The sequence below is a fragment of the Actinomadura scrupuli genome, assembly GCF_050971785.1.
In the GTDB taxonomy this organism is placed as follows: domain Bacteria; phylum Actinomycetota; class Actinomycetes; order Streptosporangiales; family Streptosporangiaceae; genus Actinomadura_E; species Actinomadura_E scrupuli.
This window is the reverse complement of record NZ_JBPCCU010000013.1, coordinates 166035-223705: the sequence shown is the minus strand read 5'-3', so window position 1 is coordinate 223705 and position 57671 is coordinate 166035. Positions and strand designations below refer to the sequence as shown.

Here is a 57671-nt window from a genome sequence, read left to right as displayed (position 1 = left end):
CGAACGGCAGCGAGAGACGTCGCTCGAGGCCCTCAAGGAGATGGCGGCCAACGCGGCGGAGCCCCGCGACGCCCTCGGCGCCCTCCGGAGCGACGGCGTCTCGGTCATCGCCGAGGTCAAGCGCAGCAGCCCGTCCAAGGGGGCGCTGGCGGCGATCGCCGACCCGTCCGCGCTGGCCCGTGACTACCAGGCCGGCGGCGCCAAGGTCATCAGCGTGCTCACCGAAGGGCGGCGCTTCGGCGGCAGCCTCGCCGACCTCGCCGAGGTCCGCGCCAACGTCGACGTGGCGATCCTGCGCAAGGACTTCATCGTCAGCTCGTACCAGCTGTGGGAGGCCCGCGCCTACGGCGCCGACCTGGCCCTGCTCATCGTCGCCGCCCTCGGCCAGGACGCCCTGGTGTCGCTGGTCGAGCGCGCCGAGTCGATCGGGCTCACCCCGCTGGTCGAGGTGCACACCGAGGAGGAGGTCACCCGCGCCGTCGACGCGGGGGCCCGGCTGATCGGGGTCAACGTCCGGGACCTGAAGACCCTCAAGGTGGACCGCGGGGTGTTCGCCAGAGTCGCCCCGCTGATCCCCAAAGACATCGTCAAGGTCGCGGAGTCGGGGATCCGCGGCCCGCACGACCTGCTCGCCTACGCCTCCTCGGGTGCCGACGCTGTGCTGGTGGGGGAGAGCCTGGTCACCGGCCGGGACCCGCGCGCCGCCGTCGCGGATCTCGTCGCGGCGGGCGCCCACCCTGCGCTGCGACAGGGCAAGTGACCAGTAGAGTGAATTCCATGCTGCGTGAACGATGGCGGCCCCATCCGCATCTCATCTGACCGGACAGGCCCTTTCCGTACGACAGGACATCACTCATGAGCATCGACGCAGCGCGCAGCGCGTCCACGGTCCCCGACGCGGCCGGCCGTTTCGGCCGGCACGGCGGGCGGTTCGCTCCCGAGGCGCTCATGGCGGCGCTCGACGAGCTCGAGACCGTCTACGAGACCGCCAGGACCGACCCCGCCTTCCAGGCGGAGTTCGCCGACCTGCTGACCAACTACGCGGGGCGGCCCAGCCTGCTCACCGAGGCCAAGCGCTTCGCCGGGCACGCCGGTGGCGCCCGCATCCTGCTCAAGCGCGAGGATCTCAACCACACCGGCTCGCACAAGGTCAACAACGTGCTCGGCCAGGCGCTGATCACCAAGCGCATGGGCAAGACCCGGATGATCGCCGAGACCGGTGCCGGGCAGCACGGCGTCGCGACCGCCACCGCCGCCGCCCTCATGGGGCTGGAGTGCACCGTCTACATGGGCGAGGTCGACACCAGGCGGCAGGCGCTCAACGTGGCCCGGATGCGGATGCTCGGCGCCCAGGTCATCCCGGTGACGACCGGCAGCCGCACCCTCAAGGACGCCGTCAACGAGGCGTTCCGCGACTGGGTGGCCACCGTCGACCACACCCACTACTGCCTCGGCACCATCATGGGGCCGCACCCGTTCCCGATGATGGTCCGCGACTTCCAGCGCGTCATCGGCGTCGAGGCCCGCGAGCAGTGCCTGGCGATGACCGGCGCGCTGCCGGACGCCGTCGTGGCCTGCGTGGGCGGCGGTTCCAACGCCATCGGCATCTTCCACGAGTTCATCCCCGACGAGTCGGTCCGGCTGTACGGGTTCGAGGCGGCCGGCGACGGCGTGGAGACCGGCCGGCACGCGGCCACGATCTCGGCCGGCTCGGTCGGGGTCATCCACGGCATGCGCACCTACCTCCTGCAGGACGAGGAGGGCCAGACCCTCGAGTCGCACTCCATCTCCGCCGGGCTGGACTACCCGGGCGTCGGGCCGGAGCATTCGTGGCTGCACGACACCGGCCGCGCCGACTACCGGGCGATCACCGATGCCGAGGCGATGGACGCCTTCGCGCTGCTGTGCCGGACCGAGGGCATCATCCCGGCCATCGAGTCGGCGCACGCCCTGGCCGGTGCGATCAAGGTTGGCAAGGAGCTCGGCCCGGAGGCCACGATCATCGTGTGCCTGTCCGGCCGGGGAGACAAGGACATGCACACCGCGGCCGGCTACTTCGGGCTCATGCCGGAGGACGACCAGTGAGCGACGTCCGCGAGGCATCGACGGCGACAGGTACGGCGGGCACCCGCCGAGCGGGCGGAGCGAACCGATGAGCAGGTGCGACGTCCGCGAGGCATCGACAGGTACGGGTACGGCGGGCACCCGCCGGGCGGGCGGAGCGAACCGATGAGCACGAGCGTCACGAGCGCGTACGACAAGGCCAAGGCGGAGAACCGGGCCGCGCTCGTCGGCTATCTGCCGGCCGGCTTCCCCTCGGTGGAGGGCGCGGTCGAGGCCGCCAAGGCCATGGTCGACGGCGGCTGCGACGTCATCGAGATCGGCCTGCCCTACACCGACCCGCTGATGGACGGCCCGACCATCCAGGACGCGGTGCACCGGGCGCTCGTGGGCGGCGTCCGGCTTCCCGACGTCTTCCGCACCGTGGAGGCGGTGGCCGCCACGGGCGTGCCGACGCTGATCATGACCTACTGGAACCCGGTCGACCGGTACGGCGTGGACGCCTTCGCCCGCGATCTCAAATCCGCCGGCGGGTCGGGGCTCATCACCCCGGACCTGACGCCCGAGGAGGGCGAGGACTGGCTGGCCGCCTCCGACGCCCACGACCTGGACAGGATCTTCCTGGTCGCGCTCAGCTCCACCGACGAGCGGCTCGAGAAGATCACCAAGGTCTGCCGGGGCTTCGTCTACGCTGCCTCGCTGATGGGCGTCACCGGCGCCCGCTCCGCCGTCGACACCGGGGCCCCGCTGCTCGTGGAGCGCACCCGCAAGGCGATCTCCGCGGTGCAGGCGACCGGCACGGCCCAGGCCGGCCTGCCGGTCGGGCTCGGCCTGGGCGTCGGCACCGGAGCGCAGGCGGCCGAGGTCGCGCAGTTCGCGGACGGGGTCATCGTGGGCTCGGCGTTCATCCGCCGGCTGCTCGACGCGCCGACGCCGGCCGCCGGCCTGGACGCGGTCCGGGAGCTCGCCGCCGAGCTGGCGGAGGGCGTCCGCCAGAAGCACTGACAGAGAAGCACTGGAAAGCACCGCCAGGAGCACCGGGCGAGGCTCAGGGGGCACCGCGCCCAAGGGCCTACGCCGCCCGCGGGACGCGTGGCAGGATGGGGCACCGTGTCCCCAGGCGGTGCTAACAGGCCGCTTATGCCGGGTCGCGTAAGGTTCGACGCGCTGGTCGCGCCGTACCCGGGCGGCACCCGGCCCCCCCGACGGACAGAGATGAGGGAACGATGGCGACCGACACCGCCGAGAGGCGATCGGCCCGCTTCGGCGGCTGGACGGTGATCCAGCCGTGGCTGACGACCCTTGCCAGGCTGGGTCTCGCCGTGGTCCTGTTCCTGGCGGGCTGGGCGAAGTTCAGCCAGCCGCCGGCTCTGCAGAAGCTCGCCGTCTCGGCGTACCAGATCCTTCCCGAGGGGCTGGTCGGCGTCGTCGGCATCGGGCTGCCTATCTTGGAGATGTGCCTGGCGGGGATGCTGGTGCTCGGCTTCGCGACGCGGTTCGTCGCCGCTGCGGGCGGGCTCCTTATGATCATTTTCATCGCCGGGATCATCTCGGCCTGGGCTCGCGGCCTGTCGATCGACTGCGGCTGCTTCGGCGGGGGTGGCGCGGTCGGCGAGGGCCAGACCCGTTATCTTCAGGAGATCCTGCGGGACCTCGGTTTCCTCGCCCTGGCGGCCTGGATCGTGGTGCTGCCCAAGAGCAAGCTGGCGCTCGACCGGATCCTCGGGCTGTACGGCGACTGACCGAGCTCCCGTGCGTCCCCCCACTCGACCCCTTCCTCCCCGGTACCGCGATCGGCGCGGCCGGGGAGACGACCTAGAGGAGACCCCCGATGAGTAAGGCTGCGCGGCAGCGGACGGCCCGCGAGCGCCTCGCCGAGGAGCGCAGGAAGCAGGCGCTCAAGCAGAAGCGGGCCAGAGCGGTGATGATCAGCCTTTCCGCCATCGCGATCCTGGCGCTGGTCGTCGGGATCGGGGTCTACTACGCCAACAAGAAGGAGACCCGGAACCAGCAGGCCACCGCCTACAGCGGCCCGCTGGCCCCGGTCAGCCGCGAGGCCGACGGCTCGGTCGTGATGGCGGCCCAGGGCACGGCCGCTCCGCTGCTGGAGATCTTCGAGGACTTCCAGTGCCCGATCTGCAAGGAGTTCGAGCAGCTGAGCGGTTCCACGATCAAGAAGCTGGCGGCGTCGGGCAAGGTCAAAGTGGTCTACCGACCGTTCCAGCTGTTCCAGCAGGCGCCGCTGTCGACCAACTCCCGGCGCGCGGCCAACGCCGCGCTGTGCGCCCCGGCGGACAAGTGGGTCTCCTACCACGACACGCTCTACAAGTACCAGCCGAAGGAAGGGTCGAACGGCTTCGAGGTCAAGGACCTCAACCTCTGGGCGAAGGACCTCGGCTTCGGGGACGCCACGTTCGACAAGTGCGTGTCCGGCACCCAGAAGGGCGCCCAGCTCGACCAGATGACCAAGAACGCGCTGAACGACCGTAAGGTCACCGGCACCCCGACGGTCTACCTGGACGGGAAGGCGCTCAACCTGGAGGGTCAGATCATGAACCCGCAGGCGCTGGAGGCGGCCATCGTGGCCGCCGCTCCGAAGACCACGCCGGCCACCACCCCCGCGCCGAGCGGTTCGGCCACTCCGAAGAAGTAGGGGTTCCGCCCGCTGCCGCGCGTCCTCTCGTAAGGTCGTGTACGGCCGGTCACCAGTGATCGACCGGCCGTACACGATGCGCGGCCCCGCACGGGGGTGCGGCGTGGCGGATTCGGGGGGATCTGATGGGCAAGGCCGCCAGGGATCGGACGGCGCGCGAACGACTGGCCGAGGAACGCGAGCGTCACGCCAAGCGGCAGAAGCAGGCGCGGGCGCTGATGATCTCCCTGGGCGCCGTGGCGGTGATAGCCATCGTCGTCTTCACCGTGGTGCTGACCCGGTCCGGCGATGACGAGCCCAGCGCCAACCAGGGCCCGGTCGTCCCGGCGACCCGGCAGGCCGACGGGTCGGTCGTGATGGCCGAGCCCGGCGTCGAGCGGCCGGTACTCGAGATCTTCGAGGACTTCCAGTGCCCGAGCTGCAAGGAGTTCGAGAAGCTCAACGGACAGACGATCAAGCAGCTGGCGGCCGCGCGCAAGGTACGGGTGGTCTACCGGCCCTTCCAGCTGTTCCGGCAGGAGCCGATGAAGTCCAACTCCCTGCGCGCGGCCAACGCCGCGCTGTGCGCCCCGGCCGACCGGTGGATCCCATTCCACGACCTGATCTACCGGCACCAGCCGAAGGAGGGCGACACCGGCTTCTCCAACGACGATCTGATCTCCTGGGCCGGCAAGGCCGGCATCCACGGCCCGGCCTTCGGGAAGTGCGTCGCCAACCACGAGAAGTACGCCCAGGTCGCGTCGATGACGCAGTACGCGGTGCAGACCGCCAAGGTCACCTCGACCCCGACCATCAAGCTCGACGGCAAGACGCTGGGCACCGCCCAGACCTTCACCGTGGACGGCCTCCGCAAGGCGATCCTCGCGGCGGCCGGCGGGGCGCAGAGCGCGCCCGCGCCCGCCCGGAGCTAGCCGGGGCCGCGTGTGCCGCAGGATCTTCTCACCGGTGAGGGGACCTGCGGCGCACGAGGTCCGCGGAGGCGGTAACGTCAACGCTCATGCAGCATCCGCTCGCCTTCCCGAGCCCGTCGCAGGGAGTCTGGCACCTCGGGCCCTTCCCGCTCCGCGCGTACGCTCTCATGATCATTCTTGGGATCGTCGTCGCCGTCTGGCTCGGTGAACGCCGCTGGGCCGCGCGCGGGGGGACCCCCGGCGTCGTCATCGACATCGCCGTGTGGGCGGTGCCGTTCGGCCTGATCGGCGGGCGGCTGTACCACGTCATCACCGACAACCAGATGTACTTCGGCTCGGGCCGGCACCCGCTCGACGCCCTCAAGGTCTGGAACGGCGGCCTGGGCATCTGGGGCGCGGTCGCGCTCGGCGCGGTGGGCGCCGCCATCGGCTGCCGACGCCGCGGCGTGAACCTGCGGGTCTTCGCCGACGCCGTCGCGCCGGGCATCGCGCTGGCGCAGGGCATCGGCCGCTGGGGGAACTGGTTCAACCAGGAGCTGTACGGGCGCCCGACCTCGCTGCCGTGGGCGGTGACGATCGACCAGGACCACCGGCCGAGGCTCCCCGACGGCAGCCTCGACCCGCGTTACGCCGATGTCGCGAACTACCACCCCACCTTCCTGTACGAGTCGCTGTGGTGCTTCGGCATCGCGATCCTGGTGATCTGGGCGGGCAAGCGGTACCGGCTCAACTACGGGCGCAGCTTCGCCCTCTACGTCGCCGCCTACACCGTCGGCAGGGCCTGGATCGAGTGGCTGCGCATCGACAGCGCCCACCATTTCCTCGGGCTGCGGCTCAACGACTACACGGCCCTGGTCGTCTTCCTCGGCGCGGCCGCGTACCTGTACGTCAACCGCGACAAGAGCGACGTCCAGGAGGTCGTGGAGACCCGCGCCGAGCCCGGTGGCGACGAGCCGGCGGCCGACCCGGAGCCGCCCGGCGGTGCCGGTGCGGTGCGGCACGATCACGACGAGCCCGCCGGACAGGCGTCCTCCGGGACGCGGGCGTCCGCCGTGGAACCGTGGGCCGTCGCCGAGCCCGCCGGAGAAGCGGCGGAGGAGCCCGCCGGCGCGCCCGTGGCCTGGGAGGCGGCGCCCACGGGGCCGGCCGATGGCCACGCCGATCACGACGAGCCGGTCGCAGTCCCGGCCGGTGAGCAGGAGCCCGCCGCGGAGACCGCGGACCTCTCCGGGGAGACTGACCTTCCCGACGAGGCGGATCTTCCCCGGCAGGACGGCCCCTTCGACGACGCCGAGGATCCGGGCCTGGAGGACGAGTCGGCCGAGGACGCCGGGGACCCCTCCGGCGACGAGGACGGGCCGCTCGAGGAGACCGCGGACCCGTCCCCGCGCGACGAGCGCCCAGCGGAGACCGCGGACCGGTCCGCCACGGACGAGCCGTTCGGCGAGACCGCCGGCGACGAGGACGAAGCGGCCGAGGACGGCGCTCTGGAGGACGAGGACGGGCCTCTGGAGGAGACCGAGGTCCTCTCCGCGGATCATGCCGTACCCGCGGAGGAGCAGGCCGGGGAGCGCGCGGGGATTCCGGCCGCCAAGAGGTGGTGGGAGACCGACGACTCCGAGACCGACGACTCCCCGGCCGAGGACTCCCCGGCCGGCACCCCTGAGGCCGGGCCGGCCGCCGGTGACACCGAGGCGGGTGCGGAGGAGCCCGGAGGTGACGAGCGCAGGGCCGGAGGGGCGAGAGCGACGGCCAAGGAGGCTCCGTGACCGAGCCCGAGGGCTCCGGAGTCCAGCGGACCGTCACCTCCGAGATCCACCACGAGCACCGGGACGTGACCGGAGGATGGCTGCGGCCGTCGGTGTTCGGGGCGATGGACGGGCTGGTCTCCAACTTCGCGCTCATCGCCGGGATCGCCGGCGGGCGGGCCTCGCAGCACGTCATCGTGCTGGCCGGGCTGGCCGGGCTCGCGGCGGGCGCCTTCTCGATGGCCGCGGGGGAGTACATCTCGGTGGCCTCCCAGTCGGAGCTGGCCCAGGCCGAGATCGCGGTGGAGCTCGACGAGCTGGTCAACAACGCCAAGGCCGAGGAGGCCGAGCTGGCGCAGCTCTACCAGGCCCGGGGCCTGGACGCGAAGCTGGCCGCCGAGGTCGCCAGGCAGCTCTCCCGCAGCCCCGACGAGGCACTGGAGATCCACGCCCGCGAGGAGCTCGGCATCGACCCCGGCAACCTGCCGTCGCCCCTGGTGGCCGCCGGTTCGTCGTTCCTGTTCTTCGCCCTGGGCGCCTTGCTGCCCGTCCTGCCGTACCTGCTGGGCGCCGGCGAGCTCTGGCCGGCCGGTGCCCTCGCGGGGGTCGGCCTGTTCGCGGCCGGCGCGCTGGTCTCCCGGGTGACCGCCCGGTCATGGTGGTTCAGCGGGCTGCGCCAGCTGCTGCTGGGTGGCGCCGCCGCGGCGTTCACGTACGGGGTCGGGGCGCTCATCGGTACAAGCGGTCTTTGACGGGCGGCAAAAGCGGATGAAACGGCTGTTTGTGCCCGCGAAAGTGATGGGGAGCGATAGGCTCACCCGTCGTGAGCGACGCCCGCGAGCGGCGATGTTCCGCCCGCTGAGTGAGCGAAGTGAACCGGAGGAACAGTGAGCGACACGGGCTCTCCCGTGAGGGCGCGCAAGACCGATGAGGACGACTTCTGGCCGGACGACCGGCCGGGTCTCAGCCGCAGAACCAAGATGATCGGCCTCGGTGTCGCCCTCGTGGTGGTGGTCGCGGCCGTCGTGGTGGTCGCGGTCGCCTCCTTCACCGGCGGGGACACCAACGCGGCGTCCGGCGGCGGCTCGGTCCTGCCCACGGTGTACGTGCCGACGGCGGCCAACGAGGGCACCAAGAAGCTGAACCTGCGTGCGGGCGGTGACCAGCGCCCCCTCAACGAGGGCGAGGTCTTCACCGACGAGGCCAAGTCGGTCTCGCACGGCAAGTACACCTTCAGCCTGGTCCGTTCCGAGGTGTCCGGGAACTGCCGTGCCGCGGTCTGGGGCGACCGGCTCAAGGCCGACCTGCAGAAGTTCGGCTGTACGCAGGTCGTTCGCGGGGCCTACCGCAGCACCGACCAGCGGTACGTGGGCCAGTTCGTCGCCCTCAACCTCGACCGGATCGAGGGCTCCGAGCAGATCGTCCGGGATCTCGACCCCCAGGTCAACGGCGGATTCACGCTCCCGCTGGCCGCGAACGGCCTGACGAACTTCGGGGCCGGCTTCAGCGCCGCGTATCCCGAGATCTACGGCCACTACGTCGTGATCAGCTGGGTGCAGCGCAAGGGCGGGGCGCGGCCGGACTCAATGAACGAACTGCTCGACGCGAGCCTCGCCATCGAGCGCGCCGCGGACTTCGTCTGGGGCCGGCTCGTGCTGGCCGACAACTGATCCCGGGCCGCCCGTGAGCTTCGACCCCGACCCGCGAGGCGGCGGTGCCCGCCGCACGGGCGCCGCCGGCCGGGACCGGGGCACGAGCCGCGGCACCGCCGGGCGCCGTGCGGGCGCTCCCCGCCAGGCCGCCGATCCGCGCCGGGGCAAGGCCGGCGGGCCACCCCGTACCGGCAGGCCCGCTCCGGCGGGCGGCGGCCGGGACCGTCCCGGTGGCAGGCCCCGTACCGGCGGTCAGGCCCGGCCGGGCGGCACCGGCGGCAGGCGCCGCGGCGTCCCCCCGGCGATGTTCTACGGCACCGCTGCCGTGCTCGCGGTGGTGGTCCTGGGCGCCGTCGCCTTCCTCGTCCTGAACGGCGGATCCGATCCCCGGCGGCCCGCCCGTCCGGCCGGGCCCGCCGCGGGCGGCTCGGTTCCGGCGGTCTACTCCGACGCGCCCTCCACCCCGACCTTCGACGTGATCGGGGAGCGCTCCGCCGACGGGAGCCCGCTCACCGCCGACGAGGTCTTCCCCCGGGGCAGGACCACCCTCACCGACGGGACCACGCACGCCCGGCTGGAGCTGCGCGACCAGCGGATCGACACCGACTGCGCCGAGGCGGTCTGGGGGGCCGTGGCCGCCGACGTGCTCCGTAAGGCCGGCTGCACCCAGGCCGTGCGCGGCGTCTACGCCGACGAGAAGAAGGGCTACGCGGCGCTCTTCGCCGTCTTCAACCTGGCGCACGCCGTCGACACCGGCCGGTTCGTGCACACGATCACCCCGGGTACGGGCTCGGGTTTCGTCCGGCCGCTGCCCGCGCCGGCCCCGCTCGACGGGTTCGGGCGGGGGTTCGGCATGGCGCGCGGCGCCGCCATGGGCCACTACGCCGTCGTCGCCTGGGTCCAGCGGCTCGACGGCACCGGCGACGCGAAGGACCCCTCCCTGATCTCCCTTCTCGTCACCGCCGGTAACGCTCCAGCGGTCTACGGCAGGGTCGCGGCACACCGCTGACCTCGGCCTCCGCGCCCCCCCGCACCCGTCCACCGGTGATCATCGTCACCGATAGATGGGTATTTGGGGTTTAACGTCCCGGCTATCCTGGTTATAGCTAGGGGGGCAAGAACCGCCGCGGTGGTACCGCGGGGGACTCAGCGACGCCGAAGCCGCACGGTCACCCCGAAATGACCCTCCGTACGCGGAAAGCGAACACATCAGTAGTGCAAGCGCGCGGTAAGTTTCGCGATCTAGGTCAGTCGGGCATGATCCCGGCAGTGAGGTAACCTCTTTACACCGCAGCAGGGCCAACGCCGTCCCCGACTGCACTGACATCGGAGCAGTGAGATGACGACGGGAGGGTCAATGGCGGCTGCTGCCCTCACACCTGGTCGGCCTGAGAGCCAGGGCCTGTACGACCCGGCCAACGAGCACGACGCCTGTGGCGTCGGCATGGTGGCCGATCTGCACGGACGTAAGAGCCACGACATCGTCGAGAAGGCCCTGACCGTCCTGCGCAACCTGGATCACCGTGGCGCCAAGGGCGCGGAACCCGACGACGGTGACGGCGCGGGCATCCTCACCCAGATCCCGGACGCGTTCCTCCGCGAGGTCGTCGACTTCCCGCTGCCCGAGGCAGGTTCCTACGCCGTGGGCATCGGCTTCCTGCCCCTGGACGGCGCGGAGCGCGCCGCCACGGTGGCGGCCATCGCCGACACCGCGGAGGAGGAGGGCCTGACCGTGCTGGGCTGGCGCGAGCTGCCCCACGACCCGCACTTCTGCGGTCCGACGGCCCGCAGGGTCATCCCGCACTTCGCGCAGCTGTTCGTGAGCGCGAAGGACGGCAGGTCGGGCATCGAGCTGGACCGGCTGGTGTTCTGCATGCGCGAGCGCGTGGAGCAGGACACCTCGGTCTACTTCCCGAGCCTGTCCAGCCGCACGATCGTCTACAAGGGGATGCTGACGACTCCGCAGCTGGAGCCGTTCTTCCCCGACCTGTCGGACCGCCGCTACGCCAGCGCCATCGCCCTGGTGCACTCGCGGTTCTCCACCAACACCTTCCCGGCATGGGAGCTGGCGCACCCGTACCGCTATCTCGCGCACAACGGTGAGATCAACACGGTCAAGGGCAACCGCAACTGGATGCGGGCCCGCGAGGCGCTGCTGGCCTCCGACCTGATCCCCGGAGACCTGTCCCGGACCTTCCCGGTCATCGACGAGGTGGCCAGCGACACCGCCTCCTTTGACGAGTGCCTGGAGCTGCTGCACCTCGGTGGCAGGTCGCTGGCGCACTCGGTGCTGATGATGATCCCGGAGGCGTGGGAGAACCACACCGAGATGGACCCGGCCCGCCGGGCCTTCTACGAGTTCCACTCGACGCTGATGGAGGCCTGGGACGGCCCGGCCAGCGTCACCTTCACCGACGGCACCGTCGTCGGCGCGGTCCTGGACCGCAACGGCCTGCGCCCCGGGCGGTTCTGGGTGACCGACCAGGGCTTCGTCGTGCTCTCCAGCGAGGCCGGCGTGCTCGACCTCGACCCGGCGACCGTGGTCCGCAAGGGCCGGCTGCAGCCGGGCCGGATCTTCCTGGTCGACACCGCCAAGGGCCGCATCATCGAGGACGACGAGATCAAGGCCGAGCTCGCCGCCGAGCACCCGTACGCGCAGTGGCTGCACGACGGCCTCGTGCGGTTCGAGGAGCTGCCGACCCGGGCGCGGGAGATCCCCACCCACGACACCCTGGTCAAGCGGCAGCAGACCTTCGGCTACACCCAGGAGGAACTGCGGATCCTCCTCACCCCCATGGCCAGGACCGGTGCCGAGCCGATCGGCTCCATGGGCACCGACACCCCCATCGCCGCCCTGTCGGAGCGGCCCCGGCTGCTCTTCGACTACTTCAAGCAGCTCTTCGCGCAGGTCACCAACCCGCCGCTGGACGCCATCCGGGAGGAGATGGTGACCTCCCTGCAGTCCACGCTCGGCCCGGAGAGCAACCTGCTCGACCCGGGTCCGGAGTCCTGCCGCCGGCTGGTGCTGCCCACCCCGATCCTGGACAACGACGAGCTCGCCAAGATCATCCACATCAACGACGAGGGCGCGCTGCCCGGCCTCCAGGCCTACCTGGTCCAGGGGCTCTACGACGTCGGCGGTGGCGGCGAGGCGCTCCAGCACCGGATCGAGGAGATCTGCGACGAGGTCTCGGAGGCCATCGCCGGCGGGGCGCGCGTCATCGTGCTCTCCGACCGCGGCTCGGCCGCCGGGAAGGCCGCCATCCCGTCGCTGCTGCTCACCGGCGCGGTCCACCACCACCTGATCCGGGAGAAGACCCGGACCCAGGTCGGCCTGATCATCGAGACCGCCGAGGCCCGTGAGTGCCACCACATGGCGCTGCTCATCGGCTACGGCGCCTCGGCGGTCAACCCCTACCTCGCCATCGAGACGGTCGTGGACCTGGTCCACACCGGGGCGCTCGAGGGCCTCGACCCGGCCAAGGCCGCCCGCAACCTGGTGAAGGCGTACGGCAAGGGCGTCCTCAAGATCATGTCCAAGATGGGCGTGTCCACGGTCGCGTCCTACACCGGCGCGCAGATCTTCGAGGCGATCGGCCTCGGCAGCGAGGTCGTGGACCGGTGCTTCACCGGCACCACCTCCCGGCTCGGCGGCGTCGGCTTCGACGTCGTCGCCCGTGAGGTCGCCGAGCGGCACCGGCGCGCCTACCCGCGCAGCGGCAACGACCCGGCGCACCGCACGCTCGAGGACGGCGGCGAGTACCAGTGGCGCCGCGAGGGCGAGCTGCACCTGTTCAACCCCGAGACGGTCTTCCGCCTGCAGCACGCCACCCGGACCCGCAGGTACGAGCTGTTCAAGGACTACACCCGGCTCGTCGACGACCAGTCGTCGCGGCTGATGACCCTGCGCGGCCTGTTCCGGCTGCGCGAGGGCGTCCGGCCACCGGTGCCGATCGAGGAGGTCGAGCCGGTCTCCGAGATCGTCAAGCGGTTCTCCACCGGCGCCATGTCGTACGGCTCCATCTCGGCGGAGGCGCACGAGACCCTCGCCATCGCCATGAACCGGCTGGGCGGCAAGTCCAACACCGGCGAGGGCGGCGAGGACCCCGAGCGGTTCACCCCGGACGCCGACGGTGACCTGCGGCGCAGCGCCGTCAAGCAGGTGGCGTCGGGCCGGTTCGGTGTCACGTCGGAGTACCTCACCAACGCCGACGACATCCAGATCAAGATGGCGCAGGGCGCCAAGCCCGGTGAGGGCGGCCAGCTGCCCGGCCACAAGGTCTACCCGTGGATCGCCAAGACCCGGCACTCGACCGCGGGCGTCGGCCTCATCTCGCCGCCCCCCCACCACGACATCTACTCGATCGAGGACCTCGCCCAGCTCATCCACGACCTCAAGAACTCCAACCCGGTCGCGCGGGTGCACGTCAAGCTCGTCGCCGAGGTCGGGGTCGGCACGGTCGCGGCGGGCGTCTCCAAGGCGCACGCGGACGTCGTGCTGATCTCCGGTCACGACGGCGGCACCGGCGCCTCGCCCCTGACCTCGCTCAAGCACGCCGGGGCGCCCTGGGAGCTCGGCCTGGCCGACACCCAGCAGACCCTGCTGCTCAACGGCCTGCGGGACCGCATCGTCGTGCAGGCCGACGGGCAGATGAAGACCGGCCGTGACGTGGTCATCGCCGCCCTGCTGGGCGCCGAGGAGTACGGCTTCGCCACGGCGCCGCTGGTGGTCTCCGGCTGCGTCATGATGCGGGTGTGCCACCTCGACACCTGCCCGGTGGGCGTCGCCACCCAGAACCCGGTGCTGCGGGAGCGGTTCAACGGCAAGCCCGAGTTCGTGGTCAACTTCTTCGAGTTCATCGCCGAGGAGGTCCGCGAGTACCTCGCGCAGCTGGGCTTCCGGTCCCTCGACGAGGCCATCGGGCACGTCGAGTACATCGACACCCGTGAGGCCGTCTCGCACTGGAAGGCCTCGGGGCTGGACCTGAGCCCCATCCTGCACCGGCCGCGGCTGCCCGACGGCACGCCGCTGCGCCGGACCGTCGTCCAGGACCACGGGCTGGAGAAGGCACTGGACAACACCCTGATCCAGCTCGCCGAGGGCGCCATCGCCTACGGCGACAAGGTCACGCTGGAGATGCCGATCCGCAACGTCAACCGGACGGTCGGCACGATGCTCGGCCACCAGGTGACCCGCAAGTGGGGCGGCCGGGGCCTACCCGACGACACCATCGACGTCACCTTCACCGGGTCGGCCGGGCAGTCGTTCGGGGCGTTCGTGCCGCGCGGCATCACGCTCCGGCTGGTCGGGGACGCCAACGACTACGTCGGCAAGGGCCTGTCCGGCGGACGCGTCATCGTTCAGCCGGACCCGGCCGCGCCGTTCGTGGCCGAGGAGCAGATCATCGCCGGCAACGTCATCCTGTACGGGGCCACCTCGGGTGAGGTGTTCCTGCGCGGCCTGGCGGGCGAGCGGTTCGCCGTACGCAACTCCGGTGCCACCGCGGTGGTGGAGGGCGTCGGCGACCACGGCTGCGAGTACATGACCGGCGGGCGGGTCGTCGTCCTCGGCCCGACCGGCCGCAACTTCGCGGCAGGCATGTCGGGTGGCATCGCCTATGTCCTGGACCTCCAGGAACGGCGCGTCAACCCGGAGATGGTCGCCCTCGAGGAGCTCACCGACGAGGACGGCTCCTTCCTGCGGTCGATCGTCGAGAGGCACCAGACCGAGACCGGATCCGCGGTCGCGGGCAAGCTGCTCGCCGAATGGGACATCGCCGTCGACCGGTTCACCAAGGTCATGCCCAGGGACTACAAGCGGGTCCTGGAGGCGATGGCCAGGGCCGAGGCCGAGGGCCGTGACGTCAACCAGGCCATCATGGCCGCTTCACAGGGCTGAGGGGGCCGTACATGGCTGATCCGAAGGGCTTTCTGACGATCGGGCGCGAGCTTCCCAGGCGCCGCCCCGTCGACGTGCGCATCAAGAGCTGGAGCGAGGTCTACGAGGACTTCCCGAAGGGCTCGCTGGAGAAGCAGGCGGCACGCTGCATGGACTGCGGCATCCCGTTCTGCCACAACGGCTGCCCGCTGGGAAACCTCATCCCCGAGTGGAACGACCTGGTCTACCGGGACGACTGGCGGGAGGCCATCGAGCGGCTGCACGCGACCAACAACTTCCCGGAGTTCACCGGGAAGCTGTGCCCCGCGCCGTGCGAGAGCGCCTGCGTGCTGGGGATCAACCAGGACCCGGTGGCCATCAAGCGGGTCGAGGCCGACATCATCGACCGGGCCTGGGCCGAGGGCTGGGTGACCCCGCAGCCGCCGTCGGTCAAGACGGGCAAGAGCGTCGCGGTCATCGGCTCCGGACCGGCCGGCCTGGCCGCCGCCCAGCAGCTGACCCGCGCCGGGCACGACGTGCGGGTCTACGAGCGCGACGACCGGATCGGCGGCCTGCTGCGCTACGGGATCCCCGAGTTCAAGATGGAGAAGCGGCACGTCGACAGGCGCCTGGGCCAGATGAGGGCCGAGGGCACCGAGTTCAAGACCGGCGTCAACGTCGGGGTCGACATCACCGCCGAGCAGCTGCGGGAGCGGTACGACGCCATCGTGCTGTCCGGCGGCGCCACCGTACGGCGTGACCTGCCGGTGCCCGGCCGCGAGCTGCGCGGCATCTACCAGGCCATGGAGTACCTGCCGCCGGCCAACAGGGTGCAGGAGGGCGACTTCGAGGAGTCGCCGATCTCCGCGAAGGGCAAGCACGTCGTGGTGATCGGCGGCGGTGACACCGGCGCCGACTGCATCGGCACCGCCATCCGCCAGGGGGCCGCGTCGGTCACCCAGCTGGAGATCATGCCGCAGCCGCCCGAGGCCCGGCCCGACTCCCAGCCGTGGCCGACCTACCCGATGCTCTACAAGATGGAGACCGCCCACGAGGAGCTGGCCGATCTCGGCGGGAAGCGGCTCTACGCGATCTCGACGGTCGGGTTCGTCGCCGGGGAGAACGGCGACGTGGCGGCCCTGAGGCTGGTCGGCGTAGAGGGCCCCGCCCAGGGGTTCGCCCCCATCCCCGGCACCGAGCGGGAGATCCCCGCCGAGCTGGTCACGCTGGCGATGGGCTTCCTCGGCCCGCAGCACGAGGGGCTGCTGGAGCAGCTCGGCGTGGAGTTCGACCAGCGCAGCAACGTCGTCCGGGACCAGGACTACCAGACCTCGGTCGAGGGCGTGTTCTGCGCCGGCGACATGGGCCGCGGCCAGTCCCTGATCGTCTGGGCCATCGCCGAGGGCCGGGCCGCGGCCGCCGGGGTGGACCGGTACCTCTCCGGTGAGACGGCGCTGCCGTACCCGATCCCCCCGACCGCCCGCCCCCTCGTCTGACCCGTCCGTCCAGGCCGGCCGTGCAAGCCGGCCCGTACCGGTTCCCGTTCGTCCAGGATCTGCTCGTCCAGGATCTCCGCTCGTTCAGGAGGCGGGGCGGTCCCCATCCGGGCCGCCCCGCCTCCTCCTGCCGGATCAGAGGCGTCATGACCGCCGTGAGGAAGATCGAGGTCAGTACCTGGCACCTCGAGCAGAAGGACCCCCGGCAGCTCGGCGCCGCCCCGCCTCCCCGGGAACCGGTCGAGGTGGTGCGGGCCGAGGTGCCGAGCCCCGAGCTGAGCCGCTACCTGTACACCGCGGTGGGCGGCGACTGGTTCTGGACCGACCGGCTCTCGTGGTCGTACGAGCAGTGGCGCAACTGGCTGGAGCGCCCGGCGGTCGAGACCTGGATCGCCTGGGTCCGGGGGACCCCGGCCGGGTACATCGAGCTGGACCCGCAGGCGGACGGTCAGGTGGAGATCGCCTATTTCGGGCTGCTGCCGGCCTTCCACGGCAAGCAGCTCGGCGGGCACCTGCTCACCGCCGGCACCGCGCGCGCCTGGGACCTGGCCGAGCGCTGGCCCGGCCTCACCCCCACGGTGCGGGTCTGGGTGCGCACCTGCTCGCTCGACGGGCCCGCCGCGCTCGCCAACTACCGCTCCCGCGGGTTCCGGCTCTACGACACCCAGGTCAGGACCGCGTCGCTGCCACTGGACCCGCCCGGCCCCTGGCCCGGCGCGCGCTGAGCCGGGCCGGAGACCGTCCGGTCCGAGGGCCGGGCCGGTTCGCCGCGGGCGCTGCGGCCGACGGCCCGCGAACGCTCCGGGCGGGCGGTGCCCGCAGGAAGGCGGGTGGCCGCCAAGGGAGTCCCGTGTGGCCAGGGGCGTGCCGGTGGGCCCGCCGTGACCGCGCCGACCCCGGGCCCCAGGCGGTGCGAGTTCGGCCGCCAGCGACCGGACCAGGCCGGTCACGGCCCCCCTGGCGGCCGGGTGGTCGGCCGGCGCGCCGACCGGGGCGGCCACCGCTCGACCCGCTCGCCGCGCGCGGTCGCCGCCAGGGGAGTCACACCAGCTCGGAGAGCGGCACCCCGGCGAGCTCGCGGACCTCGTGCGCCAGGTGCGGCTGGTCGGCGTAGCCGGCGGCCTGCGCCACGTCGGCGTACGGCTCCGCGCGCCGCGCCAGGGCCAGCGCCCGCTGGAAACGCAGGATCCGCTGCAGCGTCTTGGGGCCGTATCCGCACGCGGCCAGCGACCGGCGGCGCAGCTGGCGTTCGCTGAGGCCGAGCCGCTCCGCGGTCTCCCGGACCGAATGCGCGGCCCGGAGCGAAGCGATCATGGCGGGCACGGCGGGATCGGGCGGGGGAGCGCAGCTCAGCTCCCGCGACACCCGCCGTAGCAGGGTGGACTCGGGATCGGCCGCGACGGCCAGCGCCTCGGCGAGGGCGTCGGCGGCCGGGCCCCACATGGCCCGGAGCGGCACGCGGACGTCGCGTACGGCGTCCGCGGGCAGCCCGAGCACCGGCGGTGCCGTTCCCGGACGGAACCGCACCGCCACGACCTGCTCGCCCGGGAGCATCGTGGCCAGATGCGGGCCGGTGTCAGGACCGGCCACCACCAGCGCGCCGGTCCGCCGCGACCAGATCACGTCCATGCAGCCGTCCGGGACCACCCGCTGGACGTACGGCCCGGCGTCCGGCGGCGGCGACTGCGTCCAGAGGCAGGCGAGGCCGGATTGCGGTCCCGCCGGGCGCTCGCGGTACACGCTCGACACCATGCCCCATGCATACCACCCGCGCTGAGGGGCAGAGGCGTCCCTGGACGGCAACCGAGAACCGACAGTGTGCGCACCGGCGTACCAAGCAGGAGGGGCATCACCCATGGCTACTGATCTTCAAGGCCGCACCATCGCCTTCCTCGTCGCCCCCGAGGGCGTCGAGCAGGTCGAGCTCACCGAGCCGTGGCAGGCGGTCGAGCAGGCGGGCGGGCAGCCCCGGCTGGTCTCCACCCAGTCCGGCCGGATCCAGGCCTTCAACCACCTGACCGAGGCCGACACCTTCTCCGTCGACACCACCGTCGACGTCTCGTCGCCTGCGGAGTTCCACGCCCTGGTGCTCCCCGGAGGCGTGGCCAACCCCGACTTCCTGCGCATGCAGCCGAACGCGGTCGCCTTCGTCAGGGCCTTCTTCGAGGCGGGCAAGCCGGTCGCGGCGATCTGCCACGCCCCGTGGACCCTGATCGAGGCGGACGTCGTCCGGGGCCGCACGCTGACGTCCTGGCCGAGCCTGCGGACCGACCTGCGCAACGCCGGTGCCACCTGGGTGGACGAGGAGGTGCAGATCTGCACGGCCGGCCCGGGCACCCTGGTCTCCAGCCGCAAGCCGGACGATCTCAAGGCGTTCTGCCAGGCGTTCGTGGAGGTCTTCCGGAGCTGACGCCACCATGGTCTAGACCATTGATCTAGACCACTCGGTGAACCCTCGGTGACACTGTGCTGCGCGAATACCCTTACTGGCCGGTAATTACCTAGGGTTGGCGCTGTGAGTCGTCGAGCGAAAATCGTCAGCACCCTAGGCCCGGCCTGTTCCAGCCGCGACCAGATCCGCGCCCTCGTGGAGGCCGGCATCGACATCGCCAGGCTGAACATGAGCCACGGGTCGCACGCCCAGCACGAGGAGGTCTACGGATACCTCCGCGAGGCCTCCAAGGCCACCGGGCGGGGCATCGGCATCCTGGCGGACCTGCAGGGCCCCAAGATCCGAATCGGCCGGTTCCCGGACGGCCCGGTGCGGCTCACCCTCGGCGACGAGTTCACCATCACCACCGAGGACGTCCCCGGGAGCCGCAAGGAGGTGTCCACCACCTACCAAGGGCTTCCCGGTGACGTGAGCGCGGGCGACTCCGTGCTCATCGACGACGGCCGGGTCGTCCTCGAGGTGCTCTCCGTCGAGGGACAGCGGGTCAACACCCGCGTGGTCATCGGCGGCATGGTCTCCGACAACAAGGGCCTCAACCTGCCCGGCGTCGCCGTCAGCGTCCCCGCCCTCACCCCCAAGGACGAGGAGGACCTGCGCTGGTCCCTCCGGCTGGGCGTCGACCTGGTCGCCCTGTCCTTCGTGCGCAGCCCCGAGGACGCCGAGGCCGTCTACCAGATCATGGACGAGGAGGGCGTGCGCGTCCCCCTCATCGCGAAGATCGAGAAGCCGCAGGCCGTGGACGCGCTGCCCGAGATCGTGGCGGCCTTCGACGGGATCATGGTCGCCCGCGGCGACCTCGGCGTCGAGCTCCCGCTGGAGCAGGTGCCGATCGTGCAGAAGCGCGCCATCCAGCTCGCCCGCGAGAAGGCCCGCCCGGTCATCGTGGCCACCCAGATGCTCGAGTCCATGATCTCCGCGCCCCGGCCCACCCGCGCCGAGGCCTCCGACGTCGCCAACGCCGTCTTCGAGGGCGCCGACGCCGTCATGCTCTCCGGCGAGACCAGCGTCGGGCAGTACCCGATCGAGTCCGTGCAGACGATGAGCCGCATCGTCACCACGGCCGAGGAGGTCACCCTGCGGGCGTCCGCCTCGCTCAGCCGGGTGCCCGAGACCGTCGGCGGGGCCATCGCCCGCGCCGCCGCCGAGGTCGGCGCCATCGTGGGGGCCAAGGCGCTGGTCGCGTTCACCATGTCGGGGGAGACCGCGCGCCGGCTCTCGCGCTATCGCTCGCCCATCCCGCTGCTGGCCTTCACCGCGGTGCAGGCCACCCGGTCGCAGCTCGCGCTGGTGTGGGGCGTCGAGACCTTCATCGTGCCGCACGTCAACCACACCGACGAGATGGTCCGCCAGGTCGAGCAGTCGCTGCTGGAGATCGGCCGCTGCCAGAAGGGCGACAAGGTCGTCATCGTGGCCGGCTCACCCCCCGGCACCCCGGGCTCCACCAACGCCCTCCGGGTGCACCGCATCGGGGACGCCATCGCCAACGCGATGCGCTCCTGACCGCCTCACCCCTCGCACCACCCCGCCAGATCGCACCCCGCCGCGGTACCGGCCGCGTCCTGTCACGGCACGGGCCGCGCCCTGCCGAGGTACGGGCCGTGCCGTGCTGGGGTAGGTGTCGCGCCCTGCCGCAACGGGCCGCGCCGTGCCGCGGTATATGCCGCGCCGTGCCGCAACTCGGGCCGTGCCGTGCTGCGGTACGGGCCGCGTCGTTCCACAGCACGCCCGTGGCAGTAGCCGCCGAGGTTCCTCTCACAGGCCCCGGCCGCTGGCCTCCTGCCGGGGGCGCGTTCCGGCCGGTGACCTCCCGGCCCGCCGTGATCATGCGCTCAATCGACGATTGATTGCATGATCACGATGGGTGGGGGATGGCAGAGAGGGCCGGGGGCCGGAATGACGAAACCGCCGCACGGGGGCGGCGGTGGGGTTGGTTGTGCCCTGAGTGGGATTCGAACCCACACTTGATGCGTTTTGAGTGCATTGTCTCTGCCGTTGGACTATCAGGGCCTCGAGGGGGCGATGCGCGGCACCGTGCCCGCATGCGGCGGCCACGGGTTGCCACCGCCCTGGGCGACAACCAGCGTACCGGCTCCGGGTAGTCTCGTGCGCGTGACTGAGAGCCCCAGACGAGTTGTGATCGCTGAAGATGAAGCCCTGATCCGCCTGGACCTCAAGGAGATGCTCGAGGAGGAGGGCTACCAGGTCGTCGGCGAGGCGGGCGACGGCGAGGCCGCCGTCAAGCTGGCCACCGAGCTGCGCCCGGACCTGGTGATCCTCGACGTGAAGATGCCCATTCTGGACGGCATCTCCGCGGCCGAGCGGATCACGGCGGACCGGATCGCGCCTGTGATCATCCTGACCGCCTTCTCGCAGCGGGAACTCGTCGCCCGGGCCAGCGCCGCCGGCGCCATGGCCTACCTCGTGAAACCGTTCACGAAGGCCGATCTGGTGCCGTCGATCGAGATGGCGGCCAGCCGGTACGAGGAGATGAAGGCCCTCGAGGCCGAAGTGGGCACGCTCCAGGAGCGGCTGGACACGCGCAAGATCGTCGATCGGGCCAAGGGGGCGCTGCAGGCCGCGCACGGGTGGACCGAGCCCGAGGCGTTCAGGTGGATCCAGAAGACCTCGATGGACCGTCGGCTGACCATGCGCAAGGTGGCCGAAGCCGTACTGGCAGGTGGACTAGTGGACGATACGGAAAAAACGGACTAGCCTACCCATATTCCGGTCATACCGAAACACCTTTTTGTAACGTCCTTGCTAATCGTCAAGTTCTTGACCTATTTAGGCACGGGCAAGTAACGAAGCAGTAACCCTTCCGCCTTGCCCTGCTGATCTCCCCCTGCTTCTGGGTGTACTACGGACTTCGTCCCCAGGTGACAGTTCTCCACGAGGCGATCACCCTGGGGCCACACCCGTACCCGATCCCATCCGGATCCGGACTGAAAGGTTGGCGGCCTTGCGGCGCAACATGTTCAAGATCACCGGCGCTGTCGCGCTGAGTGCAGCGCTCGCGCTGAGTGGCTGCGGTGGTTCTTCGTCGGGCGGCGACACGCTCAACATCGGCTTCATGGGCGACCTGAGCGGTCCGGATTCCGCGATCGTCATTCCGCCGAAGACCGGCGCACAGCTCGCGATCGACCAGTACAACAAGACGAACCCGAAGAAGAAGATCAAGCTCGTGCCCTACGACACCCAGGGCAAGGAGAACCAGGCGGCGGCCCTCGCGCCCAAGGCGATCAAGACGGACAAGATCGTCGCGATGATCGGCCCGGCCTTCTCCGGCGAGTCCAAGGCGGCGGACGGGATCCTCGAGAAGGGCAAGATCCCGAACCTGACCCCCTCGGCCACCAACCCGGCCCTGTCCACCAACGGCTGGAAGTACTGGCACCGCATGGTCGCCACGGACGCCGCCCAGGGCGCCGGCATCGTCGACTTCATGATCAAGGCGAAGGCGCCGAAGAAGGCGTACGTCATCAACGGCAAGAAGGCCTACAGCGTCGGCATCGGTGACTCCGCGCTGGCCACCTTCAAGGCCAAGGGCATCAACGTCCAGCGCGACGAGATCGACGAGGCCGCCTCCGACTACTCCTCGACCGTGACGAAGGTCAAGGCGTTCGCTCCGGACGTCATCTTCTACGGCGGCTACTACTCCGAGGGCGGCAAGCTGCTCAAGCAGCTCCGTGACCAGGGCGTCAAGTCGCTGTGGGCCTCCGGTGACGGCTCGCTCGACGCGCAGCTGATCCAGGGCGCCGGCGCGCCGCAGGCCGAGGGCGCCATCCTCGGCTGCCCGTGCTTCATCCCCTTCGGGCAGCAGACGGACCCGACGCTGGTCAAGTTCGTCAGCGACTACAAGGCGATGTCCGGCAAGGACCCGGTGATCTACGCGACCGAGGGCTACGACGCCGCCACCGCCCTCATCGCGGCGATCAAGGCGGGCAACACCACCGGCGAGAAGATCAACGAGTTCCTCAAGACCTACGACGTCAAGGGTGTCTCGAAGCAGATCAAGTGGGGCCCCAACGGTGAACTGGGCGCCACGACCATCCACATCTACGAGGTGAAGCAGGGGGCGCTGGGCTGGCTCGGCACCTCCGACCAGGCGAAGCTGGGCTGAGCCGAGATCAACGAGTCTCCACGGTGACAGAGCGGGAGCGGGAGTGCTAGTAGCACTCCCGCTCCTGCTACACCGGCGGCCACCCCGCCCTGTTCTTGAAGGCGATCATGTTCAACGACTTCATTCATCAATTCCTGCCCTCGACCGTGGGCGGCCTCAGTTACGGGGCCATCTACGCACTGGTCGCCCTCGGGTACACGATGGTGTACGGCGTACTGCGCCTCATCAACTTCGCCCACTCCGAGATCTTCATGATCGGAACGTACGCCTCGCTGGGCGTGCTGATGATGATCGGGGTCGAGCACCCCTTCACCGGCATCGCCCTCGTCGGTGTGCTGGTCCTGTTGCTGGTCGCCGCGATGGCGGCGTCCGGCGGCGCGGCCGTGCTGCTGGAACTGGTGGCCTACCGCCCGCTCCGGCGCCGCGGTGCCTCCCGGCTGGCGGCGCTGATCTCGGCGATCGGAGCCTCGTTCTTCCTCTCCGAGGCCTTCGCCACAGGGATCATCCCCCACGTCTTCGGGCTGCAGGGACGCAACCAGAACTCGGTGCCCCGCATCGTCGACCGTGACGTGGTGTTCCACATCGGCAACGCCGAGGTGCGCACCGACCAGATCATCATCATCATCGCGGCCGTCATCATGATGGTCGCGCTCGATCAGATGGTCACCCGCACCAAGATCGGCCGGGGCATCCGGGCCACCGCCCAGGACCCCGAGACCGCGGTGCTCATGGGCGTCAACATCGACACCATCGTGCGGACGACCTTCCTGCTCGGCGGGGCGATGGCGGGCGTGGCCGCGGTCCTGTTCACCATGGAGATCGAGAACACCCAGTACAACATCGGTTTCATCCTGGGCATCAAGGCCTTCACGGCCGCCGTGCTCGGCGGGATCGGCAACCTGCGCGGTGCGCTCATCGGCGGGGTGCTGCTCGGTCTCATCGAGAACTGGGGGGCCATCTTCTGGGGATCGGAGTGGAAGGACGTCATCGCCTTCCTCATCCTCGTGATCGTCTTGATGTTCCGTCCGACCGGCCTTCTCGGCGAGTCCATCCAGCAGGCGCGCGCATGAACCTCAAAACAGCAATCGACAGGCCCTCCGCCTCCGTCAACGTCGTCCGTGACCGCTGGGCCGACGCGGAGTGGTACATCCGCTGGCCCGTCTACGTGGTGCTGGTCCTGTTCGCCGTCTTCGTCCTCCCGATGGACGGCGTCGCCCAGTTCATGTCCCCCGACGTCGACTGGGCGAGCATCCTGTTCTACCCGATCGGCGGCTACATCCTGCTGGCGCTCGGCCTCAACATCGTGGTCGGCATGGCGGGCCTGCTGGACCTGGGCTACGTGGCGTTCTTCGCCATCGGTGCCTACAGCGTCGCCTACCTGGGACGCATCGATCACTGGAACTTCTGGCCCGCGGTGCTGATAGGCGTCCTGCTGTCGGCCTTCGCCGGCATCGTGCTGGGCGCTCCCACGCTGCGGCTGCGCGGCGACTACCTGGCGATCGTCACGCTCGGCTTCGGGGAGATCGTCCGGATCGTCGCCCTGAACACCGACAAGATCGGCGGGGCGCAGGGCATCGACCAGATCCCCCAGCCGCCGGACTTCCTGGGCCTGACCTTCGGTCTCGACGCCCTGCCGTACTACTACGTGATGGTCCTGTTCATCATCCTGGTGATCATCGTGACCAAGCGGCTGGAGCACAGCCGGGTGGGACGCGCCTGGTCGGCGATCCGCGAGGACGAGGACGCGGCCGAGCTCATGGGCGTGCCGACCTTCAAGTTCAAGCTGCTGGCGTTCTTCGTCGGCGCGATGGTGGGCGGCCTCGGCGGGGCCGGCACGATCGGCGGCCAAGGGCCCAGCGCCTACATCCAGCCGCAGAACTTCCCGTTCATCCTCTCCGCGACCATCCTGGTGTGCGTGGTCTTCGGCGGCTCGGGCAACATCCCCGGTGTCATCCTCGGCTCGTTCATCGTGGCCTGGCTGCCGGAGCGGCTGCGTTTCCTCCAGGAGTACCGCATCATGATCTTCGGTGCGGTCCTGGTCATCATGATGATCTTCCGGCCGGAGGGGCTCCTGCCGTCGCGAAGACGCAAGGCGGAGCTCGCCGAGGGCACCGGAGGCATGGGCTCGCTGGGCGGCGAGGTCGCCGGGCCCGCGACGCACGGATCGGCGGAGGCGGCATCGTGACCGAGCAGGACACCACGGCGATGCTCGAGCTGCGCCAGGTGGTGATGCGTTTCGGCGGCGTCACCGCCCTGCACGGCGTGGACCTCACCATCAGGAAGGGCGAGATCTTCGCGCTGATCGGCCCCAACGGGGCGGGGAAGACGACGGTGTTCAACGTGACCACCGGCGTCTACCGGCCGACCGAGGGCTCCGTCCACTTCGACGGAGACCAGATCAGCGGGATGAAGCGCTACAAGGTGACCAAGCGAGGCGTCGCCCGTACCTTCCAGAACATCCGGTTGTTCCACAACATGTCGGCGCTGGAGAACGTCATGGTGGGTGCGGACGCCCACCACAAGACCGGCGCGATCGGCGCCATCCTGGGCCTGCCGTGGCATCGCAGGGAAGAGCGGCGCGGCCGTGAGCGGGCCCTGGAGCTGCTGGACTTCGTCGGGATCGTCGACCGGTCGGAGGAGACCGCCAAGAACCTCCCCTACGGTGACCAGCGGCGGCTGGAGATCGCTCGGGCGCTGGCCACCGAGCCGAAGCTGCTGCTGCTCGACGAGCCCGCGGCGGGCATGAACCCGGCGGAGAAGATCGGTCTCCAGGAGCTCATCCGCAAGATCCGGGACTCGGGCCGCACGGTGCTGCTCATCGAACACGACATGGGACTGGTCATGGACATCAGCGACCGGATCGCCGTGCTGGACTTCGGCGAGAAGATCGCGGAAGGCCTGCCACGCGAGGTCCAGAGCAACCCGAAGGTCATCGAGGCGTATCTGGGGGCACCGGCCGATGCTTCTTGAGGTCGAGGACATCCATGTCCACTACGGGAAGATCGAGGCGCTCAAGGGCGTCACGCTGCAGGTCGACGAGGGGGAGATCGTCACCCTCATCGGGGCAAACGGCGCGGGCAAGACCACCACGCTGAAGACCATCTCCGGACTCCGGCCGCTGACCTCGGGGCGGATCACCTTCGCCGGCAAGGACATCAGCAAGCTGCCCGGCCACAAGCGGGTGCTCGCCGGGATCGGCCAGTCGCCCGAGGGCCGGGGGGTCTTTCCCGGCATGTCGGTCGAGGAGAACCTTCACATGGGCGCGTACGCCCGTAAGGGGGACCTCTCCAAGGACCTGGCCGAGGTCTACGAGCTGTTCCCCCGGCTGGCCGAGCGCAAGAAGCAGGCCGGCGGCACCATGTCGGGCGGCGAGCAGCAGATGCTCGCGATCGGCCGGGCGCTGATGACCAAGCCCCAGGTGCTGCTGCTCGACGAGCCGTCCATGGGGCTGGCCCCGCTGCTCGTCCTGCAGATCTTCTCGATCATCGAGGAGATCAACCGCCGCGGCACCACCGTGCTGCTGGTGGAGCAGAACGCGCAGCAGGCCCTGCAGATCGCGCACCGCGCGTACGTGATCGAGACCGGCAAGATGATCAAGAGCGCGCCGGCCCAGGACCTGCTCACCGACCCCGAGGTCCGGGCGGCGTACCTGGGCGGCGACCTCGCCGTCGACTCCGTGCCGCCGGCGCCGGAGCCGCCCTCGGTGACGAAGGCGGGTCCGTCCGCGGGACCGGACGAGAACGTACAGGACTGACGAGCGCAGGACTGACGAGCGGCCCGACGCCGCCGGCGCGCGCCCAGGGCGTACGCCGGCGGCGTCGGGCGTGCAGGGCCGGAACCGGGCGCGGGGCCGGCCGGACCGGGCGCGCCGGGCCCGGGAGCGGCCGTCAGCCCAGCTTGAGCTCGGTGCCCTGCTTGTCGAGCAGGTCGGTGAGGGTCGGGCCGCCGAACAGCAGGAAGCCGGAGATCTTCGTGCCGGCCGGGACGTCGAACCAGAGGTCGAACTCCAGGCGCACGGCCGCGCCGAGGTCGATGTGCTCGGGCTGCCGCTTGACCTGCATGGCGTTCTGGTCCGGGGGATAGGAGTGCCCGTCCGCGCTCAGGAGCCGCTGGCGGGTGTTGTCCAGCAGCGCGGTCGTCCGGCCGTCGTTGACGACCAGCAGCCGGACGCGCGTGAACCGGCCCTTCGGCCGGACGTCGGCGTGACTGCCCACCAGTTCGGGCATGCCGGTGGTCAGCCCCAGCAGGGTGAACGAGGTGTCGCCGTCGCTGACCGGCCGCAGGCGCAGCGCCTTCTCGTCGGGCCGCGCCGTCTGCGTCGGCAGCGCGTACGTCTGCGGCCGCCCGGCCTCGTCGCCGCCCGAACAGGCCCCGAGCGCTCCGCACACGAGTGCCGCCACGGTGGCCAACAAGATCGTCCGCATGACGTGACAGTAGGTCGTGCCCTCGCGGCTGAGAATGCCCCGGCGGCTCTCGCAACCCAACTGTAACCAGTGACCCGGCATTGCCGGTTTCCGGACCCGTGTCCGGGACGCGCCGCCGGGACGCCCCGGCCAGGCGCGACGGCGGGGGTGAGGGGCCCGGGACCGCCTTTGGGGCCGGACGCGCTTTCCGGCTGCGTACCTTATCTACTCGGCGGTCCCGGGCCCTGAGATTCCCACCGTAGCGAGCGGCGGCCCGCGGGCGCAAAGAATGCCCGGCTCCGGCTGCGGGCGGCCCCGGACCAGGGCCGCCCGCCGAGGGCGTCCCGCCACGCCGCCGAGCAGGCCGTACGGGGGCGCGCGAAACCTCGGCCGGGTGCCCGAAACTGTCCGGCCCGGCGGCTAGGCTCACAGCGTGGCCACGACTGAACCGACCCCTGACAACGACCGGTTGCTCCTGCTGGACGGGCACTCCCTGGCATATCGGGCGTTCTTTGCGCTGCCGCTGGAGAACTTCTCCACGACGACCGGGCAGCCGACCAACGCGGTGTACGGCTTCACTTCGATGCTCATCAACGTGCTGCGCGACGAGAAGCCGACCCACGTGGTGGTCTGCTTCGACCGGTCCGAGCCCACGTTCCGGCACGAGGAGTACGTCGAGTACAAGGCGGGCAGGCGGGAGACCCCCGACGACTTCCGCAGCCAGATCAGCCTGATCTTCGAGCTGCTGGAGGCGCTGCGCGTCCCGTTCGTGTCGGTGGCGGGGTTCGAGGCCGACGACCTGATCGCCACGCTCGCGACCCAGGCCGTCGAGGACGGCATGGACGCGCTCATCGTCACCGGCGACCGGGACGCTTTCCAGCTCGTCGGCGACCGGGTGACCGTGCTCTACCCGCGCAAGGGCGTCTCCGACCTGGCCCGGATGACCCCGGCGGCGGTGACCGAGAGATACGGTGTGCCGCCCGAGCGCTACCGCGAGCTGGCCGCGCTGGTCGGCGAGTCCAGCGACAACCTGCCCGGGGTGCCCGGGGTGGGCCCCAAGACCGCGGCCAAGTGGCTCACCCAGTTCGGCGACCTGGACGGCCTCGTGGCGCACATCGACGAGATCAAGGGCAAGGCCGGCGACAGCGTCCGCGCGCACCTCGCCGAGGTGCTGCGCAACCATCAGATCAACAAGCTGATCTGCGACGTGCCGATGAAGGTGCGGCCGGCCGAGCTGACCATCGGCCAGTGGGACCGGGACGAGATCCACACGCTGTTCGACACGCTGCAGTTCCGGGTGCTCCGGGAGCGGCTGTACGCCACGCTGTCGGCGGTCGAGCCCGAGGCCGACGAGGGCTTCGAGGTCGAGGTCGTGCGCCCCGGCCCGGGGGAGGTGGCCCAGTGGCTGGCCGAGCACGCCGGGGGGCCGGGCCGCACCGGCATCGCGGTCAGCGGCCGCTGGGGCCGCGGCACCGGCGAGCTCACCGGCATCGGGCTGGCCGGCCTGGACGGCTCCGGCGCCTACCTCGACCCGGCGGAGCTGATCGAGGAGGACGAGCGGGCCCTGGCCGCCTGGCTGTCCGACCCGCGGCGGCCGAAGGCCGTGCACGACGCCAAGGGGCCGATGCTGGCGTTCGCCGCCCGGGGGCTCACGCTCGACGGGCTGACGAGCGACACCGCGCTGGCCGCCTACCTCGCGCTGCCCGGCCAGCGCAGCTTCGACCTCGGCGACCTGGCGCTGCGCTACCTCCACCGGGAGCTGCGCCAGGAGACCGAGGAGACCGGCCAGCTCACCCTCGACGGCACCGACGAGGAGGCGGCGACGTACGACCTGGTCGTGCGGGCCCGCGCCGTGGTCGAGCTGGCGGACGCGCTCGACCGCGACCTGGAGCGCCGCGGGGCGACCCGCCTGCTGGTCGACGTGGAGCTGCCGCTGGTCCGGGTGCTCGCCGGCATGGAGCGGCTGGGCATCGCGGTCGACGGAGACCATCTGGCCTCGCTGTCGTCGACCCTCGGCGGGCAGGTCAAGGCGGTCGAGGAGCTGGCGCACGGCGCGGTCGGCCACGAGTTCAACCTCGGCTCGCCCAAGCAGGTCCAGCAGGTGCTCTTCGACGAGCTGGGGCTGCCCAAGACCAAGAAGACCAAGACCGGCTACACCACCGACTCCGAGGCGCTGACCAACCTGCTGGTCGGCAACGGCCATCCGGTGCTGGAGCACATCCTGCGCTGGCGGGAGGTCGCCAAGCTCAAGAGCATCGTGGACTCGCTGATCCCGATGGCCGACGACGCCGGCCGGATCCACACCACGTTCAACCAGATGGTGGCGGCCACCGGGCGGCTGTCCTCGACCGACCCCAACCTGCAGAACATCCCCACCCGCACCGCAGAGGGGCGGCAGATCCGCGAGACGTTCGTGGTCGGGGCGCCCTTCGAATGCCTGCTCACCGCCGACTACAGCCAGATCGAGCTGCGGATCATGGCGCATCTGTCCGAGGACGCCGCACTGATCGAGTCGTTCTCCTCGGGCGTGGACTTCCACACGATCACCGCGGCGCGGGTGTTCGACGTGCCGCTGGAGCAGGTCGACGGTGAGCTGCGCAGCCGGATCAAGGCGATGAACTACGGGCTGGCCTACGGCCTGTCGGACTTCGGGCTGTCCCAGCAGCTGCGCATCGCGCCCAGCGAGGCGCGGGAGCTGATGGAGGAGTACTTCCAGCGGTTCGGCGGGGTGAAGGACTACCTCGACGCGGTGGTGAAGCGGGCGACCCAGGACGGCTACACCGAGACCCTGCTGGGCCGCCGGCGCTACCTCCCCGATCTCACCTCCGACAACCGGCAGCGCCGCGAGATGGCCAAGCGGATGGCGCTCAACGCGCCGATCCAGGGGTCGGCCGCGGACATCATCAAGGTCGCCATGCTGCGGGTGGACGCCGCGCTGCGCGAGTCGGGGCTCGCCTCCCGGATGCTGCTGCAGGTCCACGACGAGCTGATCTTCGAGGTGGCCACCGGCGAGCTGGAGAGCCTGCGGGCTCTGGTCGGCGAGCAGATGAGCGGGGCCTTCGACCTGCGGGTTCCGCTGGAGGTGTCGATGGGCACCGGGTGCAACTGGCACGAGGCCGGCCACTGACGCCGGCGGCCGCACCCGGAAAAGATCACGGGCCGCCCCGATCGGTGGATACTGGCGGCGTGCGAACGGGCGAAGATCATGAGGTGGGCGCCGACGTCCTGCGGTTCGTCGAGGAGGTGGCGATCACCCTCGAGGGCCTGGGGCTGATCCGCATGGCCGGGCGGGCGGTCGGCTGGCTGCTCATCTGCGACCCGCGCGAGCAGACCTTCACCGAGATCGCCGAGGCGCTGCAGGCGAGCAGGGGGACGGTCAGCTCCGCGCTGAAGTCCCTGGTCGCCGCGGGCTGGGTCGAGCGCCGGCGGGCCGAGGGCGAGCGCAGCGACCGGTTCGGCCTGCGCCCCGGCCGGTGGGTGGAGCTCAGCCGCGCCCAGAACGCCCACTGCGCCACGATGACGGTGCTGGCCGCACAGGGGCTGGAGCTGCTCGCCGACGCCCCGCCCCGGCGGCTGGACCGGCTGCGCGAGATGCGCGACTTCCACCTGTGGCTGGACCGCGAGCTGCCCGGCCTGTGGGAGCGCTGGGCGGCGGAACGAAACTCGTGACGGCTCGACGGCGCGTCGTGCGGCCATGTTCATGGTCACTGTGCGTGAGCCGACGTACGCTGGCCTGGCCGTATCCGCCGCCGTCGTCGGGAGCGCCGTGCCCCACCTACACAGACTCGCTGGCCTGCTGCTTCTCTGCGCCGTGATCGCGGGGGTGTTCGCCCCGCCGCAGGCGGACCACGACGCGTCCCCCGGCGGATCCACGCGGAAGGTCGTGGAGCGGCGCCCGGCGGACGACCGGGCCGGGCCGCCGCCCGCCTCGGCACCTGCGGCGGCGCGCACGGCCGCGGCCAACGAGCTCGGCGAGGTCCCGGTGCTGATGTACCACCGGATCATCGCCAAGCCGCAGTCCTCGCTGGACCGCAGGCCCGAGGATCTGCGGGCCGAGCTGACCAGGCTGGCCCGGGAGGGCTACGTGCCGGTGACGGCCGCCGAGTTCGTCTCCGCCCGGATGGACATCCCGGCGGGCCGGCATCCGGTGGTGCTGACCTTCGACGACGGCTCGAACACCCATCTGGCCCTGGACGCGCAGGGCGACCCGATGCCGGACACCGCGGTGGGCGTGATCATGGCGGTGGCGGCGCAGAACCCCGGGTTCCGGCCGGTCGCGACGTTCTTCGTCAACCACGATCCGTTCACCCTCGGCCCCCGCACGGCCGACGCGGTCCGCTGGCTCGTCCAGCACGGGTTCGAGATCGCCAACCACACCACCCATCATCTGGACCTGGCCGGGATGAGCAAGGAGCAGGTGCAGAAGGAGATCGGCACCGACCAGAGGATGATCATCGACCTGGGCGGGGCGCCCCCGATCACCTTCGCGTTCCCGTTCGGCGCCTTCGCCCACCTGGACTGGGTCGATCATGGCAACGCCGGGGGAGCGAAGTGGGACTTCGCCGGTCTGTTCCTGGCCGGCTGGAAGCCCGCCAGTTCGCCCTATCTGAAGGGCTACGATCCTCGGGGGATCCCCCGGATCCGCTCCCAGGGCAAGATCAAGGAGGACGGCTGCAAGCAGTTCTGCTCAGAGGCGTGGCTGGACTGGCTCGCCCATAACCCGGACAGGAGATACACCTCGGACGGCGATCCCCGGGTGATCTCGTACCCGGCGGCGAAGGCCGGGTATCTCGCCGGCCGCTACAGGCCCCTGGGCCGGGCGTACTGAGCCGGTCATCCCGGTCCGCGCCGAGGTCGCCGGCGCTCGGAATTGACCCGGAGCCCCAGGTCTCATATGCTGATCGCTGCGCTGTGGGCCTGTGCACGCCTCGGACGGAGCAGGCACGCGCTCGCTCAGGTCGACATCGGTTCAGTCTTCCGGCGGGGTCACGATCACCCGCCACTTCCGGTCTTGGCAGGGACGATAAAGGGCCCTCCGCGCACCACCGACACCTACCATGTCCGCATCCGGAGCCAGCCCACACATGACGAGCAGCACCGAAGCCACCTCGACCACCCCGCAGGTAGCGGTCAACGACATCGGTTCCGCTGAGGATCTCCTCGCGGCCATCGACTCGACCATCAAGTACTTCAACGACGGCGACATTGTCGAGGGCACTGTCGTCAAGGTCGACCGAGATGAGGTCTTGCTCGACATCGGGTACAAGACCGAGGGTGTCATCCCCTCACGTGAGCTCTCCATCAAGCACGACGTCGATCCGAACGAGGTCGTCGCGACCGGAGACCACGTCGAGGCCCTCGTTCTCCAGAAGGAGGACAAGGAAGGCCGCCTCATCCTGTCCAAGAAGCGCGCTCAGTACGAGCGGGCCTGGGGCACGATCGAAAAGATCAAGGACGAGGACGGCATCGTCACCGGCACGGTCATCGAGGTCGTCAAGGGTGGTCTCATCCTCGACATCGGGCTCCGTGGCTTCCTTCCCGCCTCTCTGGTGGAGATGCGCCGGGTGCGCGACCTCCAGCCGTACGTCGGCAAGGAGCTCGAAGCCAAGATCATCGAGCTGGACAAGAACCGCAACAACGTGGTCCTGTCCCGCCGTGCCTGGCTCGAGCAGACGCAGAGCGAGGTCCGCCAGACCTTCCTCAACACCCTGCAGAAGGGCCAGGTCCGCAAGGGCGTCGTCTCCTCGATCGTCAACTTCGGCGCGTTCGTCGACCTCGGCGGCGTCGACGGACTGGTGCACGTCTCCGAGCTGTCCTGGAAGCACATCGACCACCCCTCCGAGGTGGTCGAGGTCGGCCAGGAGGTCACCGTCGAGGTGCTCGACGTCGACATGGAGCGCGAGCGGGTCTCGCTGTCGCTGAAGGCGACGCAGGAGGACCCGTGGCAGCAGTTCGCCCGGACCCACCAGATCGGCCAGGTCGTCCCCGGCCGGGTCACCAAGCTGGTGCCGTTCGGTGCGTTCGTCCGCGTGGAGGAGGGCATCGAGGGCCTGGTGCACATCTCCGAGCTCGCGGAGCGCCACGTCGAGATCCCCGAGCAGGTCGTCCAGGTCGGCGACGAGATCTTCGTCAAGATCATCGACATCGACCTCGAGCGGCGCCGCATCAGCCTCTCGCTGAAGCAGGCCAACGAGGGCGCGGCCGGCATCGAGGACGAGGACTTCGACCCGACGCTGTACGGCATGCCCGCGGAGTACGACACCGAGGGGAACTACAAGTACCCCGAGGGCTTCGACGCGGACACCGGCGAATGGCTCGAAGGCTTCGACGACCAGCGGGAGACCTGGGAGAAGCAGTACGCCGAGGCGCGTACCCGCTTCGACGCCCACCGCAAGCAGATCGAGGAGTCCCGCAAGGCCGAGGCCGAAGCGGCCGGTGGTGCGGCGGAGACGTCGTACTCCGGTGGCAGCGAGCCCGACGAGGCGGCGGGCGGCGCGCTCGCCTCCGACGAGGCGCTGGCCGCACTTCGCGAGAAGCTCTCCGGCAACCAGGGCTGACCGGCAGGCCGGTCCATCCGGCAGGCTCGTGACACGGGGCCGGGCGGCACTCCCTCCCAGGGAGCGCCCCCGGCCCCGCGCCATTCCCTCCCCGCCCCACTTCCCCCGGAGCCGCGCCCCGCACCCCCCGGCGCGCCTCCGCTCCCCGCGCGCTCCCGCCTCCCGCGCGTCCCATGCCCCGAGCGCCCCGTGCGCCCCGTGCGCCCCGAGCCACCCGTAGGCCCCGCACCGCCCGTACGCCCGCACCTCTCGCCCCTCCCGTGCACCCCGCACCTCCTCGGCGGAGCCGTACGACTGGGCCTTGCGGCTCCCGCGTGCCCCCAGGTCCCCGGCCTCCGCGTGGCCCCCGTGCGTGGCCCCGGCCTCCCCGAGCCGGCCACTCCCCAATCCGTGATCATGCAATCGCTCGACGATAGATTGCATGATCACGAAGGGCTGGAGCGATGCCGTTCCCGTCGGTGTCCTCTGCTACGGTCGGCTCTGTCCGCAATGACGGGGCCGGGTCCGGGCACGAGCCGCTCGCTCCGGTCCCTGGCAGCAGTCCGATCCAGCTCTTCCCGGGAGCGTCTTTCTGGTGACCACGACCGACACAGGCACACAGACCGGGGGTCCGGCCCAGGCGGCGGGACCCTCGATCGTTCCGCAGGGCCCGGCGCGGCTCGCGCTGATCGCGGTGACGATCGCGGTGCTCGCGCAGACCCTGCGCTTCTCCCTTCCCCAGTTCGGCCATCTGTCCGAGTCGGCGGGCGCCGGCGGCGTCGCGGCCCTCGTGCTGCTCACGCACCTCGCCGGGTTCCTGGCGCCGGTGATCCGGACGGTCGGCGGCCCGCGCGCGCTGGTGGCCGTCGGCGTGGGCGGGCTGCTGGCGGTACGGCTCGTCGCGCAGGCGGTGTCGCCGCAGCTGTGGCTGGCCTTCGCCGGCACCGCGCTGGGCATGATCGCGGTCGCGGGGCTGTACGAGGCGGCCCGCGGGCTGTCCGGCGTCGGTTTCGCCACCGCCGCGGTCGCGGGGCTGGCCATCGACACCGCGGTCCGGATGACCTTCGCCACGTGGGACCCGGTCTGGCAGTCCGGAGTGGGCCCGTGGGCGGTCTGCGTGCTCCTGGTCGGGCTCGGCTTCGCCGCGCTGGCCCGGGAGCTGTCCTCCGGCTCCGTGCCGGCCCCCGGGGTCTCCTGGCGGGACGCGCTGGGCGCCGCCGCGTTGGGCCCGTTCCTCGCCCTGCAGGTGCTGGCGCTGTCCAGCCCGGCGTTCGTGGCGTCCGCGGGCTGGCAGTCGCTCACCGGGGCGGGCGTCACCGTACTGGCCGGGCAGGCCCTGGCGCTGGGCTTCCTCGCCTCCGGGCTGGCGGTGCGCGCGGTGCCCGGCGGGGTGTGCGTCCTGGGCGGCACCGTCCTGGGGCTCGCGGCGGGCGCCGTCGCCGGCACCTACGCGATCTCCGGGATGCCGGCCGTCGCCATCGTGGTCGCCGGCCAGGTGCTGTCGGCGTGGCTGCTGGCCGTGGCGTGCCGGGCCCCGCTGCGCCGGGCCGGCCTGGGCGGGCAGGAGGTGCGGCGGGTCGACCTCGGCGCCGCCCTCGGCGGCCTGCTCATCGCCGTGATCCTGGTCCCCTACGGTCTCGGCGCCGTACGGTCCCTGCCGATCCCCAACAACCTGCTGCCCGGACTGGCGGGCATCCTGCTGGGCCTGCTGGCCGCGATCGCCGCGGCCCGGGGCGGCCCGCTGCCGGCCCGTGCCCCGCTGCGCGCCCTCACCGCGGGCGGCTCCGCCCTCGTCCTGCTGGCCGGCACGTTGGGCTTCATCATGACCACGCCGGGGCAGGTGCACGATCCGGTCGCCCGCACCAGCCTGCGCGTCGTGAGCTACAACCTCCACGAGGCCGTCGACGGCCGGGGCCGGGTCGACCTGGAGGGCGCAGCCCAGGCCATCGGCGAACAGCGCGCCGACGTGGTGCTCCTGCAGGAGGTGAGCCGGGGCTCGCTGTCGTCGGGCACCACCGACGTGGGCGTGTGGCTGTCCCGCCGGCTCGACATGCACCTGATCTGGGGCCCGGCCACGGACGGCCAGTCCGGGAACGCGATCCTCACCTCCCGTCCCGTCCGCTCCTCGGGCACCGCCCGGCTGCCGCACGCGGACGGCGCGCAGCTGCGCGGCTACGTCTGGGCGCGGCTCGACGTCGCCGGGCGGGTCGTCACCGTCTGGTCGACCCAGCTGCAGGGCGGCGCGGGGCAGAGCCGGATCCGCACCGCCGAGATCGGCCAGCTGATCCAGGACTGGGGCGACGCGCCGCGCACGATCATCGGCGGCGACCTCAACGCCGACACCGGCAGCCCCGAGATGGGCCGGCTGGACAACGAGACCGACCTGCGCAGCGCCCTCGGCGACGCCTCCGGCCCCACCACGAAGGACGGCTCCCGCACCGACTGGCTCCTCGGCACCGACGATCTCATCTTCTCCGACGCCGCGGTCCACCGCTCCGGCCCGTCCGACCACTACCCGGTGGCGGTCACCGTCAAGATCAGCGGCTGAGGCGTTCCGGACGCGGCCGGAGCGGGCCATCCCGGAGACCGGGCCGCCTCGTCCGGATAGGGTCTGCTCATGGTTGAGGGGCTCGACGGTGTCCGGATCGAGCGGGCGGCGCCGGAAGACGCGGGAGAGATCCTGACCGTGCAGCGGGCGGCCTACGTCGCCGAGGCCCAGCTCTACGGCGACCCCTTCATCCCGCCGCTGGTGGAGTCCCTGGAGCAGATCCAGCGGGTGCTCGCCGGCGACGCGGTGGTGATGAAGGCCGTCGCCGGTGACCGCATGGTCGGCACCGTGCGCGCGCAGTTCAGCGATCAGACCTGCCTGGTCGGCCGGCTGGTGGTCGTCCCCGACCTGCAGGGCAGGGGTCTGGGGACGGTGCTGATGAAGGCCCTGGAGGCCGAGGTCGTGGAGCGGGCCGCGGCCCTGGTGCTGTTCACCGGCCATCTGAGCACCGGCAACCTGCGGCTCTACCGGCGGCTCGGCTTCGCGGAGACCCACCGCGAGAGCATCGCCGCCCATCTCACCCTGGTGCACATGCGCAAGGTCCTGCCCGCCGCCGCCCCCTCCGCCCGGCGCCGCTGACACCCCCGTTGCGCCCGGCCGGTACGCTCCTGCGTGTGCTGCGAGTGGGATTGACCGGTGGAATCGGTGCGGGCAAGAGCGAGGTGTCGCGGCGCCTGGTCTCCCGCGGCGTGGTCCTGATCGACGCGGACGCGATCGCGCGGGAGGTGGTGCGCCCCGGCACTCCCGGGCTGGCCGCCATCGTCCGCGAGTTCGGCGACGGGGTGCTGCTGCCGGACGGGACGCTGGACCGGCCCAAGCTCGGCGGTATCGTCTTCGGCGATCCCGAGCGCCTGGCCAGGCTGAACGCGATCACCCATCCGCTCATCGGCCGGCGGTCCCAGGAGCTGTTCGACTCCGCTCCCGAGGACGCCATCGTCGTGTACGACATGCCGCTGCTCACCGAGGGCAATCTGGCGTCCCTGCACGACGTGGTGATCGTCGTGGACGTCCCGGAGGAGACCCAGATCGCGCGCCTGGTCGCCGACCGAGGCATGACCGAGGCGGACGCCCGGGCCCGGATCGCCGCCCAGGCGACCCGCGAGCAGCGGCTCGCCATCGCCGACCACGTGATCGACAACTCCGGTTCGTTCGAGGATCTGGACGCGCAGGTCGAGGTGGTCTGGGCCGACCTGGTGCGGCGGGCGGCGGCCCTGAGCGACCCGGCCTGATCGCGTTCTCGGCTACGGTGGGAGCCGTCCGAGCCTTCCCCCCGGCCCCGGAGGAACCGTCCCCGTGATGCGCGTGTCCTGGGCGACCGAGCCCGGCAGCCCCGACCGTCCCAACGAGGATTTCGTGGCCGCGGCCTCCGGTGCCGTGGTGGTGCTGGACGGGTGCAGCCTGCCGCTGGGCACCGACCTCGGCTGCCTGCACGGCACCGCCTGGTACGCCCGGCGGCTGGGCACCCGGCTCCTCGCCAGGCTGCTCGATGACCCGTCCGTGCCGGTCGGCGAGCCGGACGGCGAACCGCTGCGAGCCGCGCTGGCGGCGTCCATCGACGAGGTCGCCGCCGCCCATCGCGGCACCTGCGACCTCGGCCATCCGGACACGCCCGCCGCCACGGTCGTGGCGCTGCGGGTGCGCGGCGACGCCGTCGAGTACCTCGTGCTCGCGGACTCCTCACTGGTCCTGCACACGCTCGGCCGGCTCGAGGTCGTGACCGAGTCCATGGCCCGGACCTACGCCGCCGCCCGTCCGGAGGCGGCGCAGCGGGCGGTGACCGGTGTCGTGCCGCTGACGGGGCTGCGCCGGGCCGCGCTGCTGACCGACGGCGCGACCAGGCTCGCGGACCGGTTCGGTCTCAACGACTGGCGGGAGCTGGTGCACCTGCTGGAGGAGTACGGCCCGGAGTCGCTGATCCAGCGGACGCGGGAGGCCGAGCTCACCGACCCGGACGGACGGCGCTGGCCGCGCGGCAAACGCCACGACGACGCGACCGTGGCCTTCTGCACCTTCTGACCGCGCGCATCTCCTGACCGCGCGCATCTCCTGACCGCGCGCATCTCCTGACCGCGCGCACCTTCTGACCGCGCCTCCCGGCGCCGGGACCGTGCCCGCCGGAGCGGCCCGGTCAGGACGACGCGAGCGCCTGGGCCTGGTTGACCTGCTGCTGCACCCAGGAGGCGACCATCGGGTTGTGCGCCGGGATCTGGGTGGAGTGGCGCAGCCCGTCCTGGCCCTGCACGGTGACGGTGATGAAGCCGTGCACCTGTGACTCCTTGGCGAGCAGGAAGAACAGGCTGAAGATGCAGATGAAGAAGAACCCGATGAGCGCCACGATGATCGCCCAGGGCGGCGTGGTCTGGGTGACGTAGGTCTGGTTCTGGACCGACCACATCGAGCCCCGCAGTGCGTAGCGCCCGTGCGGCACGATCACCGAGGTCTGGGTGACGGTGATGTCCCCGACGGTGAACAGGACGGGGTCCAGGTCGCCGCCGCCCTGGGGGTACATCGGGGGCGGGGTCCAGTAGCTCACTGCTTCTCCAGGCTCGCGAACATCGTCGATCCTTGACCACTTTAGGGGCTCAGACCATGCCGTGGTATCCCCAAAGCCCTTTCCCGTGGGGGTTCAGAACTCCGTGTCGTGCGGGAGCAGCCGTACCGCCGTCAGATAGGGGTCGAGCTCGCCGGGCTCGAACCGGCACATGTTGATCGCGTACCAGAACTGGCCGGCCACCTCGCGGTGCTGCTTGTAGCGGCCGTCCGGCGCCAGCGCGGCCCACCCGTCGGGCAGGCCGAGCAGCGTCATCCGCTGGACGGGGACCTCGCCCGACAGGTCCCACACGATGATCGTGCCGTCGTCGCCGGCGCTGGCCAGCCGGGCCCCGTCCGGGCTGAAGGCGACCGACCAGACCCGCCGGGCATGACCGGGCAGGGTGTGCAGATGACGGCCGGTGTGCGGATCCCACAGCCGGATCACCAGGTCGTCTCCGGCCGTGGCGAGCAGCGCGGCGCCGGGCTGGAAGGCGGCCGCCCACAGCCGCCCGGTGTGCCGGGACAGCACCTGGGTGAGCGTGCCGGTCCGGGGGTCCCAGAGCCGGGCGGTGCCGTCGTTGGCGGCGCTGGCCAGCAGGGTGCCGGTGGTGTCGAAGGCCACGCAGTAGACCCGGTCGATGTGCCCGCTCAGCGTGGACAGGCAGGTGCCGGTCTCCGCGTCCCACACCCGGACGGTCCGGTCGTCGCAGCCGGTGGCGACCAGCCGGCCGTCGGGGCTGAAGTCGATCGAGCGGACCCGGCCGCGGTGGTCGGCCAGCGTGGTGACGAGCCGGCCGGTGGTGCGATACCAGAGCCGTACGGTGTCGTCGTCGTTGGCGGTGGCCAGGATCGTCCCGTCGGGGCTGAACGCCTGGGCCCACACATGGTCGGTCTCGACGTTGAGCTCGCGCTCGAACGCCCAGGTGCCGGACTGCCACAGGTGCACCCCGCCGTCATTGCTGGCGGTCGCCAGCCGCGCGCCGGCCGGGCTGAAGCTCGCCGAGGTGAGCCGGTCGGCGGTGCCCGTCAGCTCCTTGAGCCGCCGGCCGGTGCGCGGATCCCAGATCCGCACGACGCCGTCGTTGCCGCTGGCGGCCAGCATCGAGCCGTCCGGGCTGAACCGCACCGAGGTGATCCGGCGGCCGTGCCCGCGCAGGGTGTGCGTGCACTGCCCGGTGCCGGTGTCCCACAGCCGGGTGGTGCCGTCGTTGCTGCTGGTGGCGAGCTGCGCGCCGTCCGGCCGGAAGGCGAACGGCCACACCGATCCGCGGTGCCCGGACAGCTCCTGCCGCTGCCGGCCCGTCACCGGATCCCACAGCCGCACCGACCCGTCGCTGTCGGCGGTGGCCAGCGAGCCGCCGCCGGGGGTGAAGGCGACCTGGTAGACCGCGCCGGTGTGCCCGGTGAGGGTCTGCAGGGCGCGGCCGGTGCCGCGGTCCCACAGCCGTACGGACCCGTCGGTGTCGCCGGTGGCGATGAGCCGGCCCTCGGGATGGAAGGCGAGGGTGTAGATGCGGCCGGTGTGGCCGAGGAACTCCTGGAGGATCTCCCCGGTGCCGGCGTCCCACAGCCGTACGACCCCGTCCCGGTCGCCGGCCGCCAGCACCGTGCCGTCGGGGCTGTAGACGATGCGGTAGACCGCCCCGGCGTGGCCCTTCAGGGTCTGCCGGAGGGAGCCGTGGTGCAGGTCCACGCCGCCTCCGCCGCTGAGGTCCCAGCTGCGGATGACCGCGCCGGCGTCGCCGGTGACCAGCGCGGTGCCCTGCGGGTCGAACGTCGCGGTGTAGATCGGCGAGGTGTGGCCGGGGAAGGCGGCGAGCAGCTCGCCCGAGGAGGTGTCCCACACCCGGATGACGCCGTCGGCGTCGCCGGCGGCCACCCGCGACCCGTCCCGGCTCAGCAGCAACGGCCAGACCCCGTCCGGGTGCACCTCCAGGATGTGCCTGCACTGGCCGGTGGCGGTGTCCCACAGGCGTACGGTGCCGTCCCCGGAGCCGGTGGCCAGGGGGGCGCCCGGCGGCCCGTAGACGACGGCGTAGGCGCGGTCCCGGTGGCCCTGCAGGGTCCGCAGCGGCCGGCCGGTCTCGGTGTCGCAGATCAGCACCCCGCCGTCCTCGCTGCCGATCGCGACGGTGCCGCCGTCGGGGCTGTAGGCGACCGGTTCAGGCAGCCGGCTGGTCTGGAAGTGGAAGCCGTACGGCACGCCCACGGCGGACGGGGCCAGCTGGACCTCGACCGGGCGGCCCGGCACGACGGCGGCGTCCCGCAGCTCCGGTGCCTCGGTCAGCCGGGTGGAGGCGGTGACGTCGATGAGGGCGGCCTGGGTCCAGCGGCTGCCCTCCACCGCGACGTCCCGCAGGTCGGCGCGGGCCAGCCGGGCCCGGGACAGGTCGGCGCCGCGCAGGTCGGCCCCGGTCAGCCGCGCCTCGTCCAGCCGGGCCCCGGCGAGGCAGGCGTCGCGCAGCACCGCCCGGGACAGGTCGACGCCCACCAGATGGGCGTGGGTGAGGTCGGCGCCGGTGAGGTCGACCTCCTGCAGGTCGCGGTAGGACAGGTCCTCGCCCTGCAGCTTCGCGCCGCGCAGGTCGGTCCGGGCGGGGGTGCGCAGCCGGGTGGTGATCCTGATGGCGTTGGCCCGGGAGACGTCGTCGGCCCCGGCGTCCGACAGCACCCCGGCCGCCCACGCCTGGCAGGCCCGCGCGTCGGCGAGATCGCAGAGGAAGTCCACGGTGAGCTGCGAGAGCGTACGCCGCGACAGCGGGGCCGGGGCGGCGGTGCCCGCCGCGAACTCGTCGGCGATGTGCTGGGCGACCAGCCACTCCACGACCGAGCCGTGGATGAAGCCGAACAGGCCCTCGTCGGTGCGGACCAGGAGGCTGCCGGCGCCCACCGCGTGCACCGCCTGGCCGCCGGGCAGGTGCCCGTCGGCGAGCCCGGTCAGGGTGCCGGCGACCTCGGTGAGCTCGGCCAGGCGGAGATACGGCTCGTTGGTCTCCCAGAGCCGCAGGGCCAGGATGCCCAGGGCCTGCCAGAGGTCGTCCTGGCTCAGCCCGACGGGGCTGCCGGGCGTGCCCTGCACCCGGTGCTCCTCGTAGGCGATCCAGGATCCGAGGATCTCCCGGTAGAGGTCGGCGGCGCTGACGGTGCGCTTGGCCTGCGCGACGGCGAGCAGCCGGTCCTCGGCCAACTCGGCGATGAAGCTGAGCATCCGCGGGTTCTGGGAGAGCCCCAGGAGGTCCTCGATGCCGCCGAGCAGCCGCAGCCGGGCGTCGGCCTGGTCCTCGTCGTCGTACCGGTTGACCAGGTAGGACCTGATCTGTGCCTGGGTGAAGTCCTCGATGCCGAGGACCCGGCGCTGGGGCAGCACCCCCACCCGCTGGCCGAGCGCGGTGAACACCTGCGCGTGCGACTTGAAATGCTGGGTACGGCTGGCCACGACGATCTTCGCCTTGTCCTGCGCCGCCTGCAGCAGGGTCTCCAGGTGGTCGGCGGCCCGGTCGTAGGTGACCCGGGTGACCAGCTCGTCGAAGCCGTCGAAGAGCAGCACGATGCGGCCCTGGCGCAGCATGTAGTGGAACGCCTTGAGGTCGATCATCTCCTCGCCGTGGTTGGCGAGGTGCGCGGCGACCAGCCCGTCCACGGTGTGCGCCTTGTCGAGCGCCCGCAGCTCGATGAGGATCGGGACGAGGTGGGGGTTCTCGGTGGCGATCCGGCGGGCGACCTCCCGCATCGCGAAGGTCTTGCCGTGCCCGAAGTCGCCCAGCACCAGCAGGAACCGGCCGTGGTCGGAGGCCAGCAGGTCGAGCATCTCGCCGACCAGGTCGTCGCGGATGCCCTGGTCGGCCCGGTCGAGCTCGCGGAACCGCTGCGGCACGTACAGCCCGGGGGGATAGAGCCGGGTGTCGGAGGTGAGCCGGACGGTCTGCCGGCCGACGTAGTCCGACAGGTCGAGCAGGCCCTGGAACTCGGTGAAGCTGCGCAGCCGTACCCCGCGGCGCAGCGCCTCCTCGCGCAGCGCCCGGGGCGGGGCGGGGCCGAGGTAGACCAGCTCGGACCCGTGGTCGGGGCCGCCCGCGTGCACGTGCCGGACGAAGGCCTCGACGTCGTCCGGGGAGGGTTCGCCGACGTGCGCGCCGACCCGGAACTGCCGCACGAACCCGTCCTCCATGTGGGTGACGAGCAGATGCGGCGGATCGGCGGCCACCCGCCGGGTCTTGGCGCGTTCGAACCGGGTCTCGCACGCCTCGGCGATCCGGTCGAGCAGCTCGTCTCCGGGCCCGGCAGGGAGGGCGCTGTCGCCGGGATCGGCCGGCGGCGGGATCGCCGGGACGGGCTGCTCGGGCGGCGCCGTCGCGGGGAAGGTGCCGCCGACGGAGTGCCAGGCGTGCTCGGCCCGGTCGGGCTCGCGGTCGCCGCCGTCCCGGCGCCGGCGGGTCAGCCCGTCCGCCGTGATCTGCAGGATCTGGTGGCGTCCCGGCGCGAGCGCGGGCACGCAGGGCGGCCCGGAGCCGCCGGACAGCAGGTCGATCTCGTCGCCGGGGGCACCGTGCACGATGAGGTTGAGACGGGAGCCGAGCAGCCGCTCCAGGGTGCCCGGATCGCGCAGCGAGTCGCGCCCGCCGGCCAGCGGCTCGTGCTGGAGGGCGCCCAGCCGCAGCCAACCCTCCTGCTCGAACGGCCGCAGCCGCTCGGCGAACCACGCGGCCTGTGCCTCGCCGAGCCAGCCGTATCGGTCGTCGTCGCGGTGGCTGTAGGCCATCGTGGAGTTGAGCCCGGCGACGACGACCTTGATCTCCGGGATGGGGAAGAGCGTCCACGGCTGGGCGCTGTCGAACACGACGCTGTCCAGCCCCTGGTAGAGCTCCTCGAACAGGCCGGAGAAGTGCCGCCACTTGGGCCAGTAGGGCGGCTGGGGCTCGATGTCGTCGGCTTCGCAGGTGTTGAAGTAGGCGCGGCAGGCGGCCCGGGTCACGTCACGGGCACCGGGCACGACCACGACCCGCTGCGGCTCCAGGCCGAGCAGCGCGCGCAGCCCGGTGAGGAAGGCCAGCGCCTGGCCGGACTCCTTGAGGCTGCCGGACTCGGTGAGGTCGCCGGTGACGACGAGGAGGTCCGGCCGGGCCACGCCGTCGTCGGCCAGCCGGGTCAGGTCGCCCCAGATGCGCGCCTGCAGCTCGGCGGCGCCGACCGGCTCGTCCGCGCCGGTCGGGATCCGGCCGAACCGCGGGCCCGACACGTGCAGCACCGTCACCGACTCGCGCACGCTCCGCTCGGACGACCCCGCGGCCGGGTAGGACGGCGGTGCCACCGGGGTGCGCCGGGCCGGGCGGTGGCCGGTCAGCGCCGGTGGCCGGGGAGCGGTGAGGATCTCGCCGTCGATCGTGTCCGGGGCGTTCGGATAGCCCGGCCCGCTCAGCGGCTTGGCGCGGCCCGACAGCGTGTCCTGGATCCGGTCCATCAGCAGGGTGCGGGCCTGGGTGGCGTCGTCCACCCCGACCAGGTCGACGTAGGTGATCGTGGACAGCAGCCCCTCCAGCGGGCTGTCGTCGAGCCGGATGGTGACCAGCTTCGCGGCGGGGTTGTCGGGGTTGGCGCGCAGCGCCGCCTGCCACTCCATCCGGCCGTACCGGGACCGCAGGTAGTTCTTGGACAGCACCGCGATCACCACGGCGGCCTCGCTGACCCCGCGGTCCATGAAGTCGATGAAGTTGGTGCCGGGCACGAAGTCCCAGGCCTGCATCATCGTGCGGTAACCGGCCGACTCCAGCTCCCAGGCGATCCAGGACGCCCAGCGCTCGTCGGCGGGGGAGTAGCTGATGAAGAAGTCGGTGGGCCGATCCGATCTGGGGTGCTCGTCCCGGCGGGTCATGCGGACAGTATTACTCGTAGCGGCGGGGCTTTGTCGGTCCTCGTCATGGGATCATGGCGACCGTGTCAGGCCACGAGGAACGAGTCCGTGCGGTGCTCCCCCGGCCGGGCGTCCTGGACTGGGTCAGGATCGGGCTGCTGCTCGCCGGGGTCGTCTTCGTGGCCACCGGGATGCTGCCCGCCGCCGACGCCGAGGCCAGCGTCCGCCGGATCGCGCCGCTGCTGCTCTTCCTCGGCAGCGTCATCGTGCTGGCCGAGCTGACCAAGGAGGCCGAGGTCTTCGACGTCCTCGCGACGCGGATGGCCCGGGCCGGCCGCGGCGGCTACGGGGTCCTGTTCGTCATGTGCGTCGCGTTCGCCTCGCTCACCACGATGTTCCTCAACCTCGACACGACCGCCGTCCTGCTCACCCCGGTGATGCTGGCGCTGGCGCCGAAGGCGCGGATCGCGCCGCTGCCGCTGGCCATGACGACCGTCTGGCTGGCCAACACCGCCAGCCTGCTGCTGCCGGTCTCCAACCTCACCAACCTGCTCGCCGCCGACCGGGTGGCGCTCACCGCCCCCCGGTTCGCGGCGCGCATGTGGCTCCCGCAGCTCGCCGCGATCGCCGCGACCATGCTGTTCCTGTGGATCTTCTTCTGGCGGCGCGGCGCGCGGGGCGCGGACCGCTACACCCCGCCGGAGCCGGCCGTGATCGGCGACCGCGTCCTGTTCGCCGCCACCGGCGGCGCCTGCCTGCTGTTCATCGCCGGCATCCTGGCCGGGGTGCAGATCGGGCTCGCCGCGACCGGGGCCGCCGCCATCGCGGTGGTGGCCTTCGCGGTCCGGGACCGGTCGCGGCTGCGCCCGGCCCTCCTCCCCTGGCAGCTCCTGGTGTTCGTGACCGGGTTGTTCCTGGTGGTGCCCACCTTCATGCGGTACGGGCTGTCCGACCTGATGACGTGGCTGATCGGGACGGGCGACGGCGTCGCCGGAGACCTGCGCGCCGCGGCCGCGGGGGCGGGGCTGTCCAACGTCGTCAACAACCTGCCGGCCTACGTGGCGGGGGAGGCCGTCGTCCCGGTGGCCAACCACGATCAGCTGCTCGCCCTGCTGATCGGCACCAACGTGGGCCCGGTCGTCACGCCCTGGGCCTCGCTGGCGACCCTGCTGTGGTTCGAGTGGTGCCGGCGCAGGCAGGTACGCGTGCCGCTGCGGACGTTCGTGCTCACCGGGACCGTGCTGACCCTCGTGGCGCTTCCGGTGACCGTCGCCGCCCTGCTGGTCACCGGCTGAGCCGCCGGCCTGCCCGCCGCTCCGGACCCGGGGCCCGCCCCGGGGTGATCAGCCGGCGGTGACCGGCCCCACGGCGCGGGCGAGGCCGGGTTCGAGCCGCCGGGCCGCCGCCACCGTCTCCAGCAGCCCCTCGATCAGCTCCGGGCGGCCGGCCACGAAGCTGCGGTCCCGGTCGGGCAGGTCGATGCGGTGGTCGAAGGGCGTGCCGTCCAGGGCGTGGATCGCCAGCCCCGCCTCCACGGCGATGAGCGCGCCCGCCGGGAGGTCGACCATCTCGGCGCGGTAGCCGACGATCCCGTCGATGTGGCCGCGGGCCAGCATCACCCAGGCCAGCAGCGGCGCCCAGAGCTGGAGCAGCCGTACCGCCCTGGCCTCCAGCAGCAGCTTGAGCGCCCGCGCGCTGCGGTCGCCGGGGGGCACGGCGTGGCCCTGCGTCCAGGCGAGCACGGGGCGCCGCGCGGGCGCGCGCACGGCGGGACGGAGCGTGCCGCCCCCCGGCCCCCGGGTGCCGCCGTGCCGGGTCGCCGACCAGGTCTGCCCGGTCACCGGGCTGTGCACCACGCCGAGCACCGGGATCTTGTCGTGGCACAGCGCGATGCCCACGGAGTAGACCGGCAGCCCGATCGCGACGTTGTTGGTGCCGTCGAGGGGATCCACCAGCCAGACGCAGGCGTCCTCCGCGCCCAGCACGCCCGACTCCTCGGCGATGATCTGATGGTCGGGGTAGACCGACTGGAGGCGCTCCAGGATGAGCTTCTCCGCCGCGATGTCGAGATCGGTCACCACGTCCCCCGCCGTCCCCTTCGGGCGGATTCCGGACGGCTCCCGCTCACCGCCCCGCAGCAGGGCCCCGGCCGCCTCGGCGGCCTCGATGGCGACCCGCTCGGCCCGGCCGAGATCGATCGGGGCACTGGTCACGTGGCACCTCCGGATCAGGCGGCATGGGTGGCGGCGAGCCGCTTCGCCGAGAGCCGTGCGGCGTGGACCGTCTCGGCGGCGTCGCAGCGCCGCCGGTCCACACGATGGGTGGGTGTCGTGAGCGCCCCGAGGGAGAGGTCCGCGCCGACCGGCACCGCCGGCCGCCCCTGGCCGGTGTGCCCAGCGGTGGCGGTGCGGCCGAGCGCGACGGTGGCGGTCTCGTGCCCGGCCTCGACCACGGTGCTGTGGAAGACCCCGGCGGGAAGGGTGTAGACCGCGCCGGTCCGGTGCGTCTGCACGGCTCCGGGGACGTAGCGGACCGTACGCCCGGTGGCCCTGATCTCGTCGAGGTCCCCGTGGCTGACGACCTCGAAGACCCGGTGGGTGGCGCCCTCGCCGATGCCCGCCACGATGTTGCTGAGCCGCCCGTACAGCACGAAGCTGACCAGCTCCCAGCTGTGGCAGTGCACCTGCGAGGTGGTGGGGGCGGCGTGCGCGAGCAGCGGTGACCACAGGTGCAGGCAGACGCCGAGGTGGCCATGGCGCTCCACCGGCAGGCAGACGAAGCCCAGTGGGTGGCGGACCGCCTCGACCGGCCGTCTGCCCGCGGCGACGTCCTCCAGGACCTTCATGGCCCAGCCCGGCAGCGACTCCCCGGCGGTGCCCCGGGCGATCTCCGCGTACACGTCCTCGTACAGCGTGCTCATGGGCCCCCGCCCTCACTCGTAGGGGTTCTTGGCCTGCAGGGCCTTACGGGCGATGTCGCCGACGTCCCGGTCGGTGAACGAGCGCGGCAGGCCGAGGTTGAGCACGTCGAAGAGCTTGCGCACCTCCTCCACGGTCGGCTCGTCGCCGAGCGGGGCGGCGCGCGCCTGCTCGATCGGGACCCGGCGGGCCTGGTCGAGGCTGGCCAGCAGCTCGGTGCTGCACCAGTCGTAGTAGAACTGTCGCCGGTCGACCATGATCGCCGGGGCGCTCGGGTCCTCCCGGGTGATCACCACGCAGCTGGCAGACAGGTCCCAGCGGAAGGTCGTCATGGCCGACGACAGCCCGATGTCGATGTCGAGCAGCCGGAACCGCTGCCGGTGCCAGCAGGCGGCCAGGATCGTGGCGAACGACTCCTTGCGGGTCCGCTCCAGGGTCCACAGCTCGCCGCTGCTGTCGGTCTCGTCCAGCGCCGACCGGCGGAACCGGGCGTAGGTGTCGCACACCTCCTCGTCGGTGGGGTCGAGGATCTCCAGCCGCACCAGGAGGGCCCGCCGGTCACGGCGCGCGAAGCCGACGCACTCCGGCAGCGTCACCGCCCGGATGTAGGTGCCGGTGCCGCCCTTGTAGATCCACCGGTCGGTGGTCTTGCGGGCCTCCGCCAGGGTGGGCGCCACCTCCGCGCCGTTGAGCACCTGGACCACCGAGCTCTCGTCGAGCGCCTGCCGGGTCCGCGCGACGAGGCTCTCCAGCTCCTCCATCCGGCTGAGCCGCTCGGGGAGCGCGTCGAGCACCCGGGAGGCGCCGCGCAGGGTGTCGCGCACCTCCTCCTCGACCGGGATGCGCCGGTAGCGGTCCCGCAGGATCGCGGTGGCCAGCAGGCCGAGGACCACCAGGGTGGCGCTGGCGACGACCTCGCTCTGCTTGTCGCCCAGCGCCGGGCTGAGCCCGAGGGCCCCCACGAACACGGCGAGCAGCAGCGCGACGGCGGCATCGGCGTTCCTGGCGAGCCACGCAGCGAACCGCACCATAGAGGCATCCCCGTGTCTTCGGTGGCGCCGTCATCGTAACCAGCCCGGCACGCCCGGCCAAGGTGATTTTCCACCCACGGGCATTGGCGCGCGGCGGCGTCAGCGGGCCGCGGGCATCGCGCCGGGCCGGTCGGTGACGATGCCGTCGACACCGGCCGCGATCATGCGCCGCATGACCGCGGGGTCGTCCACCGTCCAGGCGAAGACCTTGAGATGCCGCCGGTGGGCCCGGGACACGTACGAAGTCGTTACCTTCCGGTAAGGGCTGTTGAGGTACCCGGCGTACGTGCCCAGGCTCTTGAGCTGCCGGGCCTTGGCGGTGCCGAGCAGCCCGATGCGCGCCTCCGGCAGCAGCGCGTGGAATCTCCGGGCGAACTTCCAGTCGTAGCTCTGCACGATCAGCCTGCCGGACCGCAGCCAGGACCGGTGGGCGCGCAGCTCGGCGGCCACGCGCTCGCCGATGCCGGGATCGCGGCCGGGCGACTTGACCTCCAATAACAGGCCGAGACCGCTGCCGTCCATCGCCCGGAGCGTCTCGCCGAGGGTGGGCACCCGCTCCCTCCGGAACCGCCGGCCCCGCCACGATCCGGCGTCCAGCCGGCGGATCTCCGCCAGGGTGAACTCCCGGATCCGCCAGGGTGCGCGGCGCGGGAAGACCCGCTCGGCGTCGGTCGTGCGGGCCAGTGTGGCGTCGTGCATGATGACCAGCTGGCCGTCCCTGGTCCGCCGGACGTCCAGCTCGAACAGGTGCGCGTGCCTGCGGGCGGCCTCGCGGAACGCCGCGAGGGTGTTCTCGGGCGCGTACGCCGAGGCCCCCCGGTGGGCGACGTAGAAGACGGGCGGAGCGGGGCCGGCCGGCCGCAGGGCCTTGCGGGGCGTGGGCCGCAGCCCCGGAACCGCGGAGATGCCCGGAATCGGCATCGTCGCCAGGGTCATGACGAGCACGGCGTATGGGGCGAGCCAACGCAACATCGGGCCTCCGCGGTCAAGGGGGGCCAGATCCGAATATAAGCGATCAGAGATCCGTGCTCGCGAGCGGGGGACGCCGTTCGGCCCCCGCCGTCCCGGGAAATGTCACAGGCCGGTCGTACGTTGGTACAGAGACATCTTTCACCGGCTCCGGCCGGCCCGGACCAGGGGAGAGCAGCGTGCGGCCAGTCACCGACCTTCAGCGAAAGGTGGCGCCGTTCGAGGTCGTCACCGACATGACGCCCTCCGGCGATCAGCCGGCCGCGATCGCGGAGCTGGAGCGGCGGGTCGGCCAGGGGGCCAAGGACGCGGTGCTGCTGGGCGCCACCGGCACCGGCAAGACCGCCTCGATCGCCTGGCTGATCGAGCGGCTGCAGCGTCCCACCCTGGTCATGCAGCCCAACAAGACGCTCGCGGCCCAGTTCGCCAACGAGCTGCGCGAGATGCTGCCCAACAACGCGGTGGAGTACTTCGTCTCCTATTACGACTACTACCAGCCGGAGGCGTACGTCCCGCAGACCGACACCTACATCGAGAAGGACTCCTCGATCAACGAGGAGGTGGAGCGGCTGCGGCACTCGGCGACCAACTCGCTGATCACCCGCCGGGACACCGTCGTGGTCGCCTCGGTGTCGTGCATCTACGGCCTGGGCACCCCGCAGGAGTACGTCGACCGGATGGTGCGGCTGCGGGTCGGTGACGTGATCGAGCGCGACCAGCTGCTCCGCCGGTTCGTGGAGATGCAGTACGCCCGCAACGACCTGGCGTTCACCCGCGGGAGCTTCCGGGTGCGCGGTGACACCGTGGAGATCATCCCGCAGTACGAAGAGCTCGCCGTCCGGATCGAGATGTTCGGCGACGAGATCGAGAAGCTGGCCACCCTGCACCCGTTGACCGGCGAGGTGATCACCGAGGACGAGGAGCTCTACATCTTCCCGGCCACCCACTATGTCGCGGGCGCCGAGCGGATGGAGCGCGCCATCAGCGCCATCGAGGTGGAGCTGGAGGAGACCCTCGCCACCCTGGAGCGGCAGGGCAAGCTCCTGGAGGCGCAGCGGCTGCGGATGCGCACCACCTACGACCTGGAGATGATGCGGCAGATCGGCAGCTGCGCGGGCATCGAGAACTACTCCCGGCACATCGACGGCCGCGAGCAGGGCAGCGCCCCCAACACGCTGCTCGACTTCTTCCCCGAGGACTTCCTGCTGGTCGTCGACGAGTCCCACCAGACCGTGCCGCAGATCGGCGCCATGTACGAAGGCGACGCCTCCCGCAAGCGGATGCTGGTCGAGCACGGCTTCCGGCTGCCCTCGGCGATGGACAACCGGCCGCTCAAGTGGGAGGAGTTCCTCGAGCGGATCGGGCAGACGGTCTACCTGTCCGCCACCCCCGGCAAGTACGAGCTCAACCGGGTCAAGGGCGACGTCGTCGAGCAGGTCATCCGGCCCACCGGGCTGATCGACCCCGAGGTCGTCGTCAAGCCGACCAAGGGGCAGATCGACGACCTGATCCACGAGATCCGGCTGCGCACCGAGAAGAACGAGCGGGTCCTGGTCACCACCCTGACCAAGAAGATGTCCGAGGACCTCACCGACTACCTCCTGGAGCTCGGCATCCGGGTCAGGTACCTCCACAGCGAGGTCGACACCCTGCGCCGGATCGAGCTGCTGAGGGAGCTGCGGTCCGGCGACTTCGACGTGCTGGTGGGCATCAACCTGCTCCGCGAGGGCCTCGACCTGCCCGAGGTGTCGCTGGTGTCCATCCTGGACGCCGACAAGGAGGGCTTCCTGCGGTCGGACACCTCGCTCATCCAGACCATCGGCCGCGCGGCGCGCAACGTCTCCGGCCAGGTGCACATGTACGCCGACAAGGTCACCCCCTCGATGGAGCGGGCGATCGACGAGACCAACCGGCGCCGTGCCAAGCAGGAGGCCTACAACTCCGAGCACGGCATCGAGCCGACGGCGCTCCGCAAGAAGATCGCCGACATCCTCGACACGATCGTCCGCGAGGACGCCGACACCGAGCAGCTCATCGGCGGGTCCGGCCGTCAGCAGAGCCGTGGCAAGGCGCCCGTCCCGGGGCTGGCCTCACGCAACCGGGAGGCCGGCAGGCACGCGTTCGACCTGGTGGGGGAGCGGCCCCGCGCCGAGATGGAGGGGCTGGTCGAGTCGCTCACCGAGCAGATGCACTCGGCCGCGGCCGACCTGCAGTTCGAGCTCGCCGCCCGGCTCCGCGACGAGCTCAAGGAGCTCAAGCGCGAACTCCGCGACATGAAGGAGGCCGGCGTCTCCTGACCGGCGGCCTGCCGGGGCTTCCCGGCCCGGAGTCGCCGGGTCACCGGCGACTCCGGGCGCTGAGTTCACGAAGCCCGCCGGGCCGGGGGAACGGCGGCTCCGGGCACCGCCTCTAGCGCAGGTAGGCGATGCCGTCGATGGCCACGGTGGGCCGGCCCGAGGTGCCGACGACGACGATCTTGATGGTGTGCTGGGCGCTGGTGCTCCAGGTCTTGGTCCACAGCAACTGCCGGTAGGCCGTGCTGGAGGACCGGGTGTCGACGGTGGCGGCCTTGACGCCGTCGACGTAGACGTACATCGCACCCAGGTTGGTCGCGCGCTTGGTGATCAGGCCGACCGAACGCCCGGTGAAGGTCCACCGTGCCGACGCGCCCTTGGCGCCGCTGTAGAGTCCCCGGCCGCCCAGGTAGTAGCTGGTGGAGGAGCTCTTCCAGGTACCGGTGCGGGTGGCGGAGGTCTCGGCCACCAGTCCGGTGGTCCGGGTGACCGCGGAGGTGGTGAGGTTCCCGGCGGCGTCGGCGGCCGTCAGTGACCAGAGCTGCGCGGTGCCGGGCTTCGCGCCGGCGGACCAGGTGGTCGTGGCGGGGGTGAACGCCTTGGCCGCCGGCGAGGTGGCCTTCACCGACTGGAGCAGCCTGTCGTCGGTGACCTTCCAGCCGAGGGTGACCGGCACGGAGGTGGTGGACACGGTCGCCCGGCGCAGCCCGAGGGCGGCGGCCGAGGTGAAGACGGGCTTGGCCGTGTCGGCGGTGATCGGATAGGCGAGGGAGTCCGCGGTGGTCCCGTCGATGTTGACCGCGTGCAGCCGGAGGCTGTGCGCGCCGGGGGTGAGGGTCAGGGCCGCCGAGGTCGCCGTGGGGGCGGGCCGGGCGACGGTGGTGCCGTCGACGCGCACCTCGTAGGAGGAGACCGCCGCCGGCTGCCAGGTGGCGGTGACGCTGCCCTTGGTGTAGTAGGTCGTGCCGGCCTTGGTGGCGCCGGCGAGGCCGGTGACGGCGAGCGAGGCGGCGGGGGTCGTCCATTGCTTGGCGATGGTCCGGATCGCGGGGAGCCTGTCGTAGAGCTGCTGACCCGGGCAGGCGGTGGCGAATCCATCCCGGTGCCCGGAGATCGTGTTAAAGCTGACTTTCGTGCCGTAGGGGTACTTGCCGCCCGTTCCGTTCGGGGCGAGCGAGGTCAGCGTGGTCTTGCCCGCCGGATCCCCGCCGTGCAGCCCGAGCTTCCAGGCGGCGACCTTGCCGACCGCGTCCAGTGCCGGCTGGCTCGGCGCGACGCCGGGCGTGGTCTTGTCGTCGGTGGCCGTGTAGGTGCCCAGCACGGCGATCCCGGTGGTGTTGGTGTTGAAGCCGTAGGTGTGGGCGCCGTGCACGGGCCGGTCGGCCCCGCCCGCCCGGCCTTCGAAGATGGTGCCGCACTTGTCGACCAGGAAGTTGTAGCCGATGTCCGCCCAGCCCTCACTCTGCACGTGGTACAGGAAGATCGACCGGATGACGGCCGCGGACTGGGCGCAGGTGTAGGCGTTGCCGGTGTCGGTGTGGTGGACGAACGCCACGTCGACCGAGGTGTCCATGGTGGGCGGCCCTTGGACCAGCGACTCGTTGGCGCCCCATTGGGCGCGGGGGACGATCGTGGGCCGGGGCGCCGTGCTGGTCGGGGCGGGCGGGCTCGCCGAGACGCTGGCGCTCGGGCTGGGGGAGGCCGGCTCGGGACTGGCCGAGCCGGACTCCGTCGCGGTCGCGGTCGCGGTGGGCTCGGGGTCGGCCGTCGCGGTGGGCTCGGGGCTCACCGTCCCCGCGGACGGATCGGGGGCCGGGGTGTCGAGCGGTTCGACCGCCGCGGCCGGGACCATGCCCCCGCGGCCGTTCCCGCCGGTCCGGGGCCCGGAGGCGCGCGGGCCGGTGCCCGGATCGACCAGATCGACGCGCAGCCCCTGAGGGAGCGTCCGGCCGCGTCCGGCCACGCGGACCTCGACGCCGTCGGACGGGCCCACCCACAGCGCCGTCGTGCCCCCTCGCGCCCGGGAGCCGGCGGCTTCCCGGGTGTCGGGGGCGTCCTCGTTGTGCTCCCCGATCGGCGTCCACCGCGACCAGGCGCCGCTCGCCGCGGCGCGGGTACGGATCCGTACGGCGCCGTCGAGGGGCGCGCCGGCCTTGTCCCAGGTGACGCCGAGCAGGCTGAACGGCTTGGTGGCGCCCGCGGGCACCCCGACGACCTTCTTTCCCGTCCCGCCACCCGGCAGGTCCCGCAGGGCAAGCGTGTGGACCGTTCCAGGATCCGGGCGGGTCTCGGCCACGGGGGCCGGCGAACCGGTGGTGAACTGATACGTCACGACCCCCGCCGCCACCAGGCCGGCAGCGGAGACAGCGGCGACCACGCGCCTGAGCATTCGACTCTCCGATCACAAGACCGGGGAGATCTTATGGGAGGGCACCTGCCGTCCGTGCCCGCTAAATACTGCTTTTTGGTTACAAAAGTGCCGTGTGAGGCAGGAGTAGGGCGATCGCCGGGACGTGGGTTCGATGTGGTATCAGGGGCTTCCGGCCGCCGGTCCGCGAGATGGACCGTGCGGATCCGGGGTCATACGCTCTCGGGATGACCGAGGTGATACGCCGGGCCGAGCCGAAGGACCTGGCCCTGCTGCCCGGCATCGAGAACAGCGGGGACCGGGTCTTCCGCGAGGTCGGGATCGTCTTCCCGCCGGGCCCCACCGTGATCGAGGAGGCGGCGCGCACCGGTGCGGAGATCCTGGTCGCGGGTGACCCGCCCGTCGGCTTCGCCGCCGTCATCGAGCTCGACGGGCGTCCCCACCTGGAGCAGATCGCGGTTCGTCCCGACCACGGCCGCCGGGGCGTCGGCGCAGCTCTGCTCGGCGCGGTCCGCGACGGGCGGGACGGCATCACTCTGATCACCTTCCGGGACGTCCCGTGGAACGGCCCGTGGTACGCCCGCCACGGTTTCGCCGAGCTGCCGGAGGCCGCGTGGGGGCCGGAGCTGCGCGCCCACTGGCAGGCCGAGATCGACGCCGGCCTGCACCGGCTCGGGCCGCGCCTGGTGATGGCCGCCGTACCGGGCCCATAGGCCAGCGGGGCGTCGCGAGGGCGGCGACCCGTCAGGAGGGGCGCCGCGGGCCGTCCTCCAGCAGGCTGCGGCACCAGGTGTCGGCGAGCCATGTGCCGAAGCGCTCCGGGGTCCAGCCCCGCTGGTGCACCAGCAGGACGTAGTACTCGACGGCGTTCGTGCTCCAGATGACGTCCGCGACCTCGTCGTCGGGCAGGTCGGCGCGCAGCTCGCCGGTCGAGCGCAGGTCCGCGGCCAGCTCGCGCATGTTCCGCGCCCGCCGCTCGGAGATCTCCTGCCACAGGGCGGCGCACTCGGGGTCGGTGGCGGCGGCGTCCCGCAGCGCCAGGAACACGGGGGCGAGCCGCTGCTGGATGTCGGAGATCGCGGCGGCGTAGATGGCCAGCTTCTCCCGCGCGCCGGACGCCGCGCGGATGCGCCCGACGTACTCGCGTTCCTGCGCGGTGACCGGATGGTCGGTCCCCGACAGCGACGTCTCCACCAGCTCCCGGAGCAGGGCGGGCTTGCGGCCGACCGTGGCGTAGACGGTGTCCACGGCCACCCCGGCCTCGGCCGCGATGTCCCCGACCGTGGTGGCGGCATAGCCCCGCCGCACGAGCAGGTCCCGGGCCGCCGTGAGCACGGCTCGCCGCGTCGCCGCGGCCCGCTGCGCGCGGCGTGGGGCGTGGTACGGGCGCTTTCCGGCTCCCGGGGGCTTGACATCGTCGCTCATGGGTTCTTAGCCTACCCATATTCGTCCGATACCGCTTCGGACCAAATTGGGAGAGCCTCATGGTCTACGCCTACATCCAGGACGTACCGATCGACACCGGCCTCTACGAGCGGATCATCGACGAGCTCGGCCCCGAGCCGCTGGCCGGCTCGCTGCTGCACCTGTGCGTGCGGCTGCCCGAGGGCGGCCTGCGCTACATCGACGTCTGGGAGTCCGAGGACGCCTGCGCCAAGGCGTTCGACGAGCGCATCCACCCGGCGGTCGACGCCGCGTTCGGGGGGCACCGGCCTCCCGGAGAGCCCACCGTGCAGCACCTGGACGTCGTCCACGCCACCGGCGCGGTCCTCCAGCCCCAGGCGCCGTGATCCGACGCGCCCGCCCCGGCTCCGGGAGCTATCGTGGGGGCGGGCGTGAGAGGGCGCCTCCGGGTCCGCGGGCAGGACGGAGTCCACCTCTGCGCAGCACCCGTGTTCGCCGGTGACGATCTCCTTCCGGCCTGGCATGCGGACCGCGGGCCCAGCGAGGAGACGTCATGCCACCCCTTCCGCAGCGGCCCGATCTCGGCTGGCTACGCCGCCAGGCCAAAGACCTGCTCCGGGCCGCCAGGAACGGCGACGCCGAGGCGGCCGCCCGGATCCACGCGGTGTCGAGCCGTCTCATCCTGGCGGCCGCGCAGTCGGCCATCGCCCGTGAGCACGGCTTCGCGAGCTGGGCCAGGCTGAAGACCGAGGTCGAGCGCCGCGACATCCTCAACAGCCGCGACCTCGGCCGCCTGGCCGCCCTGCTGGCCGAGCGGCCGGACCAGGCCACCAGCGAGATGCGGCACTGGTGCGACCACCTCCAGGGCGCCTCCCCGCTCGGCTACATGGCCATGCTGCGATTCGACGCCCGCCGCCTCGGCCTGACCGGAGACCTGCCCGGGACCGGCGCCATGGCTCAAGCGCTGATCGACGCCGGGGCGGCCGTGAACGGCGGCCCGCATGATCCCGAGACCCCGCTCATGACCGCGGCCAGCTACGGAGACGCCGAAGTCGCCGCCGTGCTCATCGCCAACGGGGCCGATCTCGAAGCCACCGCGAGTCCCGAGGCGGGCGGCGTCCCCGGCGGCACCGCCCTGCTCCATGCGGCGGTGTTCGGCATGACCGGCGTCGTCGATGTCCTCGTCGCCGCGGGCGCCGGGATCCGCGGCATCGAGGAGGCGGCGGCGGCAGGCGACGTGACCGCCTGGCTCACCCCCGGCACCCCGCCGCAGGCCCGGATCCGGGCGCTGACCATGGCGGCCGACCACCAGCGCCTGGACGTCATCGGCCAGCTCGTCGACGCCGGAACCCCCATCGACGCCGACGACACCGAGCACGGACGCCAAGCCCTGCGCCTGGCCGCGCAGAACGGCAGGGCCGCCAGTGTCCGGCGTCTCCTCGACCTCGGCGCCGACCCCGGCATCCGCGACACCCGGCACCACCTTACCGCGCTGGAGTGGTGCCGGCTCGGCGATGGCCCCGGGCACCGTCAGGTCGAAGCCCTCCTCCGGCCCGTCACGCCGCCCTAGCCCGCTTTGATCTCCGTCATGAGGGCCCGCCACGCGGCGGAGCCGAAGGCGAGCACGGGACCACCGGGGTCTTTCGAGTCGCGTACGGCCACCAGCCGATCGGCCCGGGCCACCTCGACGCAGGTGCCTTGGCCGCTGTCGCTGTAACTGCTTTTCCGCCAAGGGGATGTGAATATGCCCGGCTCTCTCATGGCTCTGAGAATATGCGGTGGATCAGGACCCGGGATTCTTGCTTCGGCAATGCCACGGCTCTCACTCGGTCGAACGCTTCTCGGTATCGGA

The 57671-nt window shown here is 71.8% G+C and carries 46 protein-coding genes and 1 tRNA gene (2 of these 47 cut by a window edge); 34 read left to right on the top strand and 13 right to left on the bottom strand.

Annotation, left to right across the window (positions count from 1 at the left end; translation table 11 throughout):
• From trpC to ACRYCC_RS40190, 13 genes are all read left to right on the top strand, one after another.
• Positions 1–760 carry the 3' portion of an indole-3-glycerol phosphate synthase TrpC gene (trpC, locus tag ACRYCC_RS40250; RefSeq protein WP_433819351.1) on the top strand. The gene continues 47 nt to the left of window position 1, outside the view, so only the last 760 of its 807 coding nucleotides appear in the window; the start codon falls outside the window, past its left edge; the stop codon is at positions 758–760.
• 95 nt (positions 761–855) lie between these two features.
• Positions 856–2085, top strand: a complete 1230-nt coding sequence (trpB, locus tag ACRYCC_RS40245) for a tryptophan synthase subunit beta (protein WP_433819350.1) — start codon at positions 856–858, stop codon at positions 2083–2085.
• A 144-nt stretch (positions 2086–2229) separates the two neighbouring features.
• Positions 2230–3066: a tryptophan synthase subunit alpha gene (gene trpA, locus ACRYCC_RS40240; RefSeq protein WP_433819349.1), complete on the top strand. Its 837-nt coding sequence runs from the start codon at positions 2230–2232 to the stop codon at positions 3064–3066.
• A 221-nt stretch (positions 3067–3287) separates the two neighbouring features.
• Entirely contained in the window at positions 3288–3803 is a 516-nt protein-coding gene (locus tag ACRYCC_RS40235; protein ID WP_433819348.1) for a MauE/DoxX family redox-associated membrane protein, read from the top strand.
• 89 nt (positions 3804–3892) lie between these two features.
• A complete protein-coding gene (locus ACRYCC_RS40230) occupies positions 3893–4714 on the top strand; it encodes a thioredoxin domain-containing protein (protein ID WP_433819347.1) in 822 nt (273 codons plus the stop codon).
• Positions 4715–4839: 125 nt separating this feature from the next.
• Complete coding sequence (locus ACRYCC_RS40225; protein WP_433819346.1) at positions 4840–5625, top strand: DsbA family protein; 786 nt, start codon at positions 4840–4842, stop codon at positions 5623–5625.
• Between the two features lie 86 nt (positions 5626–5711).
• Complete coding sequence (lgt, locus tag ACRYCC_RS40220; protein ID WP_433819345.1) at positions 5712–7394, top strand: prolipoprotein diacylglyceryl transferase; 1683 nt, start codon at positions 5712–5714, stop codon at positions 7392–7394.
• Complete coding sequence (locus ACRYCC_RS40215) at positions 7391–8125, top strand: VIT1/CCC1 transporter family protein (RefSeq protein WP_433819344.1); 735 nt, start codon at positions 7391–7393, stop codon at positions 8123–8125. Before lgt ends, ACRYCC_RS40215 begins: the two co-directional genes overlap by 4 nt.
• A gap of 135 nt (positions 8126–8260) precedes the next feature.
• Positions 8261–9043, top strand: a complete 783-nt coding sequence (locus tag ACRYCC_RS40210; RefSeq protein ID WP_433819343.1) for a hypothetical protein — start codon at positions 8261–8263, stop codon at positions 9041–9043.
• Between the two features lie 13 nt (positions 9044–9056).
• Positions 9057–10034 (top strand): hypothetical protein, encoded by a 978-nt coding sequence (locus ACRYCC_RS40205; protein WP_433819342.1) that lies wholly within the window; start codon positions 9057–9059, stop codon positions 10032–10034.
• Between the two features lie 348 nt (positions 10035–10382).
• On the top strand, positions 10383–14924 hold the full coding sequence (gltB, locus tag ACRYCC_RS40200; RefSeq protein ID WP_433819341.1) for a glutamate synthase large subunit: 4542 nt from the start codon (positions 10383–10385) through the stop codon (positions 14922–14924).
• Positions 14925–14935: 11 nt separating this feature from the next.
• Positions 14936–16399 (top strand): glutamate synthase subunit beta, encoded by a 1464-nt coding sequence (locus ACRYCC_RS40195; RefSeq protein ID WP_433819340.1) that lies wholly within the window; start codon positions 14936–14938, stop codon positions 16397–16399.
• A gap of 146 nt (positions 16400–16545) precedes the next feature.
• On the top strand, positions 16546–17124 hold the full coding sequence (locus ACRYCC_RS40190; protein ID WP_433819339.1) for a GNAT family N-acetyltransferase: 579 nt from the start codon (positions 16546–16548) through the stop codon (positions 17122–17124).
• Between the two features lie 316 nt (positions 17125–17440).
• Here the strand turns inward: ACRYCC_RS40190 and ACRYCC_RS40185 are convergent, their stop codons facing one another.
• The gene (locus ACRYCC_RS40185; protein WP_433819338.1) at positions 17441–18151 is read right to left on the bottom strand and encodes a DUF6597 domain-containing transcriptional factor; all 711 of its coding nucleotides are present in this window, start codon (positions 18149–18151) and stop codon (positions 17441–17443) included.
• 103 nt (positions 18152–18254) lie between these two features.
• Between ACRYCC_RS40185 and ACRYCC_RS40180 the strand changes: the two genes are divergently transcribed.
• Both ACRYCC_RS40180 and pyk read left to right on the top strand, forming a co-directional pair.
• Positions 18255–18809: a type 1 glutamine amidotransferase domain-containing protein gene (locus tag ACRYCC_RS40180; protein WP_433819337.1), complete on the top strand. Its 555-nt coding sequence runs from the start codon at positions 18255–18257 to the stop codon at positions 18807–18809.
• 105 nt (positions 18810–18914) lie between these two features.
• Complete coding sequence (gene pyk / locus ACRYCC_RS40175; protein WP_433819336.1) at positions 18915–20351, top strand: pyruvate kinase; 1437 nt, start codon at positions 18915–18917, stop codon at positions 20349–20351.
• Between the two features lie 434 nt (positions 20352–20785).
• Here pyk and ACRYCC_RS40170 read toward each other — a convergent pair.
• Positions 20786–20858, bottom strand: a tRNA-Leu gene (locus ACRYCC_RS40170).
• Between the two features lie 126 nt (positions 20859–20984).
• Here ACRYCC_RS40170 and ACRYCC_RS40165 point away from each other — a divergent pair.
• The 6 genes from ACRYCC_RS40165 to ACRYCC_RS40140 all read left to right on the top strand — a co-directional run bounded on the left by ACRYCC_RS40165 (position 20985) and on the right by ACRYCC_RS40140 (position 26722).
• Complete coding sequence (locus ACRYCC_RS40165) at positions 20985–21563, top strand: ANTAR domain-containing response regulator (RefSeq protein WP_433819386.1); 579 nt, start codon at positions 20985–20987, stop codon at positions 21561–21563.
• 247 nt (positions 21564–21810) lie between these two features.
• Entirely contained in the window at positions 21811–22968 is a 1158-nt protein-coding gene (locus ACRYCC_RS40160) for a branched-chain amino acid ABC transporter substrate-binding protein (protein ID WP_433819335.1), read from the top strand.
• A 107-nt stretch (positions 22969–23075) separates the two neighbouring features.
• Positions 23076–24038 (top strand): branched-chain amino acid ABC transporter permease, encoded by a 963-nt coding sequence (locus ACRYCC_RS40155; RefSeq protein WP_433819334.1) that lies wholly within the window; start codon positions 23076–23078, stop codon positions 24036–24038.
• Positions 24035–25153: a branched-chain amino acid ABC transporter permease gene (locus ACRYCC_RS40150; protein WP_433819333.1), complete on the top strand. Its 1119-nt coding sequence runs from the start codon at positions 24035–24037 to the stop codon at positions 25151–25153. Before ACRYCC_RS40155 ends, ACRYCC_RS40150 begins: the two co-directional genes overlap by 4 nt.
• 20 nt (positions 25154–25173) lie before the next feature.
• The gene (locus tag ACRYCC_RS40145) at positions 25174–25938 is read left to right on the top strand and encodes an ABC transporter ATP-binding protein (protein ID WP_433819385.1); all 765 of its coding nucleotides are present in this window, start codon (positions 25174–25176) and stop codon (positions 25936–25938) included.
• Complete coding sequence (locus tag ACRYCC_RS40140; protein WP_433819332.1) at positions 25928–26722, top strand: ABC transporter ATP-binding protein; 795 nt, start codon at positions 25928–25930, stop codon at positions 26720–26722. The genes ACRYCC_RS40145 and ACRYCC_RS40140 overlap by 11 nt, the downstream gene beginning before the upstream one ends.
• 133 nt (positions 26723–26855) lie before the next feature.
• Here ACRYCC_RS40140 and ACRYCC_RS40135 read toward each other — a convergent pair whose 3' ends face one another.
• Positions 26856–27392, bottom strand: a complete 537-nt coding sequence (locus tag ACRYCC_RS40135) for a DUF4352 domain-containing protein (RefSeq protein ID WP_433819331.1) — start codon at positions 27390–27392, stop codon at positions 26856–26858.
• A 412-nt stretch (positions 27393–27804) separates the two neighbouring features.
• On the opposite strand from ACRYCC_RS40135, the gene polA reads away from it, so the two are divergent.
• From polA to ACRYCC_RS40095, 8 genes are all read left to right on the top strand, one after another.
• The gene (polA, locus tag ACRYCC_RS40130) at positions 27805–30498 is read left to right on the top strand and encodes a DNA polymerase I (protein ID WP_433819330.1); all 2694 of its coding nucleotides are present in this window, start codon (positions 27805–27807) and stop codon (positions 30496–30498) included.
• Between the two features lie 59 nt (positions 30499–30557).
• Positions 30558–31040, top strand: coding sequence for a GbsR/MarR family transcriptional regulator (locus ACRYCC_RS40125; protein WP_433819329.1), 483 nt, complete (start codon positions 30558–30560; stop codon positions 31038–31040).
• Positions 31041–31182: 142 nt separating this feature from the next.
• Positions 31183–32199, top strand: coding sequence for a polysaccharide deacetylase family protein (locus tag ACRYCC_RS40120; protein WP_433819328.1), 1017 nt, complete (start codon positions 31183–31185; stop codon positions 32197–32199).
• A gap of 256 nt (positions 32200–32455) precedes the next feature.
• Positions 32456–33928: a 30S ribosomal protein S1 gene (rpsA, locus tag ACRYCC_RS40115; protein ID WP_433819327.1), complete on the top strand. Its 1473-nt coding sequence runs from the start codon at positions 32456–32458 to the stop codon at positions 33926–33928.
• A 574-nt stretch (positions 33929–34502) separates the two neighbouring features.
• Positions 34503–36455: an endonuclease/exonuclease/phosphatase family protein gene (locus ACRYCC_RS40110; RefSeq protein ID WP_433819326.1), complete on the top strand. Its 1953-nt coding sequence runs from the start codon at positions 34503–34505 to the stop codon at positions 36453–36455.
• Positions 36456–36524: 69 nt separating this feature from the next.
• On the top strand, positions 36525–37034 hold the full coding sequence (locus ACRYCC_RS40105; RefSeq protein ID WP_433819325.1) for a GNAT family N-acetyltransferase: 510 nt from the start codon (positions 36525–36527) through the stop codon (positions 37032–37034).
• 35 nt (positions 37035–37069) lie between these two features.
• Positions 37070–37684 carry a dephospho-CoA kinase gene (coaE, locus tag ACRYCC_RS40100; protein WP_433819324.1) on the top strand — a complete coding sequence of 205 codons (615 nt, stop codon included), beginning with the start codon at positions 37070–37072 and terminating at the stop codon, positions 37682–37684.
• A gap of 67 nt (positions 37685–37751) precedes the next feature.
• A complete protein-coding gene (locus ACRYCC_RS40095) occupies positions 37752–38471 on the top strand; it encodes a protein phosphatase 2C domain-containing protein (protein WP_433819323.1) in 720 nt (239 codons plus the stop codon).
• Between the two features lie 112 nt (positions 38472–38583).
• On the opposite strand, the gene ACRYCC_RS40090 is transcribed toward ACRYCC_RS40095, so the two are convergent.
• Positions 38584–38988, bottom strand: coding sequence for a hypothetical protein (locus ACRYCC_RS40090; RefSeq protein ID WP_433819322.1), 405 nt, complete (start codon positions 38986–38988; stop codon positions 38584–38586).
• Positions 38989–39081: 93 nt separating this feature from the next.
• A complete protein-coding gene (locus ACRYCC_RS40085) occupies positions 39082–44856 on the bottom strand; it encodes a WD40 domain-containing protein (protein WP_433819321.1) in 5775 nt (1924 codons plus the stop codon).
• A gap of 62 nt (positions 44857–44918) precedes the next feature.
• Here ACRYCC_RS40085 and ACRYCC_RS40080 point away from each other — a divergent pair, with 62 nt between their 5' ends.
• On the top strand, positions 44919–46130 hold the full coding sequence (locus ACRYCC_RS40080; protein ID WP_433819320.1) for an ArsB/NhaD family transporter: 1212 nt from the start codon (positions 44919–44921) through the stop codon (positions 46128–46130).
• Positions 46131–46178: 48 nt separating this feature from the next.
• Here the strand turns inward: ACRYCC_RS40080 and ACRYCC_RS40075 are convergent, their stop codons facing one another.
• The 4 genes from ACRYCC_RS40075 to ACRYCC_RS40060 form a co-directional block, all read right to left on the bottom strand.
• A complete protein-coding gene (locus tag ACRYCC_RS40075) occupies positions 46179–47048 on the bottom strand; it encodes an inositol monophosphatase family protein (protein WP_433819319.1) in 870 nt (289 codons plus the stop codon).
• 14 nt (positions 47049–47062) lie between these two features.
• Positions 47063–47755 (bottom strand): hypothetical protein, encoded by a 693-nt coding sequence (locus ACRYCC_RS40070; RefSeq protein ID WP_433819318.1) that lies wholly within the window; start codon positions 47753–47755, stop codon positions 47063–47065.
• Between the two features lie 12 nt (positions 47756–47767).
• Positions 47768–48784, bottom strand: a complete 1017-nt coding sequence (locus ACRYCC_RS40065) for a hypothetical protein (RefSeq protein ID WP_433819317.1) — start codon at positions 48782–48784, stop codon at positions 47768–47770.
• Positions 48785–48883: 99 nt separating this feature from the next.
• Positions 48884–49756: a glycerophosphodiester phosphodiesterase gene (locus ACRYCC_RS40060; protein WP_433819316.1), complete on the bottom strand. Its 873-nt coding sequence runs from the start codon at positions 49754–49756 to the stop codon at positions 48884–48886.
• A 176-nt stretch (positions 49757–49932) separates the two neighbouring features.
• On the opposite strand from ACRYCC_RS40060, the gene uvrB reads away from it, so the two are divergent.
• Positions 49933–52050: an excinuclease ABC subunit UvrB gene (gene uvrB, locus ACRYCC_RS40055; RefSeq protein ID WP_433819315.1), complete on the top strand. Its 2118-nt coding sequence runs from the start codon at positions 49933–49935 to the stop codon at positions 52048–52050.
• 112 nt (positions 52051–52162) lie between these two features.
• On the opposite strand, the gene ACRYCC_RS40050 is transcribed toward uvrB, so the two are convergent.
• Positions 52163–54424: a peptidoglycan recognition protein family protein gene (locus tag ACRYCC_RS40050; RefSeq protein WP_433819314.1), complete on the bottom strand. Its 2262-nt coding sequence runs from the start codon at positions 54422–54424 to the stop codon at positions 52163–52165.
• Between the two features lie 218 nt (positions 54425–54642).
• Between ACRYCC_RS40050 and ACRYCC_RS40045 the strand changes: the two genes are divergently transcribed.
• Positions 54643–55128 (top strand): GNAT family N-acetyltransferase, encoded by a 486-nt coding sequence (locus tag ACRYCC_RS40045; RefSeq protein ID WP_433819313.1) that lies wholly within the window; start codon positions 54643–54645, stop codon positions 55126–55128.
• 31 nt (positions 55129–55159) lie between these two features.
• On the opposite strand, the gene ACRYCC_RS40040 is transcribed toward ACRYCC_RS40045, so the two are convergent.
• Positions 55160–55840 carry a TetR/AcrR family transcriptional regulator gene (locus tag ACRYCC_RS40040; protein ID WP_433819312.1) on the bottom strand — a complete coding sequence of 227 codons (681 nt, stop codon included), beginning with the start codon at positions 55838–55840 and terminating at the stop codon, positions 55160–55162.
• A gap of 59 nt (positions 55841–55899) precedes the next feature.
• On the opposite strand from ACRYCC_RS40040, the gene ACRYCC_RS40035 reads away from it, so the two are divergent.
• Complete coding sequence (locus tag ACRYCC_RS40035; RefSeq protein ID WP_433819311.1) at positions 55900–56205, top strand: hypothetical protein; 306 nt, start codon at positions 55900–55902, stop codon at positions 56203–56205.
• A 167-nt stretch (positions 56206–56372) separates the two neighbouring features.
• Positions 56373–57389 carry an ankyrin repeat domain-containing protein gene (locus ACRYCC_RS40030; RefSeq protein ID WP_433819310.1) on the top strand — a complete coding sequence of 339 codons (1017 nt, stop codon included), beginning with the start codon at positions 56373–56375 and terminating at the stop codon, positions 57387–57389.
• Here ACRYCC_RS40030 and ACRYCC_RS40025 read toward each other — a convergent pair.
• Together ACRYCC_RS40025 and ACRYCC_RS40020 are read right to left on the bottom strand one after the other, a co-directional pair.
• Entirely contained in the window at positions 57386–57580 is a 195-nt protein-coding gene (locus ACRYCC_RS40025; protein ID WP_433819309.1) for a DUF397 domain-containing protein, read from the bottom strand. The two genes, ACRYCC_RS40030 and ACRYCC_RS40025, sit on opposite strands and share 4 nt — an antisense overlap.
• Positions 57577–57671 carry the end of a helix-turn-helix domain-containing protein gene (locus tag ACRYCC_RS40020; protein WP_433819308.1) on the bottom strand. 760 nt of this gene lie beyond the right edge of the window, so the window shows 95 of its 855 coding nt (coding positions 761–855); its start codon lies off the right edge, out of view; the stop codon is at positions 57577–57579. Before ACRYCC_RS40020 ends, ACRYCC_RS40025 begins: the two co-directional genes overlap by 4 nt.

What these genes read in the sequence shown, in the direction of transcription:
- trpB (WP_433819350.1), top strand. Translation starts at nt 856, where the DNA reads ATGAGCATCGACGCAGCGCGCAGCGCGTCCACGGTCCCCGACGCGGCC.
- trpA (WP_433819349.1), top strand. Translation starts at nt 2,230, where the DNA reads ATGAGCACGAGCGTCACGAGCGCGTACGACAAGGCCAAGGCGGAGAAC.
- ACRYCC_RS40235 (WP_433819348.1), top strand. Translation starts at nt 3,288, where the DNA reads ATGGCGACCGACACCGCCGAGAGGCGATCGGCCCGCTTCGGCGGCTGG.
- ACRYCC_RS40230 (WP_433819347.1), top strand. Translation starts at nt 3,893, where the DNA reads ATGAGTAAGGCTGCGCGGCAGCGGACGGCCCGCGAGCGCCTCGCCGAG.
- ACRYCC_RS40225 (WP_433819346.1), top strand. Translation starts at nt 4,840, where the DNA reads ATGGGCAAGGCCGCCAGGGATCGGACGGCGCGCGAACGACTGGCCGAG.
- lgt (WP_433819345.1), top strand. Translation starts at nt 5,712, where the DNA reads ATGCAGCATCCGCTCGCCTTCCCGAGCCCGTCGCAGGGAGTCTGGCAC.
- gltB (WP_433819341.1), top strand. Translation starts at nt 10,383, where the DNA reads ATGGCGGCTGCTGCCCTCACACCTGGTCGGCCTGAGAGCCAGGGCCTG.
- ACRYCC_RS40195 (WP_433819340.1), top strand. Translation starts at nt 14,936, where the DNA reads ATGGCTGATCCGAAGGGCTTTCTGACGATCGGGCGCGAGCTTCCCAGG.
- ACRYCC_RS40190 (WP_433819339.1), top strand. Translation starts at nt 16,546, where the DNA reads ATGACCGCCGTGAGGAAGATCGAGGTCAGTACCTGGCACCTCGAGCAG.
- ACRYCC_RS40185 (WP_433819338.1), bottom strand. Translation starts at nt 18,151, where the DNA reads ATGGTGTCGAGCGTGTACCGCGAGCGCCCGGCGGGACCGCAATCCGGC.
- ACRYCC_RS40180 (WP_433819337.1), top strand. Translation starts at nt 18,255, where the DNA reads ATGGCTACTGATCTTCAAGGCCGCACCATCGCCTTCCTCGTCGCCCCC.
- ACRYCC_RS40155 (WP_433819334.1), top strand. Translation starts at nt 23,076, where the DNA reads ATGTTCAACGACTTCATTCATCAATTCCTGCCCTCGACCGTGGGCGGC.
- ACRYCC_RS40150 (WP_433819333.1), top strand. Translation starts at nt 24,035, where the DNA reads ATGAACCTCAAAACAGCAATCGACAGGCCCTCCGCCTCCGTCAACGTC.
- ACRYCC_RS40145 (WP_433819385.1), top strand. Translation starts at nt 25,174, where the DNA reads ATGCTCGAGCTGCGCCAGGTGGTGATGCGTTTCGGCGGCGTCACCGCC.
- ACRYCC_RS40140 (WP_433819332.1), top strand. Translation starts at nt 25,928, where the DNA reads ATGCTTCTTGAGGTCGAGGACATCCATGTCCACTACGGGAAGATCGAG.
- ACRYCC_RS40135 (WP_433819331.1), bottom strand. Translation starts at nt 27,392, where the DNA reads ATGCGGACGATCTTGTTGGCCACCGTGGCGGCACTCGTGTGCGGAGCG.
- rpsA (WP_433819327.1), top strand. Translation starts at nt 32,456, where the DNA reads ATGACGAGCAGCACCGAAGCCACCTCGACCACCCCGCAGGTAGCGGTC.
- ACRYCC_RS40105 (WP_433819325.1), top strand. Translation starts at nt 36,525, where the DNA reads ATGGTTGAGGGGCTCGACGGTGTCCGGATCGAGCGGGCGGCGCCGGAA.
- ACRYCC_RS40095 (WP_433819323.1), top strand. Translation starts at nt 37,752, where the DNA reads ATGCGCGTGTCCTGGGCGACCGAGCCCGGCAGCCCCGACCGTCCCAAC.
- ACRYCC_RS40085 (WP_433819321.1), bottom strand. Translation starts at nt 44,856, where the DNA reads ATGACCCGCCGGGACGAGCACCCCAGATCGGATCGGCCCACCGACTTC.
- ACRYCC_RS40070 (WP_433819318.1), bottom strand. Translation starts at nt 47,755, where the DNA reads ATGAGCACGCTGTACGAGGACGTGTACGCGGAGATCGCCCGGGGCACC.
- ACRYCC_RS40065 (WP_433819317.1), bottom strand. Translation starts at nt 48,784, where the DNA reads ATGGTGCGGTTCGCTGCGTGGCTCGCCAGGAACGCCGATGCCGCCGTC.
- ACRYCC_RS40060 (WP_433819316.1), bottom strand. Translation starts at nt 49,756, where the DNA reads ATGTTGCGTTGGCTCGCCCCATACGCCGTGCTCGTCATGACCCTGGCG.
- ACRYCC_RS40045 (WP_433819313.1), top strand. Translation starts at nt 54,643, where the DNA reads ATGACCGAGGTGATACGCCGGGCCGAGCCGAAGGACCTGGCCCTGCTG.
- ACRYCC_RS40040 (WP_433819312.1), bottom strand. Translation starts at nt 55,840, where the DNA reads ATGAGCGACGATGTCAAGCCCCCGGGAGCCGGAAAGCGCCCGTACCAC.
- ACRYCC_RS40035 (WP_433819311.1), top strand. Translation starts at nt 55,900, where the DNA reads ATGGTCTACGCCTACATCCAGGACGTACCGATCGACACCGGCCTCTAC.
- ACRYCC_RS40030 (WP_433819310.1), top strand. Translation starts at nt 56,373, where the DNA reads ATGCCACCCCTTCCGCAGCGGCCCGATCTCGGCTGGCTACGCCGCCAG.
- ACRYCC_RS40025 (WP_433819309.1), bottom strand. Translation starts at nt 57,580, where the DNA reads ATGAGAGAGCCGGGCATATTCACATCCCCTTGGCGGAAAAGCAGTTAC.